Here is a 57,671-nt window from a genome sequence, read left to right on the forward strand (position 1 = left end):
AAAGCTTCTAATCAACACATTATACACTCTGTTTTTTTTAAAATTTTATTCTACTATTTGTCCTTATTATATATACACGATTTTTAATGGGAAAACCTCTTAATTTATTGTCTGGTTATAGTAGGTAAGAAATATACATATTATAACAAAAGTTTTTGCTAAGGTAGAACTAGCAGAAATAAAAAAAATATAGGACAAAACATCTTTATAAATAAGCTATTTTATTCTTGACACAATAGATTAAACTAATTATTAAAATACACCATTACTATTTGAGGATAATGATCACCAATAGTATATTAATTATAGGTGAGTATTTAAAGGATGAATATTAAATAAAAAAGAATTACACTAAACACCACAATATTGAGCACTATAAAAAGAAATTCCAAACGAGTCCAAAGCGCACTTTAAAATCGCGGAATGGAGTATTTGGTGCTGAAAAATAATCATGCCCAGTGAAAGCTGCATTAAAATGCTCTGCTTTTATATATATTCTTGTTTGGCGTATTTTTGCATTAACAAAAAAGTCTAAACGTGGAAACCCTCCATATTCTTGATCATTTTGCGTATAGAATTCTGCTAGAACAGGATCGTAAGCATTCATATTGTATTTTGTAAAATAATTTAAAGTAATACCTGTTTGAAGGTACATTGCTTTTTTAAATACATGGTTTGAATAATATAATGTGTTTCTTGTTATAATTTCTGGAACATTAAAAACTTGATTTTCGTCTTGTACATTTTGATACATCACGGTATTGTTAAGAGCGAAGTTTTTATATTTAATTTCCTTATTAAGTTTTAATCTTAAATACGTTATTGACTTATCGTTTTGAAATGGGTTTACCAACTTGGTTGTTTCATTTACACCAAAATACACATAATCATTAATTGTAGTTAGGTCTAAATTTATGTTTGCTATTTTTTTTGATTTTAAACCAAAAGACAATTGTTGTGTTTTTACAGTATTAAAATTATTTTCCCAATTATAGTTTACATAATCACTTTGATATAATAATGTATTATAGTTTGGCGCAGCGGTATTATGATTGATTTGAGCAGAAGCAATTAAATCTTCATTTAATTTATAAGAGGTTGATGCTTTAACAAAATTACCAGAGAGGTCTCCAGAAACGTTTACTCCTAATTCTCCCTGAATATTAAATCCTTTAATTTGTTTTTTATATTTACCTCCAACAGCAAAAATATCTCCTTTTAACCTATTAGTAATAGTATTATTAACTGAACTATTATTTAAAACAACTAATTTATCGTATCCATAATTATAATTTGTATGGCTTGCATTAAATTGTAAATTTCCAATTATATTATTTGAATAGTTTAATTGTAATTGATTACTAAGTTCTTCTAGTGTTACTTCGTCTTTAAGATTAGTACTATTAAATGCTGATCCAAAAATATCGTTTTGAGTAGTTTGCTCGAACATATAATTTTTATCTTTTAAAGACATTATATGTGTAACATTTAAATTATTACTTGAAAGAGAATCCTGTTTATTGATTATATTATATCTCTGATTAATATAAAATCTTTTTCCCTTTAAAATGTTTTCTGCATCCTGGAAATTAACTTCAAGTACAGCTCTATCATCAAAATCTTCATCATCTGAAAGAAAAAAAGCAACACTATCGTCTGTTAAACCTCCATTTTCTTGATTTAATAAATCTTGAGAAACGAAATGCAAATTTGCTATGTATTTCTCGTTTTTAGTTTTATAACTTGTTGTAAATCTAAAATTACCTGTACTTGTTAGTAGATTTTGATAATTACCTAAAGAGCGTAAACCTTTATAAGCTATAGAAAAATTGAATTGTTTTGAAGTATTCACTGTAAAAAAAGCGTCTAATAACTGACCTTGCTCAAATGCAGATTTATACATTAACTCTGTTAACGGAGTTGGAACATGATAATAATTAATATCCTCAATCTCCATATAATTAAAGTGTCTGGCTCTTGCTCCAAACTGCGGCATTAAAGAAATACTTTCAAAATCCTGACTTAAAGTATTATATGTTTGCCCAATGTTAGAGAAAGGCATTAAATTAAATTCATCTTTTCTAAGATAATTATACTTATACTCCTTTTGTATAGTAAGTGTTGTATCTACATATGTAGTATCGTTTTTATAAGATATAATTAAGTAGTCGGTAATTTTTGCATCTTTATTTTTTATTTTATCTATACTAGTACTTCTTGTGCTATTATTAGACAAACTATCGCTGCTACTACTTGAAATAGCATCTAGACTTTGACTATTATTTTGACTAAGTGTTCTTTTTGGTCGAGTTTGAGCAGTGCAAATGCTTACAAAACATATTAAAAAAAATGTAAAAATTATTTTATTCATTAAATGATATCTATTTTTAACCTTGCTAAGTAAACGCAGGTTAAAATTTAAAATTTTGTCAAAAATATGAAATATCTCTATTTGTTTGGCAAATAAAATTAGAAACGCAATCTATATTAAATAAAACTGTTTTTTGTTAAGAATACTATAAATGCTAAAATTAAAATTTTCAAAATTTAAACTAGAGTGTGGAACTGATGAAGCTGGAAGAGGCTGCCTTGCTGGACCTGTTACAGCAGCGGCTGTTATTTTACCTAATAGTTTTAAAAACAGTGTTTTAAATGACTCTAAAAAACTTTCTGAAATTAAACGTAATTTTTTAAAGCCTATTATAGAAGATAAAGCTATTTCTTTTGCTTTTACTCATGTTTTTGAAAATGAAATTGATGAAATTAATATTCTTAACGCTTCAATATTAGCCATGCAACGCTCTATTTTAAAATTAAACCCTACTCCTGAATTTATTATTGTAGATGGAAATAGATTTAAACCTTTAAATGATATTTCTTTCGAAACTATTATAAAGGGAGATAGTAAGTTTTTAAGTATTGCCGCTGCTTCGGTTCTAGCAAAAACCTACCGAGATGAATATATGAATAAAATTCATGAAGAATATCCAATGTATAATTGGAAAAAAAATAAAGGCTACCCTACTAAAGAACACCGAGAAGCCATAAAAAAATATGGTATTACAAAATATCACAGAAAAAGCTTTAGGCTTTTACCCGAACAATTAAAATTAGAATTGTAATTTTGAATGTGCAAAAATCCCTCTATTATATAATGAAGCGTACTTATATTGTTTTAATTTTTTTAATTACACTAGTTGGTTGCAATACTATTAGCAATAAAAAAGCATCTATTTACGATTTTATTCCTGATGAAGCTTCTATTATTGCGACTATAAATGATACTGAAAGCTTAGAAACTAACATTAATAATAACAATTTTATTAGTGGTATTTCTAAATCTTCTGTTTATAAAAATGTTTCAAAAAAATTAAATCATTTAAAATATATAAATACAGAAAATCCTATTATAATTTCTTTTCTAAAGGATGATAACGATAGTCTTCAATTTAGCATATCTACAAAGCAAATTAATAATTTATTTTTGCCAGATTCTTTTCCAAATCATAAAATTGAAACTTTAAAAATCGAAAAATATTCTGCAAAAAAAATCACCTTTAATAACGAAGAACTTTACACTACTTTTAAAGATAGTGTCGCTATTGCTGCATCAAGTAGCAAACTATTATTAAGCCTTTTAAACCAAAAAAAAGAGAATAAAAATTTAAAAAAAATTATTAATACTATAGATAAAAACAAACCAATTTCTATAGTTTTAAGCAATACAAATAATAACTTAATATCTTCTTTTTTTTACTCTGAAACTCTTTCTTATAAAAATTTTAGCAATTACACTTCTGTTGATGCCGTAATCTCTCAAGATGAAATACTTTTTAACGGCATCACTAAAGCATCTGACTCTTCTGGAAAATTTATAAACGCTTTTAAAAACACCATTCCTCAAGAAAATGAATTAGCTAAGATTGCTCCTAATAATTGTGACGGCTTTTTAAGCTTTACTTTTAATAGTTTTAGAACCTTTAAATCTAACTTAGATAGTTTAAATAAAAAAAATGATAGTACAATAAATACCTCCTTATTCGATAATATTGTTGAAATCGGCACTATATTCTCTGCAGAAAATCAAGCTATAGTATTAAACTCTATAGATGTAATTTCTACTAAAGATAATCTTATTAGCGAACAAAACGAAGTTGATACTTATAGACAAATTCCTATTTTTGAATTTAGTAAACCAGATTTATTTGAAACTACTTTCTATCCATTTATACATTATAATAATATAGATTATTACTGTGTTATAAACCACTTTTTTGTATTTGCTAAAGACAAAGAAATTCTTGAAAATATTATTGCGAATTATCAAAATAAAACCACTTTAAGCAGTCGTGATTACTATAAAAATATAACTAAAAATCTAAGTAATGCCTCTTCAATTTTACAGGTGTTAAATAATGATAAATTAAAGGATTTAATAGATTTAAATTTAAACGAGCATTTAGAAACTAATTTTAAAGATTACAAATTTTCCGCATTACAGTTTGTATACGATTCTCACTACGCCCATTTACACGGAGCGATCAAGAAAAACAAAATAAAAGCTGAAGCCAATGCTGTTACCGAACTTTTAAATATTAAACTGGATGCCGATTTATTAAACAATCCACAATTTGTAACCAACCATAGAACAAAACAAAAAGAAATTGTTGTACAAGACATCAACAATAAGCTATACTTAATTAGTAATGTTGGTAATATTCTTTGGAAAAAACAATTAAACGGTCCTGTTTTAGGTAATATAGAACAGATAGACATTTATAAAAATGGCAGACTACAATTAGCGTTTGCTACACCAAACAGAGTTTATTTATTAGATAGAACTGGTCGTGATGTAACTGGATATCCATTAAAATTTAATGATAAAATTACACAACCACTTTCGGTATTCGATTACGACAAAAGAAAGAACTACAGACTATTTGTTACACAAGGTAAAAATGTTCTATTATATGATGCTAAAGGCAAAACAGTTAAAGGTTTTAAATTCTCTTCGGCTAAAAACGAGATAAACCACCAACCTCAACATATAAGGATTGGAAATAAAGATTATATAATAATTAAAACAGATAAAAAACTTAACATATTAACAAGAAGAGGATTAACTAGAGTTAAAGTTAACTCAGATATAGAGTTTTCTAACGAAGCTGTTTTTAATTACAACAATACATTTACAACAACGACTAACGATGGAAAAATAGTGAGTATCGACCAAAAAGGAAATATAACAACTAAACCATTTAACTTATCTAAAAATCATCATTTAGCAACAACAACCAAAACTTTAGTATCGCAAAGCGAAAACATTTTAAATATAAAAAGTAAAACACTTGAGCTAGATTTAGGAAATTACACAAAGCCAAAAATATTTTATTTAAACGATAAAATTTATGTTTCGGTTACAGATTTGCAATCTCAAAAAGTATTACTGTTTGATAGTCAAGCAAAATCTATTGAAAATTTTCCTGTATATGGAAACTCTACAATAGAGCTTGACAACATAGATAAAGATGCCAACTTAGAATTTATTACTAAAGGCGATAGTAATAATATTTTACTGTATGAAATAAATTAAATCTATTACTCTTTACACTAAACAACTGTTTATTTTACAGTATTTCAATCTATTACAGCAAATTATAACATTTTTACAAAAAAAATGTTAACTTTAGACTGCTCCAAACATTAAGTTAATATAACACAAAACAAAAACTTATGAAAGCAGCTATTTTAGCTTTATTTTTCTTATTTACTTTAGCAAACTCTTGTAAAAATGATGATAAAGAAAGTATTAAATTATCCGAGCAAAATCACTTAACAGAAGCTCAATTATTTACCTTACACAAAAAAAACAGTGACGAAAGGTACGAGAACACAACCTCTTTAGATTCTATTCCTATTGGAGGTGGAGATCCTCTACCACCTTGCCCAGACAGTTCTTATACAGATTGTTGCCCTACATTAAGATATGTTACGTTTAAAAAAGGCACAAAAAATATTACAATTATATTACTAGATGAGAACAATAAAGAAGTGCAAAAGTTTACAGAATCTGATTTAGAAACCAACAAAGATGGAAGTTTAATATTTTCTTTAAAAAAATTAAAAGCATCTATATGTAATGGTGAAAATAAATTAAAAGTAAAATCTGGAAACAAAAGACCTTATGTTGTAAAGTTTAAATAAGATTATTCATAATAATGAAAAACATCTTATCCTCCATTTTCTTAATTATAACCTGCTTTAGTTTTTCGCAAGAAAAAAATAATGAGTTCGAGAAGTCTATTAAAACGCTATATAACAAAGCAATTTCTGTAGCCTTTAAAGATCAAGATTCCGGATATTTTTATTTACAAAAAAGCATTGCGCTTTCTAAGCAAAAAAAACATTGGCAATACGCAATGGATGCCTATTTTGAAAGTTATAACATAGCTTTTCATTATAATAACTTACACAAAAAAAAAATTATTTTAAAGAGCATAGATTCTTTATATAATAAACAAGAGCATTATTTTAACAAACTAGATAACACACTTAAATATAAAAACCATATAAACTATTATTATGGTTTTTATTTTTTTAGACTAAACAATTACGATACATCAAAAAAATATTTTCAAAATATAATTGATGACACAGAAAACCAGGATAGTGAAACATTAAAAAAAAATAAAACTTTTTTATCTGTTGCATATAGCTACATTGCAAAAATGAATGCAGATGAAGGAAAACTATCTGAATCCAGCTCGTTATACCAAAAAAATATTAGACTATTAAAAAAAATAGACAGTACGAATAAAAGTTCTATTTTTTATAACTACAACTTACTTGCCGAAGTTTTAAAAAAAGAAAAAAAGCACACTGCATCCAATGCTTATTTTTTAAAATCTCTTGCATACCATATATCTAAAAACAGTCCAAATTCTATAATGTCTTCTAGTTTTAATATTTCAAAAAATTATATTGAATTATCTAAAATTGATTCCGCTAAATACTATTTAAATATTGCTAAAAAACATTTAAATAAAAACCATTTATACAATACAACTTATCATGAGCTAAACGCCCAAATTTATAGCCAGGAAAGCAACTACAGCAAGGCTATTTTAGAACTAAATAAAGCTTTATATTTTTACAAAAACTACGCTACAACTGCAAAAAACAAAAATCAAAATTTAGGCTTAGCCTATACCAACATAGGCGAGTTGCAACAAAAATTTAACAAACCCAATCTAGCATTAAACAATTTTAATACTGCCATACAGTTTTTTAAAAATGATTCTATAAAATCGAGCATAAATAATATACACCTTTTAAAAACATTAAAATTAAAAGCAAACACATTAAATAATATTGGAGATTTTAAAAAAACTATAGCAACTGTAGATTACGCCTCTTCTATTTTAGATGAACTAAAACCAAGTTTTAAAAATAATAATGATAAGCTTTTTTTAATAGAAAATGCTTTTCCTTTATTTGAGTATGGAATAAACGCAGCTTACCAGCTAAACATAAAAAGTAAGAAAAACAATTATATTGAAAAAGCTTTTTTATATACCGAAAAAAGTAAAAGTGTTTTACTATTAGAAGCTTTATTAAACAGTAAAGCTACAGAGTATGCAAATATTCCTATAAAAATATTAGAAGAAGAAGAAATATTAAAAAACGAAATTACAAGTTTAGAAAAAAAAATTAACAGTAATAAAAACGAAACTCTAGAAGATGAGCTCTTTAATTTAAAAATTAAACATCGCAAATTTGTTGAAAAACTTGAAACAGATTATAAAAATTATTATAATTTAAAATACAACTTTCAAGCTATTACATTAAACGAAACAAAGAAAATGCTTAACAATAACGAGCAACTTATATCTTATTTCTTTGGAGAAAACGCTTTATACACTATTTCTGTTTCTAGAAATAATAATCAATTAATAAAAACATCTTTAAATTCTAATATTAAAAGCGATATAGAATTAACATACAGAATGCTTAGTAACCCAAAGTCTAATTTAAACCAGCTAAAAAATCGACTTAAAACATTACACAAAAACACTATTGCTCCTATTTCTTTAATGCATAAAAATTTAATTATTATTCCAGATGGATTATTAAATTATATTCCGTTTGCTACATTAATAGATAATAACTCTAAGTATTTAATAGAAAATCATACTGTTAGTTATATAAATTCCGCAACCTTATTAAAGCAATTGCAAAGCAAGCAAATAAATAACCATAATTTATTAGCTTTTGCTCCAAGCTTTAGCAACAACAACTCTTTATTACCTTTACCTAATAACAAAAAGGAAGCAGACAATTGTTTAAATTATTTTAAGGGAAGTGCTTTAAAAAACGAAAATGCTACCTTAACTAAATTCAATACAGAAAGTCCTAAATATAGTATTTTACATTTGGCAACTCATGCTGTTTTTAATGATTATAATCCCGAATATTCTTTTTTAGCCTTTTCGGAAAATCCAGGAAAAGAAAACTTACTTTATACTAAAGATCTTTATAATCTTAAATTAAATGCAGACTTAGTAACATTAAGTGCATGCGAAAGTGGTATTGGAGAATTAAAACGTGGAGAAGGTTTAATGAGTTTAGCTCGTGGCTTTTATTTTAGTGGCGCAAAAAGTATTGCTAGTACTTTATGGAAAATTAACGATGCTTCTGCTACAAATTTAATGGATAATTTTTATTTAAACCTATCTAAAGGAAGCACCAAAAACAGTGCTTTACAAAAAGCGCAAGTTAATTTTATAAATAATAATAGAGACAATGCACTTAACCATCCTTATTATTGGGCTGGCTTTATTATTTCTGGAAATATTGTTGCCTTAAATACTACAAATTACTGGCTCTGGTTTGGCATAGCTACTGCTTTAGCTTTATTACTTCTACTCTATCTAAAACGTAAAAATTAGTGTAATTCTTTTAAAAGTGCTTCAGCCTTAGATTTGTTGTAATTAAAATTCTCGGTTAACATTCTTAATTGTTTGGTAGCCTCTATTTTATTTTTTTCTTTAATTGCTATTAAAGCCAAATACCAGTGTGACTCTGCAACAAATGTGCTGTTTTTATTAATAATATTATTAAATATATTTTTTGCCTCCTTTAAATTGCCTATTTCTAAATACGCTTGAGCTTTATAAAAAGCTTGATAAGGTTTTTGTTCTTCTATAGGAATAATTTTAAAATTAGATATTGCATTATCAAAGTCTCCAGCCTCGTACGCCACAAAAGCTTTACGCTCGAAAGAATCAATTGTATCGCTTCGTGTTATTGGAAATTCGGTATTAGGATAGTTACTAAAATTAGCATCGTACAAACTGTTATAATTTACACCAAAAAAAGAATTGTATCCAAACCAACTTGCTCCAAGAAAAAATACTATTGATGCAGCAATACGCCAATTAAATTTTGATTTTTTCTTAAAAGTTTCAGTTGTAGAAATATCTGCTTCAAAAGCTTTTAGTTTTTCTTTTAGCTTATTTGAATTCTCTTTTTTAATTGCTTGTTTTAAATTGTTTTCAAATTCAAAATCAGCTTTAAATTTTGCATCACTTTCTAAACGCTTATTAAAGACTATTAATTCGTCTTCGTTTAAACTATTAGAAAAATATCGATATAGTAAATCTTCGTTAGTCATTATTAGTTGCTATTAATACGTTCTTTAAGAGTTTTCATGCAACGCGACTTTGCGCTCTTAATTACGTTTTCATTATTATAATTCCCTTGTTCTAAAATGTCTTTTATTGTAAAACCTCTATAATAAAACAGGTTTAATAACTCTTGACATTGTTTTCCTAAACTTGAAAAATGCTTTCGCAATAATTCTTGTTCGTGAGTTAAAGCTTGTTCTTCAATTTCAAACGTTTCTAGTAATTTATCATCATCTCTAACAATAGATAAGTCGAAATTTGAGCCTACCTTTTTGTTATTCTTTTTCATCTTATCAAAAATTAAATACTTACCTACACTAAATAAATATGTAGATATACTACTAGTTAACGTTTCTATTTTACCAGACATTATATTATTATAAAAAATAACATAGGCATCTTGATAAATATCTACCACATCGTCCTGTGGCAAATTGTATCGCCTTGCAAAATTTATAAACTTATCTCTATTCTCTTCATACACTTTTCTAAGTGCTTTATCCGAACCTTGTTTTAAATCTTCCAGGATAATATGCTCTTGTTGGTTTATCATTTAATGGTATTGCGCTTTAAAAGGTTAACAGATGCTTAGCTAAATTAACTTTTTTTAAATAAAAAAGACAATCTGTTAACCTTTTCTTTTTTAATGCATTAAGAAGTAAACAAATTAAAATTTTTAATATGAAAACTTTAAAAATAATTTTAGCAATACTTGCTTTTGCCTTTTCGGTATTTGCCATTGCACAAGAAAAAAAAGCAGATTCTACGCTTGTAAAAAAAGACAATTTATTAGACATGGGAGCCAATGTTATATCACAGGTTTTTGGTTCTAATTTAGATGGAAATACAGACGGAAAAACCATTGGCTATTTAGAACTTTTAGAAAAATCTGATTTATCTGAAGCCGAAAAAACAGAATACAAAAACCTATACCATATACAAGCAAAAGATCTTACTCAAAAACAAAAAGATTCTTTAGGTAAAGCTATTGAGAAAAGGATTCTTGAAGCAAAAGAAACAGACGATTAATTAAAATAAACACGTTTTAAAATGAAAACTTTACAAACATTATTAACCATTATTATAATTGCATTTAGCACAACTACTAATGCTCAAATTTGGAAAAAATTATCTAAAAAAGCCGAGAAAGCTGTAGAAAACACTTTAGAAAAAAAGGTTGAAGAAAAGGCAGAACGCGAAACAGACAAAGCTTTCGACTCTACATTTAATAATTCAAAAAAAAGTAAAACAAAAAATAATAAAACTAGTGGCAAGTTATTTGGCATGTCTAACGCTATTCCAGAAAACTCATATCAATTTAGCCATAAATATAATATGGAAATAAGCGATGGTAAAAAACCTCTAAATATGACCTATTATCTTAATAAATCTAACAACTACTTAGGCTTCGAAATTCCGGATTTAAAAAATAAAACAATTACAGTAATGGATTTAGAAAAAGAAGTCATGTTCATGTTTATGGATAATAAAGGAGACAAAACATTAATGTCCATGAATATGAATTTGGATAAAATAACAAATGATGCTATTGAAGACACAGAATATTCTGTAACAGCAACAGGTAATACAAAAACAATATTAGGTTACACCTGCAAAGAGTATAATGTAAAAGGTAAAGATTTACATGGCAATGTTTGGGTTACAGAAAATGCAGGAGTTTCATTTTCTAAAACTTTTTACAGAACAAAACAAAAAAAAGGAATGGACCAAACCTGGATGTCTTTAGTTAATGGCTTACCAATGGAAATGAAAATAACAGACACTTCTAGAAGAAAAGCAAAAACTACAACTATGAACTGTGTTTTATTAAAGGAAGAAAATTTCTCTATAGACACAACTAACTATAAAAAAATAATGTAATCACACATCAATTAAATAATAATAATTATGAATATACAAACCACATATAACAACAGAACTCTAAAATTAATAATCACTATAACCTTATTCTTTATTACATTAATAAGTACTGCACAAGAAAGTTTTACCGCTAAAACTCAAGGCAACTTTTATGCTAATGGAACAATTGGTGTAATTTCTACAAACGAAAAATCTAAAATTGGAGGCACTACAAACGATGTAGGCTCAACATTTCAAGTTACAGGAACACCAAGATTAGGTTATTTTATTACAGATAAAGTTACTGCTGGATTAGAACTTGAAGTAAGAACTACCACTAGTAAAATAGAAGGTTTTGACGGAGAAACCACTTCTAATGCTCTTTCTGCTGGACCATTTGCTCGATATTATTTTGACATAGGAGTTTTTGCAGAAGTTACAGCAGCTATTGGTACATCTAAAACCACATCTGCTTTTGGAGACATGCAATCTAGCATTTTTGCTTTACGTGGTACTGCAGGATATTCCTTTTTTATAGGCGATCATGTAGCAATAGAACCTGCAATAAATTATACAAGTCAAAGTCAAAAACCCAAAGGAAGCTCTGAAGACAATAAAATTATTTTAAACACCATTTATTTTAGTGTAGGTTTTACAGCTTATTTTTAAAAACATTATATCAATTTTTATTTTCCCTTTATAACTATTAAATAGATTTCATTTTTAGGTTAGTTTGTTAAAGAGTCGAAGTTAAAACTTCGGCTCTTTTTCTTTTTGTTTATAACCTTTAGCAAAGCTTAAATGCAATTATTTTTATTTTTTTTTAGTCTTTATGTTAACCTTTTTTTCTTGATAACATTAAATGGTAAATAAACTATTAATCACATTTTAAAATTAAAATCATGAAAACAATTTCAACAACAATTTCAACAACAAAATATTTTCTATTAGCTTTATTAGTAGCTTTTAGTTTCTCATGCTCTCCAGAAGATGGTGAAGATGGAGCCATTGGTCCTGCAGGACCTGCCGGAGCAAATGGTGTAGATGGTAATGCCAATGTGCAAACATTAACTTTTGATGCTACAACTTTTGCAGGTTCTTATGACTCTGTAGCAATAACAGAACTTACACAAGATGTAATAGATAACGATGTTGTATTAAGTTATTTAACAGAGGACAACTCTGTATGGGTTCCAATACCTTGCCCTTACGATACTATTGCCTTTAACTTTTCTGTACATGTCACACTTTATGATGGTGGAATGGACTTAGATTACCAAGATGCATCTGGTTCTGCCTATACCGTTACAGCTGGAAACTTACAAACTCTTAAAGTTGTTATTATAGAATCTACAAGTACAACAGCAGGAAAAACTAATAACGGTAAACAACAAATTTACAATGAGCTTGCTCAAGCTGGTATAGATATTAAAGATTATCAAGCTGTTTGCGACTATTATGGTATTGCATATTAATTACTAATTTTCTTTAAATTTAAAAACCGAAGGCAAAAGTCTTCGGTTTTTTTTATTCCTTTTTTCTACTTAAATGTTTACTATTGTACTTCATTTTCAATCTTATTTTTTACAATGATTAATCGTAACCAAGCAAGTATTTCAAAATTTATAATTCATAAAGTAGGTAATAAACATAACGACACAAAAAATGCATTTTCAGATAAAGAAGTACATTTTGATGAAGAAAGCTACGAACTTATGTTGCCTTTTTTATTAAGACCATTTGGTAGTGCTGTACAAAGCTACCGTTTTAACCATCATGCCAATGTAGAGTTAAACGAAATTAATGCTTACGCTAAAACTATTTTTAACGATGATGATGCTTTTGTAGAAACATCAAAAAACATAGTAAAACACTTATACGAGCAAAGCAACTCTGCACAAATAAAAACTGGAGATGTTTTAGTGGCTATTTTTGAGGGTATAGAATATAAAGAAATGGTTACTAACGCAATTGGTATTTTTAAAATTGAAAATAAAATAAATTTCTTTCAAACCTATTTAGAAGACAATAGTTATGATGTTTTGGTACAAAAAGGAATCTCGTCTAAAAAAGTAGACAAAGGTTGCTTAATATTAAACCAAACAGATATGGAAGGTAATATTGTTTTAAGTGTAGACAATAACAGCTACGATGCACAATATTGGCTAGAAAAGTTCCTAAATATTAAGTATGCCGATGATATGAATAATCACACACACAATTACTTGAACATGTGTAGTGAATTTTCTACCGAAATTTTAAAGCCTAGTTATGGCGAGCAAGAACGAAATATATTTCTTGCAAAAACAATAGACTATTTTAAAGAGAACGAAATAATTAACGTCGAAAATTTTAAAGAAGAAATTTTTACCGAGGAATCTCACATTCGTCTTTTTGAAGATTTTAAAAAAGAATACGAAGGTGAACAAAACATTTTACTACGTAACCAGTTTGATTTAGCCGAAGCTGTAGTAAAAAAGGACAAGAAGAAAATAAAAACTGATATTAAACTCGATACTAATATTCAAATAAAATTAGATATAGACGCACCAGACGCCGCTAGCGAATACTTAGAACGTGGTTATGACGAAGAAAAGAAAATGCATTATTATAAAGTATTTTTTAATGCAGAAGGATAAAATGTATTTTTATTAAAACAAACATTAATGTTTAAAATCGTACATTTAAAAAATGAACTCCTTTACATTTAACCACATAGCACTTTCTGTAAAAGATGTAGATCAATCTATAACGTTTTATCAAAAAGTATTTAATTTAAAAGAAATTAAAAATACAGCTTCTAGCTCTAAAACAAGATGGCTTTCTCTTGGAGAAGGCAAAGAGTTACATTTAATTCCACGTCCAAAAGACGAAATAAAAATTAGCAAAGCTGTACATTTTGCATTAAACACCACAAACATAGAACGCTTTGTTTTACATTTAGAGCAGTTAAATATTAAATATTTTAATTGGGTAGACGAGCCAAATAAAATTTACGTTAGAAACGATGGTGTTAAGCAAGTTTACTTTAAAGATCCAAACGGCTATTGGGTTGAAGTTAATGATGCCAAATAAATACCATATATTTACGTAATGACTACATTATAAACGCTAATAATTAGTCATTTTTTTTTTGCTATAAATCACTTAATTTTAAATTCCTAATCTAAAAACCAAAATGAAAAAACTACTTATTCTAAGCTTATTACTAATAGTACAATTAAGCTTTTCACAATCTACTACCAATTTAAAAGTTAGCGAAAGTGCAGAATATAAAGACAAAGTAAAATCTTTAGATGTCTTAACAATACATACTAATAATTCTGGCGAAACAGGAATTGTAAGAAACGCAAAAAGAGATTTCCTTTTCGATATTTTCGATAGTAATCTCAATAAAACATTTTCTAAAGTTGTAGAAAGCGATAAAAAAGAAACTTATGTTGGTGATCTATTTTATAACAATACCATAAAACTATTTACCGTATTTGCTCCCAAAAAAGACGAACGTATTGTTTACTGTCATACTTTAAATTTAAACACAAAATCTTATAATAAATCTACAATATTTAGCACTACTGTCGAGAAAAAACAAAGTTTATTTGGCTCCAGAAAAAACCACAATACCAGTTTTGCATTATCTAACAATGGTAAATATTTTGCCATAGCTACAGATAATATTAGAAAACATAAAAACTCATACACTATTCGTGTATTTGATGCAGAAACCGAAAAACTAATTTATACAAAAGCATACCAAGAAAGCGAAAAGAAAAACTTCGAACATAACGATTTACATATAGACAATAACGGCACAGTATATTCTTTAGGAAAACTATATTTAAAAGGACGCTCTAATAAAAAGTTTAATGGAGATGCTAATTACAAGTTTGTTTTAAACAAAATAACAAAAGACAGTAATACAGAGCTAGTATTAGAATTAAAAGACGAACATATACAATCCCTTAGTATTTCAGAAAACAATAATCAATTACATTTAATGGGATTCTATTCAGAATTAAATGTAGGACGAATAAAAGGTGGGTGCGATTTTGTTATAGACACTAATAATTTTAATGTAAAATCTAAAAAAGCACAAGCCTTACCTAAACAAGTTTACGAAGATTTATATGGCTACAGAACCGCTAAAAGAAAAAACAAGAAAAAGAAAGAACTAAGAAATTTTTACATAGATTATGTTTTAACAGACAGTAAAGGAGGCACTTTTTTAATTGCCGAAGAGTTTTATATTACTCAAGTTTATGTACAAACTGGAATGTCTGGTGGTTATTGGCAAACAACTTACCATTACGACGATATTTTAATATTAAAATTTAGCCCAAGTGGAGAGCTAGCTTGGGGAAGAAGCATTTTTAAAAGAGCAAATGTACCGTCTTATAACACTTTTTTAAAAAACGACAAGTTACATGTTGTATTAAACTCTGGTAAGAATCTTACAGAAAAAAACGATGGCAGAACAAAAGTATCTAAAGGATGGTTTGAATCTTCTGCACTATACGATTTTGAATACACTACAAACGGAGAAGTTTCATACAATAAAATACAAGACAATAGAGGTAACACCTATTATTTACCAAACTATGGTACTTTTGAGTTAGATAAATTTATTATGATGAGCGACGGTAGAAAGAAAAAAATTTTTATGACTTTAGAGTAATTAAATAGCTAAACAACTTAACATAAAAACTAATTTCGTTTACTACCTCTTATCAATTTTTAAGTAGCGTTTAATACAAAACAGACCTATTAATAATTGATAGAACGAAACTAACAAATAATAAATGAACTTAACCATACCCAAAATTTATATTAATATAAGTTTAATTATCGTATTCCTATTATTTACAAATACTTTATTATCTCAAATATCAAATCAAAAAAATTATGAAATTGAGAATTTATACTTTGATGCAATTCTCTTAAAAAACTGGATAAAAACAGATAGTTTAAGAAAAATTTTAAAAAAACATATTGTAACCGAAGAAGATAAAGCAAATTTTAACTACTATAAAGGATACGAGTTTTTTCATAAAGAAGAATATAAAAAAGCTTTAGAACACTACCTAAAAGCTAGAAAACAGTTTATCGAATTAAGGGATATAGAAAATCAAGCAGAATTAGAAGGTGCTATAGTAGAAATCATAGCATATATGGACCCAAAATTAATCGATTATGAAATATATCTTAACTCCCTTTGCGAAATAGCAAGTAAAACAAAAAGTAAAACTTCTGTATCCGACTGTGAATATTTTAGAGGTTATTTTAAAGAAATAGAAGGCAAATATAATGACGCTTTAAAACACTATATAAACACTGGTCTTCTAGCCTTAAAATACAAAGACACTTTAGCTTATTACACTAATGAAATTAACGTTGGTTCAATGCAATTAAAATTAAAAAAATACAAAAAAGCATTAAACACCTTCAATAAATCTAAAAGCTACTATAACAAAATAGGCAATTTGGATAAGAATTTTTTAATAAACCTATACATCTCTAAAATTTTATTGGCGCAAAAAAAACACTCTCTTTCTTTAGACGCCTTAAATAAAAGTAAAAACATAAACGCAGTTAGTCCTAGTTATGAAAACAGTTTCGACTTATATACTCAATTTTCAGAATTTTACTTCCAAACAAAAAACTATAAAAAAGCATACACAAATAGTATAATAGCACAACTATATAAAGATACTATTGTATCTAAAAAAACCGAAAAAGAAATTTACCAATTTAAATTAAAATACGAAGTTTCTGAAAAAGAAAATAAGCTAATTAAAATTGAAAATGAAAATCTAAATTTAAAAAATAAGCGAACGCAAAACTTAACAGCCTTACTAATTAGTATCCTAACAATAATTGTTTTATCATTTGTTATTTTATTTTTCAAAAAAAAGTATAATGTATCAAAAAATGAATTTCAAACAATACAACAAGAACTAAACACTTTAAAAGAACAAAGATTAAATAGTAATAAAATAAAGGAAGGCGAATTAATAAATCTAAAAAGTAAAGCTATATTAAACAGCAGTGAAATTCTATATATAAAATCTGATGGACATTATGTAGAATACCATTTAGACAATAAAAATAAACCAGAAATAGATAGAAACTCATTAAATGAAGTTTTAAAAATATTACCAAATAGTTCTTTCGTTAGAATTCATAGATCTTTTGTTGTAAATATTTATCGAATTAAAATAATAAACTCTTCAAAAGTAATGCTTGACAATGGAGTTTGGATAAATTTATCAAGGACCTACAAACAACAACTTAAAGACATTCTACACAAAGAAGATTAAACATTCAATAATTCTAATTTTTACCATGTCACTTGCGTACAATTTTATGTCATCCACGACATAAAGTTGCAGGAAGCCTAATGTTTTTATTGGTTTGCTAACTATTGCATTAACCTTAAAAACCAGCTCAAAAATGAAAACCAAAACCTTATTATTATTAGTGTTTCTTATTGGAACAGCTACAAAATCTTTATCTCAAAATTTAGATGGTTACACACTTCATGGAAGTAGTGATGGCGTATCGCTTTATTATAAACAGCAAGAATACGGAGTAACCTTTAGAGCTGTAAATAAAAGAAATAAATATGTATATGTAAAAGTATTTAATGTTGTAAGTACTTGGACAGATGGAAAAACCAGACAAAAAGACGTAAACATTGGTTTTGTTGGAAAAGGAAAAGCCTCTAATGGAGGCAACCTAAATGTTGATAATTATAGTAAAATAAAAACTTGGTCTTTTAACAAATGGCAATGGTCAGAAAAATCTTTTAGCTACTAATCTAACACCTATAAAAATCAAAAAAAATGAAATTTAAAATTACAACAACAATTTTATGCCTATTTCTCTGCTCATTTTTAAGTTTTGCTCAAAAATCTGCTACAATAAAAGTAACACACTTCCCAGGCAACACAACAGTTAAAGGAGAATCTAAATTTATTGCTCCAGATTACATTAAACTTTCAACTACTAATCTTAACTGCTTTAAATTTTTGGAAGTAAATGTATATGTTAAAGCATCAGAATATGAACCTGCTCCATACAAATTTAAACTTGAAGTTAAAAACAACTCTAGTCTTCCTGTTAGTGTAAGCACCTCTTTATGGGGATTGGGCACTGGTGGCAGAAACACATTAGATCCAGGAGAATCATACAGTTCAACAAAGAATTATTCAGAAGAATATAAAACTTTTAAAATATATGATGTAAGATTTATGTTTGATGAAGCTGCCAAACAAAGATATGGTGTTTCATATGAATCCGAACATTTAGATTGTTCAGAATCCTTAAATTCTTATTTACAAAAAGTGAAAGCCAAAAAAGAGAAAGAAGAGAAAATAAAAAATCTCAAAAAACAAATAAATAACTTAGGAAGTGATGAAAGTGATTTAACTCAAAAATTAACTCTTTACAAACAATTAAAAGAAATAGATAAAACCGGTAGTTATAATAACCAAATAAATAGTATTGAAGAAAAATTACAAAAAATTTCCGACGAAAGAAACAAAAAAACAAAGGATATAAATGATTTAAAAAGTCAGATAAATAATCTTGGAAACTCAAAAAAAGACCTACAAGAAAAAAAGAACTTATATAAAAAATTAAATAATATTGATGAGGAAAACAATTATACCAATGAAATTCAAGAAATAGAAAAAAACATTGATACAATTGAAGAAAAGGAAGAAGAAGAAGAGCAAACTTCAAAAGAAGAAAATGAAGATGACGAGGCTTTAACAGAAAAAGAAAAAGCTGAGGAAGAAGCCAAACAAAAAAAACTTGAAGAGGAGCAAAAATTAAAAGAAAAAAAAGAAGCCGAAGAAAGAGAAAGAAAGCGTAAAGAAGAAGAAAGAAAAAAAATACAAGCAAAGAAAAAAGCGTATAATGATAGAATTGAAAACCAACGCAGAGAGAATAATGCCATTGCCTCTTCTGCCGCCGCTTCATCTGCCGGAATATTATATATGCTAGGAGGTATTATTTACGATAGAATGGGACTACCTGCAAAAGACTTATATACAGGTAGTAATTTTCACGTTAATTTTGATTTGGGATATGGCATTTCTCTTTTTCCAATAGCCCATAACAGTCTTAAAACAACGACTGATTCTAACGGAGACATTGTTACTAGAGCTCCTAACAATGACCCAACTACAGCCCTTACGATAGATTTAAGGCTAGCTCTTAAAATTGGTTATGAAATGGAATATGCTGGTGGTAATATATTTGGAAGATTTGAACCAGGTTTTTCACCTATTTTTACAGATTTCAACACCAGTTATGGTTATGGAGCAGAAATTTTTGGAGGTCATAAAAACATAAAACTTTATGGAAGATACGAGTCTGGGAGTCGTAATTTTTCATCTAACAACTGGATAGATCCAGAAGAAATTGGAGAAGGAGCAAAATCTAACACAACATATCAACAAATTAGAGCAGGTTTAAAATTTAGTTATTATAGAAATACAAGAACAGCTAAAAGAGACCATTTAATTTTTGGAGTAATGGAAGATTATTTTGATGAAAATTCTGCTTCTGTTTTTAGTTTTAGAGAAGCTCCAAGCAAACCTCTATTAAATTTATTAAGTACACCATCTGAAAGAGAGTTGAACCCATACATTGCAACAGGATATTTTTTTGAATGGAAACGTGATCATACACATAGACTATATGTAGAAATACATCCTAATTATCCTATAACTGGAGAAGTTGGAGGTCGTTCAAATGAAGGAAAACTTTTTTTACAAATAGGATTTTCAAGGTCAATAGAAGGCTTTTTTGGAAAGAAATAAATTAAACAACTACAGGCCAAACATATTACTTACCAAACTATGGCACGCATGAGTTAAATAAATTTATTATGATGAGCGACCATAGAAAGAAAAAACAATTTATACTTTTAGAGTAATAACTAATTTCAATAAAGTCTTAAACTAATGCTATGTTTTTACCAGCAAACAATTCTATTGATATGAGTTAAATAAAAAAGTGACCGCTAGTAGCTGGTCACTTTTTTTATTTGTATTTACTCGTATTTACTTAATAACAGTGTACAATGATGCTATATAAACAGAGTTTCCAGATCCAGAGTTTCTTTCTGTCCACAACTCTATAAAATCTCCTGGAGACAACTGTACTGTGCCAACAACAGCTACCGCACCAATATCAAAATTACCACCAATTTCTCTCGCTGTAGCGGTATTATATATAGGCGTTGCAGTAGTATCTCCACTATTACCTTTTGCTATATAAAATAATAAAACATCATTATTAGCAACACCTCTAAACGAAATACTTGTTGTTACTGTAAAATACCGTGTTCTTTTTCCTTCATAAACTAACCTATTGTTACCAACTGCTCGAAATCTAAATAAGTTATTTGAAGAAGTTAATCCTACTATTTTTTTTGATTGCCCATTTGATGTAAAAGTTGTGGTATTTGCTGTTCCTGTTGTAAAACTCAAATTATAATCTCCAATAGCATTATTATCTGTTTCTTGCGGAATACCTTGGCAATCTACATCCCAAAAATTAGTAAAATTATATCCAATATATGTTCCCGAAGTATAAGGCACTACTCTATCTCCGTTACCTGTAAAATTAATTCCTGTTAGTGAAGCAGATGTTCCAATTGTTGGGTTTAAACTTACATTAATTCCATATTCGCCAGAGTCTATAGCTGCTCGTCCATTTGCGATTTGTAAATCGTGAAATGTGCCACTAAGATTTAAAAAAGTACCAGTATTACTTTCTGTCCAAAATACCTTATTAATAAATAAGGAATATATATTTGATAAATTAAAACCATTATTAGTATTAACAACTTGAAAAACTTCAAAAAACACAACTGCAAAATTACTTAATGTACCTAAACTAGAGGCATTAGTTACAATAACGCTATAACCAACTATAGATTGAGAAGCATCACTAGTTATATTAAAAATGTCATTTCCACCACCGTCAATTAAGAGGTCTTTTAATCTTCCGCCATTCATACCAGAAAACAATGGACCACCAGAATTATTAACTAAAATATCTTCTCCAGTATCTCTACCTACTAAATTAGCTCCATTTAAATCTATAGTATAATCAAAGGTAACAGTTCCATTAATTTCATATAAATAATCAGTATTTAATAAGTATGTAGAGCCACCACCAGCAGTTAACTCATCTGCTAAATCGGTTATATTTTTTATTATTTTATAACTATCTCTAACCGGTTGTGATGTTGCAGTATCACCCAACAAACGAACCCATGTTGTGTTATCCCAATAGTAAAAAGAGGTTTCTGTGATATCATAAACTAATAGTCCTTCTGCTGGTGTTGCAATATTTAGTCTTTCGGTAGATGTCATTCTAGGTGTCAATAAACCTTGCGTTGTAGATGTAATATCTAAAATTGAAGATGTGTCTGGAGTTACTGTGCCAATGCCTACTTGAGATATTGATTTTATTGTATAAAAAGAGAATACAATAAAAGTTAAGAAGGTTACTTTTTTGTTCATTTTTGTTAATTTAGGGGATACAAAAATACAAATCAAAAACTAAACTACTACAAAAAAAACCGATTAAAAGATAGATTTTTATGCCAAAACACAATGCATTTCTCTTTTTAGACTAAACCTTGACTTAAAAGAGCACATTATTCATTATTAGAATAAATAATTAATAAAGATTACACATTTACAATACTAGTAAACTCTGCTTCAAAAAGAGTTTTAAAATGCTTTAATAATTTAGTTTTAACCTCAGCTTCATCGACTTCTTTTTTACCTAATTCCACATTAAGCGAAGTCACTGCTTTACCACGAATACCACAAGGAATAATATTATCAAAATACCCAAGATTTGCATTTACATTTAATGCAAAACCATGCATAGTTACCCAACGGCTTGCACGAACGCCCATAGCACATATTTTTCTAGCAAATGGTGTACCGACATCTAACCAAACTCCTGTTTCACCAGGAGAACGCACGGCTTTTAGCCCATATTCTGCCAATGTAAGTATTATCATTTCTTCTAAAAAACGAAGATATTTATGTATGTCTGTAAAAAAGTTATCTAAATCCAGAATAGGATAACCCACTATTTGTCCTGGACCGTGATAGGTAATATCTCCTCCTCTGTTAATTTTGTAAAACGTAGCTCCTTTTTCGGTTAGTTGTTTTTCATCTAACAATAAATTAGATATATCTCCACTTTTACCTAAAGTATAAACATGTGGATGCTCTACAAACAAAAAGTAATTGTTGGTTTCTAAACCAGCATCCTCTCTCCTATTCTTAATTTTAGTATCTAAAATACCTTTAAAAAGTTCCTCTTGGTAATCCCAAGTATCTTTAAAATCTTTAGAGCCTAAATCTTGAAGTGCAATTGTTTTATTCATAGACTACAAAATTACGATAAATTAAGAATAAAATCATGCTTTTGCATAAGAGTAAGTAGCTACCTATTAAAAACCAAACACTACCTATTTAATTCTTAGGATTATTTAAAATTACCAAAGCTGCAATTACTCCAGGAACCCAACCACAAAGCCATAACAAAAATGTGATTACTATAGAGCCACAACCTTTATCTAATACCGCTAAAGGTGGGCAAATAATTGAAAGTATAACTCTCCAAATACTCATAATTTATTTTTTAATTGATTGATGATGTATAAATAGGACGCAATCTATTGCGATTTGTTACAAAGCATTATCTTTGTGGCTTCAAATTTTTATATTAAAAAAGTATTATGTCACAATTATCTGAGCAAGAGCTCGTACGAAGAGAAAAGCTAGCAAAGCTTCGCGATTTGGGAATAAACCCATATCCAGCCGATTTATTTCCTGTTTCCGAAACATCAAAACAAATAAAACAGGACTTTAAAGAAGGTAAACAGGTAATTATTGCTGGACGTTTAATGTCGCGTCGTATTCAAGGTAATGCAAGTTTTGCAGAGCTTCAAGATAGCGATGGTAGAATACAAGTGTATTTTAATAGAGATGAAATTTGTACTGGTGATGACAAGAGCAAATATAACGATGTCTATAAAAAACTATTAGATATTGGAGATTTTATAGGTATTGAAGGCGAATTATTTACAACTAAAGTTGGAGAAAAAACTGTTTTAGTAAAAAGTTTTACCTTATTAAGTAAAGCACTAAAACCTTTACCATTACCAAAAACTGATGCAGAAGGAAAAGAACACGATGCATTTGTAGACCCAGAAATGCGTTACAGACAACGCTATGCCGATTTAGCTGTAAATCCACATGTAAAAGAAGTGTTTGTAAAACGTACTAAACTTTTTAATGCCATGCGTAATTTCTTTAACGATGCTGGTTATTTTGAAGTAGAGACGCCAATATTACAACCAATCCCTGGTGGAGCAGCTGCACGTCCTTTTATTACACATCATAATTCTTTAGACATTCCTTTATACATGCGTATTGCTAACGAGTTATACTTAAAACGTTTAATAGTTGGTGGTTTTGATGGTGTTTATGAGTTTTCTAAAAACTTTAGAAACGAAGGAATGGATAGAACGCACAATCCAGAATTTACCGCTATGGAAATATATGTAGCATATAAAGACTACAACTGGATGATGGATTTCTGTGAGAAACTTTTAGAACATTGTGCAATTGCCGTAAATGGAACAAGCGAAGCTACTTTTGGAGAACATAAAGTAAACTTTAAAGCGCCATACAAACGTATTACAATGGCAGATTCTATTAAAGAGTTTACAGGATTTGATATTACAGGAAAAACAGAAGCCGAAATTTTTGATGCTGCAAAAGGCATGGGAATTGAAGTGGATGCGACTATGGGTAAAGGAAAATTAATTGACGAAATTTTTGGTGAAAAATGCGAAGGAAATTACATACAACCAACCTTTATTACAGATTATCCAAAGGAAATGAGTCCACTATGTAAAGAGCATAGAGATAATCCAGAATTAACAGAACGTTTTGAGCTTATGGTTTGTGGTAAAGAAATAGCAAATGCTTATTCTGAGCTTAACGACCCAATAGACCAACGTGAGCGTTTTGAACACCAATTAAAACTGGCTCAAAAAGGAGATGATGAGGCTACAGAGTTTATAGATCATGATTTTTTACGTGCTCTAGAATATGGTATGCCACCTACATCTGGAATGGGAATTGGTATGGACAGGTTAATTATGTTTTTAACTAACAACCAATCTATACAAGAAGTATTATTCTTCCCGCAAATGAGACCAGAGAAAAAAGCAGTACCAATGAGTGAAGAGGAAAAAGCTGTTTTTGAAATCTTAAAAAAGAGTTCTTCAATAGATTTAAATGAATTAAAAGGACAATCTGGTTTAAGTAATAAAAAATGGGATAAAACCATAAAAGGCTTAACCAAACTTGGTGTAGCAAAAGTTAGCAAAACCGATGATGGTTTATTTGTGGAAATGGTTTAAAAAGTAAAACACTAAATAAAATTTTATATCAAAAAGGAGCTATTAAAATGTAGCTCCTTTTTTTATACTCTAATTTTACTAAACTACTTCTAACTTATACCCTACTCCATGAATATTAGTAAGCTTAATAGACTCATCTTCTTTAAGCTTTTTTCTAAGTTTGGATATGTAAGTATCTAAACTTCTTCCAACTACAACTCCATTATCTTCCCAAACTTTTTTTATAAGCTCTTCTCTTTTTATAATTTGATTTGGCTTTGCTACAAACAGAGCTAATATTTCACACTCTTTTTTAGATAAGTTAATTTCTGTTGCTTCCTTTATTAATTTATTTTGCTCTGGATAAAATTTAAACAACCCTAAAGTACTGTAATTAAGTTCTTGCGTTTCTATAACATCTTTTGGTTTTTGCTTATATAAAAAAATTGCAAACATGGTTAAAACCACAAAAACTAGTACACATATGTACATTATCTTGTTGCTATTTGATTTTGCAATATTTGTAAAATGAACAGTTACCAGATAACATTCATTTTTTAATTCTCTTCCTATGCAAGGTATAATACCTTGCTCCACTTCTTCTTTCATTGCATAACTATACGCAACTTCATTATCATAACATCGGTTTACCTCGGTTATGTACTGCTGCGGTAAATTTGTTTTTTCAAAACTGCTTTTAATAATGGTAACCAAACTATCTGGCTGGATAGATATTGTGTTTTCAAAACTTACTTGAAATTTATTATCGCTTATATTAATAACTGGTTTTACTAAAGTTGTAGAATCTTGATTAGCTAGCAATAGTTGATGCCCAACTTCGCGTAAAGATATTTTTACTGTTTCGGTAAAGTTATTATCTGTAGTAGTATTACAAGATATAATGCAAAATAGAAGCACACATAAAATGAGGCTTTTATATTTAAGTGGAGTTTTAATATTCATAATTAGCCATAAATAACATACAATTTCGTGACTTTTTACAATAGTTGACACTTCTTTTACATTCTTTTTACATATTTAACTATCAAGCCATCATAGATTTGTAACAGCAAAACAAGTATATAATCCATTTATCAATCTTTAAAACGTAACAGATATGAAAAAGAAAATATTAATTTTTATAGCAATAATTATAGCATTAAGCTTAAGTGCTTTTGTAGTAACCAATAAAGAGTTTAAAAATAAAAAACAGAATGTAAAAGCTATTGCCATAAAATCAAACAATAAATTAGACTCCAATTTTACATATAAAGAACCAATAGGTCCAGTTTTAAAAAATGATACTATTGATACCATTAAAACAAAACCTGAAGTTTTTGAAGATTTTATTTATGATGTAGGCTCTAGGTTTAAACCAATGAAAAAAAGTGCTATAAAAAAAGCAACTTCGCTTAACCATTTTTTTACAGAAGAAGAACTAAGCTCTATTTCTAGTATTAAATTTGTTGAAATTATTGTTATTGAAAATGAAAGACAAACGCAAAAAAGAGAAATTGGTTACACAAAATCATTTACAGATGCACAATTAAAGCTAATTAAATCTTTCGATTACTCTTCTCACTTTAATATTCGTATAGAATATTTACAAAAAAATTACATTGGCCAATTAGAACATAAATTTAACTCACCTCACATAACAATTGTTCCAGAAAAACAAGCAGAATATATTAAAGGAAAAGAGGCCCTTAAAACTTATTTAAGAGAAAACAGTAAAGCCGTTAGAGAAGAAGCTAATGTTGACCCAATGAAATTACAACCTGCTAAACTATACTTTACAGTAAGTAAAGACGGTAAAATTTCAGATGTTAAATTAGACAGAAGCTCAAATTATCCTTTAGTAGATAAAACCATGATAGCATTAATTAAAAATTTACCTGGAAAATGGAATCCTGCAGAAAACGAAAAAGGAGAAAAAATAAGCCAAGAACAAGTAGTATCTTTTGGTTTAATAGGCTGCTAAAAAAACTAAATAAAATAGTAAAGGAATTACATTTCTGTAATTCCTTTACTTATTCTAACTTTTCTACCAATTTTAACTATTCCAAACCTAAAGTTTCTACTCCTTGCTCGAATACAACATCTACTGGAATATTAGCATCGCTTAAACGGTTTAAATCGCTTTGAAGCTCTTTAGCAATACTACCATAATTTTTAACAAACTTGGCAACGCCTTTATAATCACCATCTCCTTGGTAAGTTAAAATAACTTGAGATAGCATTTCCATAGCTGTTTTTAGTTTTTCAAAATTTACAGTATATGTACCATTACTGTTTCTTGTAAAAGCTCCCATTTGGTTAAAGAAATTAAATCTTATCATGTTTGCTTTACCGTGAGCACTTGATGCTCCAAAACGCACCGATCTAAAGATACCTGCCATAAAAGTTACCATGTTATCTTTTAAATCGTTTGTTAACTCACCTTTTTTATGTAATTGCTCTACCATGTATAAGCCTAAAATATCTGCTTTACCTTCTTCTAAAGCGCTAGCGTGTTCTTTAAGCGAAGTTCTTACTGTTCCATTTCCGTTAATTGTATTTTTTATTCCTAATCCGTGAGCAACTTCATGAAACATTGTGTTTTCAAAAAAGGCATCAAAAGTAACGTGTTTACGCTGGCTTTCGTCTATTAACACATTCGAAATTGGTATTAATATTTTATCGAATTTAGCACGCATAGCATTTTTAAGCTGTAAACGTCTTGTTCCTTTTTTAAGTTGTACTTCTTCATCGTTAGGTAAGTTAATAGCTATAGTTTTACTACCTGAGTTACAATCTCCTGCATAAAACACAACATCATAAGCATTTAAATCGCTATCTGTACCTGGTTTTTCTTTTTTGTATTTTTCTTCTACAGGTAATCCTTTTTGAAGCTCTGGTAAAAAACTACTAAACTTAGCTAATTTTGCGCTCCACTCTTGATCTTTAATTAATACATAGCCTTCGTGCGCTGCTTTATTTCCAAATAATTGGTCTTCGTAAGTTTCTATAGGACCAATTACAATATCAAGTGTATTTGTTTTCATATCCATCCAAGCAAAATCACTTTCTTGGTATTCGTCGTTTAATACTGCTTGTGCCCTTAATTCTAAATACTTTTTTAAACCAGCATCTTCTGCTAATTTTGAAGCTTCTATTAATAAATTTGACACTTCTTTTACTTCTGCCTCAAACTTTTTATGATAAGGTATTGTATATAACTTACCGTCGTTATCACGTCTCACAAAATTATAAAGACTTGATTTATTTTCCATTTCGGCAGTCTCAAACTCTTCTTTAGTTATATCTGCTGGATAAAAATTAGCTCCTTTTGGTTTTTCGCCAATTCCTTCTACAAACGGTTTGTTATTTGCCAACCTATCCCAAGGCCCATAATTTATTTTTACATACTTCTTGGTATCTTCGTCTTTAATATCTGCTAATAAAGCATCACAATCTCCATAAGCTTCGTACCAAAATAAATCGTTCATTTTATTAGCTGCACTAATTAATATAGGTAGCATTTGTCTTTCTTTATCGGATAAAACACTTAAATCTGTAGTTAATTTAACATTAACGTATTTATCAAGATTAGTTTGCATTTCGGTTGTTGTGTTTTCTGTCTCTATAGTTTCTACTTGTTTAACTTCTTCTTTACAAGAAAAAGCAGTAGCAAATACTAAAATATATATTATTTTTTTCATTGGTTTATTGGAATTAATTATCGCTTTGTAAAGTTAGTTAATTTAATAAGTATTAAATTAGACATGAGGTAAAATTCTGTTATTTAAATTTAAAATATTGCCATTATAATGAATGCAAACCAACATCTTGAGCACATAAAGCTTATTTTAAAAAAAGAAAACAATATTTTACTAGCTAGAGCCTATTTAAATGAGCAAGACATTGATGAAAGTACAAAAAACCTTTTATTTAGTCATGCTAAAGTTATTGTAAAAAATAATAAAGAAAACAGAATGGCTTGGACTCTAGTTATTTGTTTGGCGCTAAGTGGTGTTTTTATTGTTGCTACCTATTTTGCAATTACGCAGCAGAGCACCAACGAATACGATTTACTAAAATTATTAGACAATTTAGATATTATTCTATTTAGAGTAATACCTGTAGGCTCTATACTTTTATCCTTAATTATTGCGGCCACCTTGTCTGAAGAAGACTCTTATGGCATGCGTTTTATTAAAGCAAATGTAGTTACAGGCCTAGTGTGCTATATTTTAACCTTTTTTGTGGTTTTATCTGGAGCTTTAGGATAAATTTTTATCTATACTCAATAGTTCTAAAAAACAGTTTAATTGTTTTTTTAGTTTCGTTTTTTACTTCTCTATAAACCCAATTGTTATATTCATCGTATTTGTATTTTATGGTTTGCTTTTTTGTATGAATAGGCTTCTCTACATATTCTCCTTTAACTCGATACAAATCTTCAGAAACACTTATAATATTATTATTATCATCAAACTTATATATAGTTACAAAATTTATCTTTTTTGAGGATTCTTGATTAGAAAAACGCACTTCATTTTTGTTTTTATTATAAGTCATTATTACATTATTTGTAGAGAAATAACCTTCATCTTTTATTTCGTAACCATTGTTGTTGTATGTTATATAAGAATTAGAGTTGGAAAGTCCTGAAAAGCTTTCATTTTTTACTAACTTATTATCTTTAAAGTATAGTTTCTGAAATTTTTCAAACTCACCTTTGGAATCATCATTAAAATCTGGATCGTCAACTACATTTTTGTAAAAGTCTTCTTTTTGACTTATAACTATAGAGTCTTTATAGTGCTCAAAATTATAATAAACACTTTCTAATTCTTGAATATTTTTAGAATCGTATTTAAGTACTAATTTTAAATCTTTTAATTTATTTGCTTCATTATATGTATAAAAATACTCTTTAACAGAGTTTTCTCTATCATCTGGTTTATCTAAATCTTTGGCATATTTTTTCTGGTTTTGATTGTTGAATATTTCAAATCGAGAACCTAGAAAATTTTCATCTGCTTCATTTTCTTTATAAACCTTGGTTATTATTTGTTTTATATCTCCAGAATACTTTTCGTCAAAAACATAAAATTCATCTTGATTATTTTCTAAATAATCGATAAAAAAGTAATAAGAATATAAATCTATTTCATCTGTAAATTCGTTAAGTTTAAAATTGGTTATTGAGTTATCTATAAATCCGTTATTAATTTGCCCAAAGGACATAACGCTATAGAAACTTAAAAATAGTAGTACAAGGTTTTTCATTTATTTTAAAATTTAAAAAAAACAATATACTATATATTATCTATTATAATAAAACATATTTTATGCATTTTAGATTTATACATTACAAAATACTAAGAGCTTATTTATAACGCATAAAATGTTAATTAAAAGCTAAATATTTAATAACATTTAAACTATTCTCGTTTTTATTTGTCTTAAGAGTGTAGAACAATTTAAAACAATAAAAACATGAAAAAATTATTAATAGTAGCAGTAGCATTATTTGCATTACAAATAAATGCTCAAGACAAAAAAGAAAACAAAAAAGAGCTGAGAAAAGAAAAAATGGAACAGTATAGAAATATGGATTCCAAAGAAATTGCAGCTTTACAAACTAAAAAAATGACGCTTGCGCTAGATCTTACTCCAGAACAACAAAGTAAAGTTGAGAAAATAAATATTAAAAATGCAGATTTACGCAAAGCTGCAATGGAAAAACGAATGGCAGCAAAAGACACTGACAAAAAACTTTCTCCTGAAGATAAATTAAAAAGAGAAAACGAAAGGTTAGACCAAGAAATTGCTACAAAAAGAGAAATGAAAGCTATTTTAACACCAGAGCAATATGAAAAGTATTCAAAAATGTCTAAAAGACGTGGAAATAAAGGAATGCGTGGTAAAATGAAGAGCAAAAAAGGTGAAAAGAAAGAGCATAAAATGGAGAAAGAATAACTCCTAAATCATTTAATAGTAAAAAAGTGCCGATTATCTATTCGGCACTTTTTTATTTGCAATAGTTAAGTAAATAGCTTTACTTTGGTATATTAACGAATAACTACTAAGACAATGAAAAAAATATTTACTTTTTGCTTTTTTGCTTTTGCTTTATTAATTGGAACTCAATCTGCATTAGCTCAAGACAATGCTAAAGTTAATGAAAAGGCTTACCTTAAAGCTAAAGAATTACGTTCTACATTAAAATTTGACGATAATACTTTAGAAAAGGTATATAAAGCTTACCAAGCATACGAATACAAATTTTTATCTATTTCTGAGCACCAAGAATCTGGATCTTCAGATTATAACAATTCTATGGCAACCTTAAATAATACTTTACAAGAAGGTATAAAAAACGCTTTAGGAAATGACTTATATAAAAGATATTTAATTATAAATGAATTAGAACACACTGTGGACTAATGTTTATTTGAAACATAAAAAAAGGCGATAACTATTTTAGTTATCGCCTTTTTTTATTGAACTTATTTTAATATTATTTAAATACAGCATCACAAGCTGCTATTGTTTTGTCTAAATCTTCGTAAGTTAAAGCATCTGTTATAAACCAAGTTTCAAATGCACTTGGAGCTATATAAATACCGTTATTAAGCATACCATGAAAAAAGGTTTTAAACCTTTCATTATTTCCTTTAGCTGCTGTTTTAAAATCTATTACTTTTTCTTCATCAAAATGAACAGAAATCATAGAACCCATTCTATTAATTGTATGTGTAATATTATTTTTTTCTAAAACTTTAGCTAAGCCTTTATGCAAATATTCGGTTTTTTCTGCCAATCTATTAAATATTTCAGAATCTTCGTTTAATGCTTTTAACATTGCTAATCCTGCAGCCATAGCTAATGGATTTCCACTTAATGTGCCTGCTTGATAAACAGGTCCTAAAGGTGCTAAATAATTCATTATTTCATTTCTAGCAGCAAAAGCTCCAACAGGTAATCCACCACCAATTACTTTTCCAAAACAAACAATATCTGCATTAACGTTTAATAATTGTTGAGCTCCACCTTTTGCAAGACGGAAACCAGTCATTACCTCATCAAATATTAATAAAATATTATTAGCGTCGCAAAGCGACCTTAAGCCTTCTAAAAAACCTGAAACTGGAGGTATACAACCCATATTTCCTGCAACTGGCTCTAAAATAATACAAGCTATTTCATTTTTATTAGCTTGTATTAATGCTTCTACATTCTCTAAATCGTTATAATTGGCAAGTAATGTATCTTTTGCTGTACCTTCTGTTACTCCAGGACTATTAGGACTTCCAAAAGTTACTGCTCCACTTCCTGCTTGTATTAAAAATGAATCGCTATGACCATGGTAACAGCCTGCAAATTTTATAATTTTGTCTTTTCCTGTATAACCTCTTGCTAACCTTACAGCACTCATACAAGCTTCGGTTCCAGAGTTTACAAATCTAATTTTATCTATATTTGGTACCATTGATACTGCTAATTCTGCAATTTCAGTTTCAATTTCGGTAGGCATCCCAAAGGACGTTCCTTTTTTTGCCTTTTCTACAACGGCGTTAACTACAGGAGCGTATGCGTGACCAAGAATCATTGGTCCCCAAGAATTTATATAATCTATTAGAACATTTCCATCTTCATCATATAAATATGCACCTTTAGCTTCTTTAACAAAAATTGGTGTTCCACCTACGGCTTTAAAGGCTCGAACTGGAGAATTTACACCTCCAGGAATTACTTTTTCTGCATTTGCAAAAAGAGTACTACTACGTTTATAAATCATTATAATTAATCTTTTGGTAAGGGCTTGATAAATAATACTTGTCCAACAAATAAATCGCTAGACTCTAAACTATTTAAAACTTTAAGTTCTGATACTGAAATATTATATTTTCTAGATAATGAATATAAAGTATCACCAGATACAACTGTATGCTTATCGTTTAATTCTGTTTCAACTCCTAAAACTTCGTTATCGAAACGATATAGTTGATAACGTTCTATTAAACTTATTAGTTTTTCTGGATATTTTCTATCTGTTGCATATCCTGCTTTTCTTAAACCTTTTGCCCAAGCTTCGTAGTCTCCTTTTCCAAGTTGAAACAATCCTGCATATCGAGAACGTTCTTTTAAAAATAGAGAGTGATCTCTAAAAGAATATTTAGAATTTTTATATTTTCTGAAACATTCTTGGCTAGCATCATCATCATGATAAATTTTACCACCGGTCCAACCTGTATGACACTTTATACCAAAATGATTATTAGCCTCAACAGATAACCTTCCTTTTCCAGATCCAGACTCTAAAATACCTTGAGCTAAAGTAATACTAGCAGGAACACCATAGTTACGCATTTCGTCTTGAGCAATATCGCTGTAAATAGCTATATACTCATCTGTTGGTGTTGCATATTGTTCTGGAGTTTCTTTTATAACAACAGTAACCTCCTTGTTTTCTGGAGCATTTACAACAACTCTAGGTTTCTTTTTAGTTTTAACTACACGCTCTGTTTTGGTTTTAGATTTTTTAGTGGTTACTTTTTTGCTTGAGCCACAACTTGCAACTAAAGCCATTAAGCATAATATTGTAAATAATCTTTTCATCAACTATTGTATTAATGGTAAATTTTTCTGTTTTAATCTATTATTCATTCCTGCAATACCTTGTAATCCTCCTGTATGTATTGCTAAAATTTTTGAGCCTTCTGGAAAATAATTATTTTTAATCATATCTACAATTCCATACATCATTTTTCCTGTATAAATTGGATCTAACTGAATTTTATTTTCTGTCTTAAATCTGTTTATAAACGTAATTAAATCTGTATTTATTTTCGCGTACCCACCAAAATGGTAATTACTAACTAACTCCCAATTATTTTGTTTAGCAAATTTACTAATATCTTCTTGTAAAAAGTCTCCTTTTAAGGCTGAAAAACCTAAAATTTGCTGATTAGATTTTGAACCATTAATTAAACCCGCTAAAGTTCCTCCTGTTCCAACTGGAGCACAGACATAATCGAAATTATAATCTTCTTCTAGCAATATTTCCTCACATCCTTTTACAGCTAAACTATTTGTACCGCCTTCAGGAATTACATAAAAGTTTCCAAACTCCATTTTTAAGGCTTCAATAAAATTAGAATCATTTTTTTTTCTAAAATCACTACGGCTAACAAACTTAAATACCATACCACAATTTCTAGCATAGTTTAAAGTTGTATTTTCATCAATTTTAGATGCTAACTCTTCACCTCTTATAACTCCTATTGTTTTAAAACCATATACGTTTCCTGCTGCTGCAACTGCAGCTATATGATTTGAAAAAGCACCTCCAAATGTTAATAAAACAGTCTTTTTTTTTGATTTTGCTACTTCGATATTGTATTTTAATTTCCTGTATTTATTTCCGGAAATAATATTATGTATAGCGTCTTCTCGTTTAATACATAACGAGACATTTGAGCTGTTTTTTAATTTAACAGCCTCATTTATGCTTTGCTCTACTTTAAAAATCATGGGTTGCGAAGATACTTTAAAAAACTCCAAAAATTGCGCTCATTTAAATACTTTAAATTAGATTCATTAGTGTAAGACTCTCTTTCAAAAGAGATATTTCTATATGCTTTATACCAATTTTTATACTGAATCAATCTTATTAAAAATTCTAGCGTATAAAAAAAATAAAAAGGAATTATTAATAACTCTAGCTGCTGTTTTAAATGAATTTTTTCATGATTAATCAATACCTTATCTTTCTTTAAAGCTTTACTCTTTAAAAAAACAAATGGAAATATTGTTATACCAGTATAACCTTTAGGCACTAAATATTTAGAAATTAATATCACAAATTGATGTTTTCAAAAATCACTCCAATTTAAGTTATATTTGTAATATAATGAAGAAATATATTCCAATAGAAGAAGGCGATTACTATTTAACACCCGAAGGTTATAAATGCTTTACAGAACAATACCATTTAAAAAGAGGCTATTGTTGCGAAAGCGGTTGTAGGCATTGCCCATACGGATTTGATAAAAAAACAAACTCAGTAAAAAAAAGTAAAGGCACAAAATAATATGACATTTAAAGAGCAAATATTAGAAGGTATACCAGAACAATTACCAAGTGTAAAACCTTTTGAAAAAGAAATAAATCACGCACCTAAAAGAAAAGCTATTTTAACTAAAGAAGAAGAAAAGCTTGCACTACGCAATGCTCTTAGGTACTTTGATAAAAAACACCATAAAATATTAATAAAAGAATTTAAAAACGAATTAGATACTTACGGAAGAATATACATGTACCGTTTGCGTCCAGATTACAAAATGTACGCTAGACCAATAGAAGAATATCCTGCAAAATCTAAACAAGCAGCAGCAATCATGTTAATGATTCAAAACAACTTAGATTATGCTGTTGCACAACATCCACACGAACTTATTACATATGGTGGTAACGGTGGTGTATTTTCTAATTGGGTACAATATAGGTTAACCATGAAGTATTTAGCCGAAATGAATGATGAGCAAACCTTAGTTATGTACTCTGGTCATCCAATGGGCTTATTTCCATCTCATAAAAATGCTCCAAGAGTAGTCGTTACAAATGGAATGATGATACCTAATTACTCGCAACCAGACGATTGGGAAAAATTTAATGCATTGGGTGTTACACAATATGGACAAATGACTGCTGGAAGCTACATGTATATAGGTCCACAAGGTATTGTTCATGGTACAACTATTACCGTTTTAAATGGTTTTAGAAAAATTAAAAAAGAGCCAAAAGGTAATTTATTTGTTACTTCTGGATTAGGTGGTATGTCTGGCGCACAACCAAAAGCCGGAAATATTGCTGGTTGCATTACGGTTTGTGCAGAAGTAAACCCGAAAATAACTCAAGTTCGTTTAGATCAAGGTTGGATAAACGAAAAAATCACCAATTTAGATGAATTGGTAACGCGCGTAAATAAAGCGAAAGCCAACAAAGAAACTATTTCAATAGCTTATCTAGGCAACATTGTAGATGTTTGGGAAAAATTTGACCAAGAAAACATACATATAGATTTAGGAAGCGACCAAACATCACTTCATAATCCTTGGGCTGGTGGTTATTATCCTGTAGGTTTATCTTTTGAAGAAGCAAATGATATGATGGCAAATAATCCTGAAGCCTTTAAAGCCGAAGTTCAAAAAACATTACGTCGTCATGCTAATGCCATAAATAAACACACAGCAAAAGGAACCTATTTTTTCGATTATGGTAATGCTTTTTTATTAGAAGCTTCTCGTGCTGGTGCAGATGTTATGGCTAAAAACGGAGTAGATTTTAAATACCCAAGCTATGTTCAAGACATTATGGGACCAATGTGTTTCGATTATGGTTTTGGACCATTTAGGTGGGTTTGTGCTTCTGGGAAACCAGAAGACTTAGCAAAAACCGATGCTATTGCTTGTGCTGTTTTAGAAGAAATAAAACAAAATTCTCCTGTAGAAATACAACAGCAAATGGCAGATAACATTCAATGGATAAAAGGTGCCCAAGAAAATAAACTAGTCGTTGGCTCGCAAGCAAGAATACTTTATGCAGATGCTGAAGGTAGAGCAAAAATAGCCGAAGCTTTTAACCGAGCTATTGTAAGAGAAGAAATAGGAACTGTAATTTTAGGTCGCGACCATCATGATGTTTCTGGTACAGATTCTCCATACCGTGAAACTAGTAATATTTACGATGGTTCACGCTTTACAGCAGATATGGCAATACACAACGTTATTGGCGATAGTTTTCGTGGCGCAACCTGGGTAAGTATTCACAACGGTGGTGGCGTTGGTTGGGGAGAAGTTATTAACGGAGGTTTTGGTATGGTTCTTGATGGTAGTAAAGAAGCTTCAAAACGTTTAAAATCAATGTTATTCTGGGATGTTAATAATGGCATTTCAAGAAGAAGTTGGGCTAGAAACGAAGGCGCGATTTTTGCTATAAAGCGAGCCATGGAAATAGAGCCTAATTTAAAAGTAACATTACCTAACACTGTAGATGATGCTATAATTGATTCGTTATAACTATTTAAATCTTTTTATTATGAAAAAATTAATACAAAAAACATTACCATTTTTAGCATTATTAATTATTGTTAGCTCTTGCTCGTCTGTTCAGGTAGCTTCAGATTACGATAAAAATGCAGATTTCAACAATTATAAAACTTTTGCGTTTTTTAAAACAGGAATTGATAAAGCTGAAATTAGCGATTTAGACAAACGTAGAATTTTAAGAGCTATAGAAGCTGAACTTATTGCAAAAGGATTTACAAAATCTGAAAAACCAGATTTACTTGTTAGTATTTTTACAAAAGAAAGGCAAGAAGTAAATGTTTGGAATAATGGATATGGTGGTTTTGGTTATGGTTGGGGATGGAGCCCATTTTACGGTAATTTAAACCACAATGTTACTTCTTCAACACAAGGTTCATTATACATAGATCTTATTGATGCTAAAAAGAAAGAGCTAGTTTGGCAAGGTAAAGGTTCTGGTTATTTAAGCAGAACTTCTAATGTAGATAAAAAAGAAGCAAGAATAAAAGAATTTGTTTCAGAAATCATGATGGAATATCCACCAGAAATGAAAAAATAAAAAACACTTTAAAAAGCGGTTCAAAATAAAAATGAATCGCTTTTTTTATGGCAAATAAACCTTTGCATGACCATTTGCAACTAACCATTGGTTAACATCGATGCCATCTATAATAATAGTCGCTAAATAACGTCCGTATTTTCCTTGTTTATCTTTATATGTTATAAGCTCGACTTCTTTATCAAGAATCATTTCTCTTAAAATATCTCTAACTTTTTTTCCCTCTTCTTTTTCTTCTCCACGTAATTCTGGAGTATCAATACCATAAAGACGAAGTTTCATTTCTTGAGAATGTAAAAACCCTAAATCTACAACTGCGGTTACAGTGTCACCATCGTAAACACCTATTATTTTAGCGTAATAATTATACATAAAATTTAATTTTAATTTACTGAAAATCAATTTACAATATAATTTTTAAAAAATAATAATCATCAAAAACAAAAAAACCTCACAAGGTAATTGTGAGGTTTTTTTATAGTTTTTAAATCTGAAAATTAAAAAACTTATAAGCTGTGTTATTTTATTATAACTCTAATAAGCCGTTTGTTTTTTTAACTCCTTCTGCAGATTCTGATAATTTTGATTTTTCAGCATCTGTTAAACTAATTTCTACAATTTTTTCAATTCCGTTAGCTCCTAATACACAAGGTACACCAATTGATAAATCGCTTAATCCAAATTCACCATTTAATAAAGCTGAACATGGGAATATTTTTTTAGTATCGCAAGCAATTGCCTGAACCATTGCAGATACTGCTGCTCCAGGTGCGTACCAAGCAGAAGTACCTAATAATCCTGTAAGTGTTGCTCCACCAACTTTAGTATCCTGTACTACTTGCTCCATTCTTTCTTCTGATAAGAACTCTGAAACTTTTACACTGTTTCTTGCTGCTTTACCAATTAATGGCACCATACCTTTATCGCTATGTCCACCAATTACCATTCCATCTACATCGCTAATAGGTGCTCCTAAAGCTTCTGCTAAACGGTACTTGAAACGTGCAGAATCTAATGCTCCACCCATACCAATAATTCTATTTTTAGGTAAATCTGTTGTTTTATGAACTAAATAAGTCATTGTATCCATTGGGTTAGATACTACAATAATAATTGTATTTGGAGAATGCTCGATTAAACTAGCAGATACACTTTTTACTATTCCTGCATTAATACCAATTAACTCTTCACGAGTCATACCAGGCTTTCTAGGAATACCTGAAGTAATTACACAAACGTCTGATCCTGCTGTTTTAGAGTAATCGTTTGTACTTCCTGTAATTTTTGTATCGAAACCATTTAAAGAAGCAGTTTGCATTAAATCCATTGCTTTACCTTCGGCAAAACCTTCTTTAATGTCTAATATTACAACTTCACTTGCGAAATCTTTAATAGCAATATATTCAGCACAACTTGCACCTACTGCTCCTGCTCCAACTACTGTTACCTTCATTTTAATTATGTTTTTTGTTTATTTTAATTTTAAGTATCAAATTTACAAATTTTGCTTCAGAAAATAGTGATTAATAAAACTTTTAAAAGGTGAAATTCATTCCTAAAGAAGCGCTATTAAATTCTGCAAAAGAATACGAAGCATTTAATCCAAAGATTCCTAATTTTAAATTTGCTCCTAAAGTTGAAATTAAACCGTCTGTATCCTCATTTATGTTAACTGGATCTGTAACTCCTTCTGAAAAAACAGCAAGATTAGATACACGATATTCTCCGGCTAGTTTTGTTTCGCTTTGGCCATCTACATAACCAATTGAGCCATAGAAATTAATTTTATTTAGTTTTGTAGCAACAATAGCTTGATATAACATTGTACTAGTTTCTGTTTCTATTCTTTGATTGCTTCCCGCTACACGAATGTTTCCTTGTAAATCGTACTCACCGTTTAATTGAGTATAAGCAATTAGTCCGGTAACCGTAAGTGGGAACAAACTATCTTCTTTTAAAAATGCTGTAAAGTCTTGCTGTAAGCCAATACCATAAAAGCCTGTTTCGACATCGTTTTGGTCTATTTTAGGAAAGTATCTCACCTTAACTTGTGTACCATAAAATGGAGCAAAACTAGCTTGCAAGAAAGCTGTTGGCAAGGTGTTTATATTCATTTCGGCTAGGCCTGTTGGCAAATCTATTGTTATTTCTTGACCTCCAAATATTGGCGCATCGTAGGTAAGAATTACTTGTTGTTTTGGGTCTCTATGCCCTAAAGCGGTAACTACTGTTTTTGAAGCACTATTATCTGGAAAACGTAAGTTATTATACTCATTTGCTCTTAAAACAAATTCTCGATCTTCACCTTTAATAAATACTCCATTTCCAATAATTGAAATTTCAAATCCAAAACGTTTAAGTGTTTTTGTATTGTTGTACCAACTATTATTAATACCATAAACCAACGCGCTATTGGCTGGTCTAAGATAATCTGCTGCAAAACGTTGTGCATCTTCTGCTCCAGCAATTAAAAAATCGTCTAGATTTTGTGATGATATTGATACCGAAAAAAGTAACGTTACTATTAATGTTATTTTAATTTTCATGTTCTATATTTTTTTGTTAGTTATTATATTAACGTAAATAGAGGGTTTTTAGTTTTAAAATTTTTATAAACCAAACCAATGTTTTTGTACTTGATACGGATAGCGCTCATAAATTGAATTATCTTCACGCATAGTATTATTATTTAAAAAATCTTCTTTAGCTTCTATAAGCACAACTTGGCCTTCATCTATTTTTTTTAAATTAAACAAACTTAAGGCTTTATAATATTTTACATCGCTAAATTTTGGCTGTTGCAATAAGGCTTTATCGAAAATTCTTATAGCATTTTCGTAATCTTTTAATTCATATTTTGCAATTCCTAAATACATTAAATCTGTATAATGCACCCAATCTTCGCTTTCTTCTCTTATAGATTGATCTATACTTTTTTGAAAATAATCTTCTGCTTTTTTAAATTCATTTAATTGCAAATTACATAAACCTAAATAAAAATAGTAAGAATGATCCATAACATAAGATGCTCCATTTAGCTTTAATGCCTTATTAAAATCTAATATTGCATCTTTATAGTTTTTAGAGAAAATACATTTTATAAAAGCCATATATTCTACATATGTTTTTGGATCTAAAGCTGCTGCTTTCTCTAAATACGGTAATCCTAACTCATCTTTATCTTGTTTATACAAAGGCATAGCTCTTTGTTGGTAGAAGTAAGCAATATTAGGATATTTTTTTATAGCAGAATCTAAAGCTAGTCTTCTTTCTTGAGAGTTTAAATAATACTTATTAACCTTTTCCATAACATTATTTACAATAGAATCTCTCTTTTCTACAGAAAAATTAACATTATCGCCTTGTGCCTTATTTGTTTTAGAGCTTGTATTACATGAGAGCACAAAAAGACTAATTATTATAAAAAGACAACTTCTAACACCTAACATAAAAATAGAATTAAAAAAAGCCTGTATGAATAAAACATTACAGGCTTTTGATTTAAGTTTTTAAAACTTGTAAAAGTATTTATGCATCAATATTTGCATAGACAGCATTCTTTTCTATAAAATCACGTCTTGGTGGCACTTCGTCTCCCATTAACATTGAGAATACTCTATCTGCCTCTACTCCATTGTCTATATGAATTTGACGTAATGTTCTAAATTCCGGGTTCATAGTTGTATCCCAAAGTTGTTCTGCATTCATCTCTCCAAGACCTTTATAACGCTGTATTTTTGCTCCATCTCCATATTCTGCCATTAGTGCTGCACGTTCTTCATCGTTCCATGCATACTGCTTTTTAGCTCCTTTTTTAATTAAATATAAAGGTGGCGTTGCAATATAAATGTGTCCGTTTTCGATTAATTCTTTCATATAACGGAAGAAGAATGTTAAGATAAGTGTTTCAATGTGAGAACCATCAATATCGGCATCACACATGATTACTATTTTATGGTATCTTAATTTTGAAAGGTTTAGTGCTTTACTATCTTCTTCTGTACCAATAGTTACACCTAAAGCTGTAAAAATGTTTTTTATTTCTTCATTTTCAAAAACCTTATGTGTCATAGCTTTTTCGACATTAAGAATTTTACCTCGTAATGGTAAAATAGCTTGAAATGCTCTATCACGACCTTGTTTTGCAGTTCCACCTGCCGAATCTCCCTCTACAAGGTATACTTCACATTTTTCTGGATCTTGCTCTGAACAGTCTGATAATTTTCCTGGTAAACCACCAATACTCATTACTGTTTTTCGCTGTACCATTTCACGCGCTTTTTGTGCTGCGTGACGCGCTTGTGCTGCAAGTATTACCTTTTGTACAATGGTTTTAGCATCTTCTGGATGTTCTTCTAAATAATCGGATAACATTTCAGACACTGCTTGACTTACAGATGCAGATACTTCTCTGTTTCCTAATTTAGTTTTTGTTTGTCCTTCAAATTGTGGCTCTTGAACTTTTACAGATACAATTGCTGTTAAACCTTCTCGAAAATCGTCTCCTGCAATATCAAACTTAAGTTTGTCTAACATTCCAGATTCATCTGCATATTTTTTAAGCGTGTGTGTTAAACCACGTCTAAAACCAGAAAGGTGTGTACCACCTTCGTGTGTATTAATGTTGTTTACATACGAGTGTAAATTTTCGGCATAACTTGTATTATATATCATGGCTACCTCAACTGGCACGCCATTTTTTTCGCCTTCAAAAGAAATTACATCTTTCATTAAAGGTTCTCTAGTAGCATCTAAAAAAGTGATAAATTCTTTTAATCCTTCTTCAGAATGAAATGTTTCACCTTCGTAAGAACCATCTTCTTTTTTACTTCTTTTATCTATTAAGTGTAATGTAATACCTTTATTTAAATACGCTAATTCACGCATTCTACTTGCTAAAGTATCGTAGTTATACTCTAAAGTTTGAGTAAATATTGTTGGATCTGGTTTAAAGGTTACTGTTGTTCCTCTTTTATCTGTATCGCCAATGGCTTTTACTGGATATAAAGATTTACCACGTTCGTATTCTTGCTCCCAAATTTTACCGTTTCTGTAAACTGTTGCTGTTAAATGTTCAGACAATGCATTTACACAACTTACACCAACACCGTGAAGTCCACCAGATACTTTATAAGAATCTTTATCGAATTTTCCACCTGCTCCAATTTTAGTCATTACAACTTCTAGTGCAGAGATACCTTCTTTTTTATGTATGTCTACAGGAATACCACGACCATCATCTTCTGTTGTAATCGAGTTATCCTCGTTAATTGTTACTGTAATATTATCACAATGTCCAGCTAAAGCTTCATCAATTGAGTTATCTACTACTTCGTAAACTAAATGGTGTAAACCACGTACTCCTACATCTCCAATATACATTGAAGGACGCATACGTACGTGCTCCATTCCTTCTAATGCTTGAATACTATCGGCCGAATAATTGTGCTTATTAAACTCTTCTTTTTTATCGCTCATATAGATATTATATTTCTTAAATTAATTTGTACTGTCACAAAATTTGAATTTTTGACGACAAACAAATATACGAAAACATTAAGCTTATTTAACACCGTTTAACGGATTTACGCGTTTTTTATTAACAATTGTTGATTTTTAAAAAGTTGCTTAAATCGCTTAAAAACCACCTTAAAATAGATTTTAGCTTATTTTTAATTCTTGTAAAAAGCTAAAAAAGCAAAAATCTCGCAAATGCGAGATTTTAATGCTAATAATCTAATCTATTTTTAATAAAAAACGCGTTTTTAAGACGTTGCATAAGATTTATCATGAACGTTTGCAATTGCACGACCAGAAGGTTCGTTCATGTTTTTAAAAGCCTCATCCCATTCTAAAGCTGTTGCTGTACTACATGCTACACTTGCTTCTTGTGGTACACTTTTAGCTGCCGCATCGCTTGGAAAATGACTTTCGAAAATAGAACGGTAATAAAACTCTTCTTTGTTTTGTGGTGTTTGGATTGGGAAACGGAATTTTGCATTTTCCATTTGCTCATCGCTTACTTCTTTTTCTACAATTTCTTTTAAAGTATCAATCCAGCTATAACCAACTCCATCACTAAATTGCTCTTTTTGTCTCCATGCTACACTTTCTGGCAACATGTCTTCAAATGCCTTACGGATTACCCATTTTTCCATGCGTTCTCCATTAATCATTTTATCTTGTGGATTAATACGCATTGCAACATCCATAAATTCTTTATCTAAAAATGGTACACGACCTTCAATTCCCCAAGCAGCTAAACTTTTGTTAGCTCTTAAACAATCGTACATATGTAACTTATCTAATTTACGCACTGTTTCTTCATGAAACTCTTTTGCGTTTGGCGCTTTATGAAAGTATAGGTAACCTCCAAAAATCTCATCGGCTCCTTCACCAGATAATACCATTTTAATTCCCATAGATTTAATAACTCTTGCCATTAAATACATTGGTGTGCTTGAACGTATTGTTGTTATATCGTAAGTTTCAATGTTATAAATTACATCTTTAATAGCATCTAATCCTTCTTGAATTGTAAATTTAATTTCATGATGCACTGTACCAATATGATCTGCTACTTTTTGTGCAGCTGCTAAATCTGGAGAACCTTCTAAGCCAACCGAAAAACTATGTAATTGTGGATACCAAGCGTCTGACTGGTCGTCTGACTCCACACGCTTTTGCGCATATTTTTTTGCAATTGCAGAAGTTACTGAAGAATCTAATCCGCCAGAAAGTAAAACACCATAAGGTACATCACTCATTAATTGTCTACGTACTGCAGCTTCTAAAGCCTCTTTTACCTCAGCAATGCTAGTTTCGTTTTCTTTTACAGCTTCATACTCGCTCCAATCTCTATTATACCATTTTACAAACTTACCATCTGTACTAGACATATAATGTCCTGGAGGAAACAATTCTATTTTTGTACAAATACCTTCTAAAGCTTTAAGCTCTGAAGCTACATAAAAAGTTCCGTTTTGATCCCAACCTATATATAAAGGAATAATTCCCATATGGTCACGAGCAATAAAGTATTCGTCTTTTTCTGTATCATAGATTGCAAATCCAAAAATTCCATTTAAATCGTCTACAAAATCAACACCTTTTTCTTGGTATAAAGCTAAAATAACTTCGCAATCACTTTGTGTTTGAAAATCGTATTTTCCTTGAAATTGCTTACGAATTTCTCTATGGTTGTAAATTTCGCCATTTGCAGCTAACACTAACTTGCTGTCTGGGCTAAATAACGGTTGTTTTCCTGATGCTGGATCTACAATTGCCAAACGCTCATGTGCCAAAATAGCTTTGTCGTCACTATAAATACCTGACCAATCTGGACCACGATGACGAATGGTTTTAGACATTTCTAAAACCTGAGGTCTTAAATCTTCACTTTTCTGTTTTAAATCGAAAGCACATACAATTCCACACATAACTTATATATTTTAAATTCTTTTATTCTAATTGATATAGCAAATATTGGTTTTATGTTTCAATATTGAAACATTAAACACTATAACACTTACACTTTAAAACTTAAATTAAAAAAATGTATTAAAAACGAAACAATAAAACATAAAAAAGGAAGTCCAAACTTTAAATTGTTAAGTTTAGTGCTTTAAAATAAAAAAGCCTTCAAATTTGAAGGCTTTTATTTAAGGTATATTTAAATATTTATGAGTTTGTAGTGACACTTTCCATTTAGGGTTTGCCATAACGTAATCTACAATCATTGGGACTACTTTATCTCTTTTACTCCATTCTGGCTGTAAATATAAAATACAATCGCCATTTACTTTTTCTGCTTGTTCTTCGGCAAAACGAAAATCGTCTTTATTGTATATAATACATTTAAGTTCGTTTGCTTTATCGTACACACCTTGAGTAGGTAGTTTCATTTTTTTTGGTGATAAACATATCCAATCCCACTCACCTGTTAACTCATAAGCTCCAGATGTTTCTATATGAATACTCATACCTTCAGCTTTTAACTGTTTTGTTAGCTCGGTCATATCCCATGTTAGTGGTTCGCCACCAGTAACAACAATAGTTTTACTGTATTGCTTTGCATTAGCAACAATTTTTTCTGTTTCTGTTGGCGGATGCAATTGCGCTATCCAACTTTCTTTAACATCACACCAATGGCAACCAACATCGCAACCACCAATTCTTACAAAATAAGCAGCTGTACCTTTATGGAAGCCTTCACCTTGTATGGTATAAAACTCTTCCATTAACGGTAACATTTTACCTTGGTTTACTAAATTTTGAACTTCTTGCGTCATAGCTTGCAAAGATACATTACGTTAAACTTTTTATAGTTCAATTTTTCTATTTATTTTTTTTTAGTTTTGTAACGATAGCAAAATAAAACCCTCAAACATATCCCTTAATGTTTAAAAAAATAAGTATTACCCTAATTGTTGTTCTTTTTAATTTCTTAAACACCTATTCTCAAGTAGGTATTGGCACTACAAATCCAGACGATGGATCTTCATTACAAATTGATAGTACTACTGGTGCTTTTGTACCACCAAGAATGACTACAGAACAGATGAATTCGATTTCCACTCCTTTAGATGGAGCATTAGTTTTTAATACCACCTTAAATTCCTATTGTGTTTTTAAAAATAATAATTGGTCTAGCTTGAATAATAGTTCCATTATACTAAACAAAAGTTATTCTAACGGAAATAATGCCTTACAAACACCCGATAACACCTATGTAGATTTCCCTATTGGTAGTGATGATGTTATCGCTACAAATCCAAATGCATATGAAGTTATTGGTGATGGAAGAGTAAAAATAAAAGAAGAAGGAAATTATTTATTTAGTGCATCTCTCTCTACCTCAAATATGCCTAGCGGTAATAAAAAATACATTTTAGCAATTGAAATTAATGGCAACTTAGTTGGGTATTTATCGAGAGGCTACTCCTCTTTACCAAGTACTAATTATTGGGGAACCAGTGGAAATATTATGTATCCTATTTCTGAGAATGACATTGTTACATTCCGTTACGTCTTAAATAATGGCGACAGTCCATTACATGCTAGATTTATTAATCTTGGTATTAGCAAACTAAATTAAGACATAGCTACTAATACTGTAAAAAACGCCGATAATTTAGTCGAAAACCTCATTTTTTTCTTCTTATTTTTTCATGTATTTTTATCCAAAATTATATAAGCATGGGTAGACAAGACGAATTCTTTAAACACATAACGAACGGTAATATTACTAAAGGAGAATCTATTACTTTAGGCTCTGCCATGTTAGATGGCAAAACTATTAAGGATGCCTTTGTAAAAGTGCCTTTAAAAACTATGAATCGTCATGGTTTAATTGCAGGTGCAACTGGAACAGGAAAAACAAAAACCTTACAGGTATTAGCCGAAAACCTAAGCGATCAAGGTGTTCCCGTTTTATTAATGGATATTAAAGGAGACTTAAGTGGTTTAGCCCAACCAAGTCCAGGCCACGCCAAAATAGATGAACGTCACGCGGCTATAGGTTTAGATTTTGAAGCTAAAGGTTTTCCTGTAGAAATCATGTCGCTTTCTGAGCAAGATGGCGTACGCTTACGTGCTACAATTATAGAATTTGGTCCAGTACTATTATCTAGAATATTAGACCTTACAGATACACAAGCAGGTATTGTTGCTGTAATTTTTAAATATTGTGATGATAACAAATTACCTTTATTAGATTTAAAAGATTTTAAAAAAATATTACAATACTGTACTAACGAAGGAAAAGAAGAATTTAAAGAAGAATATGGAAGAATTTCTTCTGCTTCCACCGGCGCTATTTTAAGAAAGGTAATTGAAATTGAACAGCAAGGTGGCGACTTGTTTTTTGGAGAAAAAAGCTTTGAAGTTGAAGATTTAATGAGAACCACAAGAGATTCTCGTGGTTATATAAATATTATTCGTTTAACAGATATACAAGATAAACCAAAATTATTCTCAACTTTTATGTTGAGTTTATTAGCCGAAATCTATGAAACTTTACCAGAACAAGGCGATTCTGGCAAACCAGAATTGGTAATGTTTATTGATGAAGCTCACTTGATTTTTAACCAAGCCTCTAAAGCATTATTAAACCAAATAGAAAGTATTGTAAAACTAATACGTAGTAAAGGCGTTGGTTTATATTTTGTAACCCAAAACCCAACAGATATTCCTGAAGGCGTATTAAGTCAATTAGGTTTAAAAATACAGCATGCTTTACGTGCCTTTACTGCAAAAGATAGAAAAGCAATTAAATTAGCTGCACAAAATTATCCTGATACAGAATACTATGACACTGCCGAAATTTTAACCGCTTTAGGAACCGGTGAAGCTTTAGTTTCTGCTTTAGATGAAAAAGGACGTCCAACACCATTAGCAGCAACAATGATGCGTGCTCCAATGAGTCGTATGGATATTTTAACTCCTAACGAACTTCAAAATTTACTTGACGACTCTAAGCTTGTATTAAAATACAACGAAGAGATTGATAGAGAAAGTGCTTACGAAATGCTTAATAAAAAAATAGACAAAGCCGAAGAAGCTAAAGCCAAATTAGAAGCACAAGAAGAAAAGGAAAAAGCCGAAGCTAAAGCTAGAAAGGCAGCAAGTAGAACTACAACCAGAAGACGAAGCACTGCACAAAACCCAATAGTAAAAGTACTAACAAGCGCAACCTTTATTCGTAGCGTATTTGGCATACTAAAAAAAGTAATGTAATTAAGTTAGCACTTAAAATTATTATACCTAAAAAACCTTTCTAAAATTAAAAGAAAGGTTAAATAAATTATTACAAAATAAACTAAATGAAAAAAACAATTTTTGCCCTACTTACAATTTTAATAGTAATGACTTCTTGCAGCAAAGAGGTAGATTTATTTTTAATATCAAAAAACAACATTGGCCTATTAACAGACTCTACGCAAGTTAAAGACCTAAAAACAGTTTTTGTAAACGATTCTATAGTAAGAAAAATTGCCGGAGATGAGTTTTTGGGCAATGTAAATGAAATTAAGATTTTTGAAAAAGGAGGAAAACCATTATTAGAATTATTACCTAAAGAAGCTCTTGACTCTACAACAACTATTGGCACAGTTAAAATTATAGACCCACGTTTTAAAACTAAAACTGGTATTTCTACACTAAGTACGTTTAGTGATATTAAACAAAATCATAAAATATCTAGCATAGAAAATACAATGCGAAACGTTATTATTTTTGTAGATGAAAACAATACCTTTTTTACAATAAGTAAAGAAGAATTACCTGAAGAATTACGTTATGACGAAGCTAAAAAAATTGACGAAATTAACATTCCAGACAATGCTAAAATAAAATACTTTATGGTACGATGGTAGTTTAAATTTCACTTAATTAATAGTTATAAAAACTATACATTTAAATTTAAAAAAATTGAACAAAGTAGAAATTCATAAAAAAACATTTCCAAAACTAAATTTAGCTATAGGTATTATATGGTTTTTATCGGGTTTCAGTTCTTTATTAGACGAAGACAAGAGCATGTCATTTTTTAATGGCTTAAGCCTTGTTTTAGGTATTCTTTATATTTTTCTTTCTTTTTACGAAAGAAAACCTTTTTACATTATTGAAAATAAAAAAATAAAAAAAAATCACTTTCCATTAAAAGAATTTGACCTATCTTCTTTAAGTAAAATAATCAGATTTGCTTCGAGCTATGAATTGGTTTCAGAACATCAAAAATCATTTAAAATAAACACCGAAATTTTTGACAAAGCATCTTTACAAAAGTTAACTAGTATTCTTGAAGAATATGAAAGTAAAATAAACAAACAATGAATCCACTTTTTGGTAAATTTTTAGTAGATATTGCTCGTAAAAGAATAGAAGGAAAACAACTAAAAAAACAACCTATAACAGACACACAAATTGCGCCAGTTGTAAACAATATAAAAGTTGAAATTAGCCATGCAATTAAAGAATATATTTTTATAATTTTTGGTGTCTTCTCAGCAGGATTTGGTTTAAACGGTTTTTTACTTCCAAATCAATTTATAGATGGTGGCGCAACTGGTATTTCATTATTACTTCAAAATATAACATCCTTACCTCTTGGTGTTTTATTACTATTTGTTAACCTTCCTTTTTTGTTATTAGCAACACGAACCATTGGTGTTAAATTTGCAATAAAAAGTTTTATAGCCATTACATTTTTAGCAATTGTAGTACATTTTGTTAATTATCCAACTATAACAGAAGACAAATTATTAATTGCCGTATTTGGAGGCTTTTTTTTAGGATTAGGAATAGGAATGGCAATGCGTGGCGGAAGCGTTATTGATGGTACAGAAGTTTTAGCTATTTATTTAAGCAGAAAATTATCTCTAACCATTGGTGATGTTTTACTGCTAATTAATATCCTTATTTTCTCAGTAGGTGCATACACGCTTTCTATAGAAACTGCACTTTACGCAATACTTACCTATTTGGCTGCTGCAAAAACAGTAGATTTTGTTGTTGATGGCGTAGAGGAATATGTTGGCGTAACTATTATCTCTAAACACCATGAAGCTATGAGGTTAATGATAACCAACAAATTAGAGCGTGCCTGTACTATTTATGCAGGAAAAGGAGGCTACGAAAGCAACGCAAGCGGAACAGATAAAGATATTATTTACACCATCGTAACTAGGTTAGAATTAGCTAAACTTAATACAGAAATAGATAAAATAGATAAAAATGCTTTTATTATAATGGGTATAGTAAAAGATTTAAGAGGCGGAATGATTAAAAAAAAGCCTTTAAAATAAAAAGAGAATAAGATTATGAAAAAGAAATTTACAATACAAAACAGCCCATTTGTTGTACCAACAACTGATGGTAAATTAATAGAAGAACACTTTGGGCAAGCTACAGATGGCAATAAAGACATTAGTATTGCACATATGGTTGCTCCTGCTGGCTGGAGCGAACCGTTTCAAACACCAGAGTTTGACGAGTACACTTATATTATTAAAGGCAAAAAGCAGTTTATTATTGATGGTGAAGAAATAATTTTAGAAGCTGGACAGTCTATTAAAATTGAAAAAAATACTAGAGTACAATATTCAAATCCGTTTACAATAGCTTGCGAATATATTGCAATTTGTACACCTGCATTTTCTATGGATTTAGTAAATAGAGAAGAATAAATGGCAAATACAATAGTAAAAATAATTGGTGGATCTTTAAACGCACTTAGTTTGTTTGCTCCAGAATATGCTTCAGAAAAAGCATTAGATTTATTTGCAACACCAAGACAAGGACGCATTTCAGAAAAACAAAAGGCTTTTTTAAATACAGCTAAAACATTTCAGCTTAAACATGATGGTTTAAGCATTACTACTTACCAATGGAAAGGTGATGGTAAAACCATTTTACTTGCTCATGGATGGGAAAGTAATTCTCACCGCTGGCAAGTTTTAATTGAAGAACTTCAACAATTAAATTACAATATAATTTCTATAGATGCTCCTGCACATGGTGCTTCTACTGGAAAAAAATTTAATGCCATTTTATATTCGGAGTGTATACATGTAGCAGCGCAACATTACAAACCTCAAATTATTGTTGGACACTCGGTCGGTGGCATGTCTACAGGCTTTTACCAGCATACTTACCAAAATAAAGATTTAGAAAAATTAGTTTTACTAGGTGCGCCATCAGAATTTACAGGTGTTTTTAAACGTTATGTAGATATGATGGGATATAACAAGAAAATTGAAAATGGCTTAAATAACCTTGTTATAAAGCGCTATAACAAGCAACCTTCTCATTTTTCTTTAGCTAATTTTGCTAAAAAAATTGACACTAAAACCCTTTTAATACATGATGTTGAAGATAAAATTATACCGCATAGTGATGCAGAGTTAATTGCAAAACATCATAAAAACGTAGAATTCATCTCTACAAAAGGTTATGGCCATGGTTTACGAAATGAAGTTGTTAATAAGCATGTTATCGATTTCATCCAATCTTAAATTGTATTTTTGCTTTCTATGGAAGAAAAACAAACAAGACTAAACAAATATCTTAGCGAAGCTGGTTATTGTTCACGACGTGAAGCCGATAGGTTAATTGATGCTGGACGTGTAACTATAAATGGCACTGTACCAGAATTAGGTACTAAAGTTGGAGACAATGATGTTGTTGAAGTTGACGGAAAATCTATTACAGAACGAAAAGCAGACTTTGTTTACCTTGCTTTTAACAAGCCTGTAGGTATTGTATGCACGACAGATACACGTGTTGAAAAAGACAATATTATAGATTTTATAAAATACCCAAAACGTATTTTCCCAATTGGTAGGTTAGATAAACCTAGTGAAGGTTTAATTTTTTTAACAGACGATGGTGATATTGTAAACAAAATACTTAGAGCGAGCAATAATCATGAAAAAGAATACATTGTTACTGTAGATAAACCAATTTCGCAAACTTTTATAAAGCGAATGGCTGGTGGTATTTATCTTGAAAATTTAGATAAAACAACGAAAAAATGTACCGTAAGGAAAATAGATTCTCAAACCTTTAGTATTATACTAACTCAAGGTTTAAATAGGCAAATTAGACGTATGTGTGAGTATTTAACTTACGAAGTTACATCACTTAAACGTGTTCGTATTATGAATATTAAACTTGATGTGCCTATTGGTGAATATCGAGAATTTACTGCTGAAGAATTAAAAACTTTAAACATGCTTTTAGAAGATTCTGATAAAGATTATTCTGAAACTACACCTGCTAAAAAGGTTCATAAAATAAACAGAAGAAAACCTAATTAAACCGAAAATTTATGTCTAAAATATCTCCTTTTCATATTGCCATTCCTGTACATAATTTAGAGGCTTGCCGTGATTTTTATAAAAACGTGCTTAATTGTGAAGAAGGTAGAAGTAGTGACCATTGGGTAGATTTTAATTTTTTTGGGCATCAATTAGTTATACATTACAAAGCAAAATCAACAATAGAAAATAAAGAAGATGCTTCTAATCCTGTAGATGGTAAACAGGTACCAATACCGCATTACGGTGTTGTTTTACCTTGGGAAACTTTTCAAGAATTAGCTAAAGATTTAAAACAGAAAAATGTTGTATTTGTTATAGAACCATACATAAGGTTTGAAGGCTTAGTTGGAGAACAAGCTACAATGTTTTTTAAAGATCCTTCTGGTAATGCCTTAGAGTTTAAAGCCTTTAGAGACATGAATCAATTATTTGCAAAATAATTATTTTTTAAACCTTTTTACCAAGTAAAATGGTAAATATATTATTAAAAAATAAGGCAAAATTATTAATTCTACTACCAACAAATACATTGGCCAATCACCTAAATAATCTAACAAAGACGCCGATTTTGGCTTTTCATTTAAATAAGAATAATTTCCGCCTAAAACGTAATTAATTCCAAAAATGATAAGCATATATAGTTGTAATGCGATAAATGATTTAAATACACTTTTAAATTTAGGTCGCATATTTAAAACAAAAGTTGCATAAAATATAATAACTAGTAAACCTAGATGTGCAATCCAGTACCTTAAGTATTCAAAACTTGGAAAGCCTTTAGAAATATCTGGTGTTATAACTGCTTGGCTTGTTCCTGCAATAATCCAAAATAATAAAATTTCGTAAAGCCAATATTTTCTTGAGTGTGTAAAAGTAAATACAAACAGTGCCATAAAACTGCACAAGTACAATGGCAAATCTGTTACAATACTATAACCACCTTTAAAATAGGCGTACAAATGATATATTAATACAGTAAGCGATACAAAAACACCTAAGCTTTTAAATACGGTAATTTGTTGTTGCTTGTTTAGTTTTTTATTAGCAAAAATAATTAAGCATATTGTAAATATAGCTGCAAATAATACAGGTACAATATGCTCTATACTACCAATAACAACCTGCAAAGTTGTAAGTGCGTTAGCAAAAACCACTATTAAAAACTTATTTTAACCTATGTTGCTCTCTTGCTAATAATGTATTTTTAAGTAGCATAGCAATTGTCATTGGTCCTACTCCACCAGGAACGGGTGTAATAAAACTTGCTTTTTTACTTACATTCTCAAAATCTACATCTCCTGTAATTACATAGCCTTTTGGGTGAGACTCATCTGTAACTCTTGTAATTCCTACATCTATTATTACAGCATCATCTTTTACCATTTCTGCCTTTAAAAAGTTTGGCACACCTAATGCCGAAATAATAATATCTGCTTGAGATGTTATTTGTGTAATATTTTTTGTGTGACTGTGAGTAAGTGTTACTGTAGAGTTTCCTGGAAATCCTTTACGACCCATTAAAATACTCATTGGACGACCAACAATGTGCGAACGCCCAATTACTACAGTGTGTTTTCCTTTTGTATCTACTTGGTATCTATCAAGTAATTCTAAAATACCAAATGGTGTTGCTGGAATAAAGGTTGACATATCTAGTGCCATTTTTCCAAAATTCATTGGGTGGAAACCATCAACATCTTTTTCTGGATTTACCGCCATTAATACTTTTTGAGTATCTATTTGTGGTGGTAATGGTAATTGTATTATAAAACCATCGATATCATCATCATTATTTAAGTCTTCAATTTTATCTAATAATTCTATTTCGCTTGTGGTGTTAGATAAACGTACCATTGTAGACTCGAAACCTACACGCTCGCAAGCACGTACTTTACTTCCAACGTATGTTAAACTGGCGCCATCATTACCAACGATTACAGCTGCTAAATGCGGCACTTTTTCGTTGTTAGCTTTCATTTTATCAACTTCAGCTTTGATTTCTTCTTTTATATCGTTGCTAATTTTTTTACCGTCTAAAATTGTCATAGTATCGTAATGGTTTCTATACTAGGTTTTAAATTTAAAACCGTTTCTAATTTGTTTATTTATAATTTGAACTCTAATTATTCGAGTTCTGGTTTGGTTTTAGTGTAAACAAAAAAACATGAGTTACCTCATGTTTTTCATTGCATTCATCATTGCTTTTCCTTTTCCGCCTTGCATCATTTTCATCATTTTGCTCATTTGGTCAAACTGCTTTAGTAATTGGTTTACTTGTTGCACAGATGTTCCTGAACCTTTTCCTATTCGTTTTTTTCTGCTGGCGTTTATAATTGCTGGATTGGTTCTTTCTTTTACAGTCATAGAATGTATTATTGCTTCTATGTGTTTAAAGGCGTCATCGTCTATGTCTACATCTTTCATCATTTTTCCTGCTCCAGGAATCATGCCTACAAGATCTTTCATATTACCCATTTTCTTAATTTGCTGAATTTGCTTTAAGAAATCGTCAAATCCAAATTGGTTTTTGGCAATTTTCTTTTGAAGTTTTCTTGCTTCTTGCTCGTCAAATTGCTCTTGAGCTCTTTCTACTAAAGATACAACATCTCCCATTCCAAGAATACGATCTGCCATACGTGAAGGATAAAATATATCTATCGCTTCCATTTTCTCACCTGTACCAATAAACTTAATTGGTTTATTTACTACAGATTTAATAGAAATTGCTGCTCCACCACGCGTATCACCATCAAGTTTTGTAAGTATTACACCGTCAAAATTTAAAACATCGTTAAATGCTTTTGCTGTATTTACAGCATCTTGACCTGTCATAGAATCTACTACAAACAGTGTTTCTTGTGGTTGAATTGCTGTGTGAATGTTAGATATCTCGGTCATCATGGCTTCGTCTACAGCAAGACGACCAGCGGTATCAATAATTACAACATTATGTCCATTTTCCTTTGCATGTGCAATACCTGCTTGTGCAATGGCAACAGGATCTGTATTACCTTTATCGCTATAAACATCTACCTTAATTTGGTCTCCAACTACATGTAATTGGTCTACGGCTGCTGGTCTATAAACATCACAGGCTACTAATAAAGGTTTTTTAGTTTTTTTGCTTTTTAAGAAGTTTGCTAGTTTACCAGAAAATGTTGTTTTACCAGAACCTTGTAATCCAGACATTAATATTACGGTTGGTGCTCCAGATAGGTTTATACCTGTAGCATCGCCACCCATAAGCTCGGTTAATTCGTCTTTAACGATTTTAACCATTAATTGTCCTGGCTGTAATGTTGTTAATACGTTAGCTCCTAAAGCTTTTTCCTTTACACGGTTTGTAAATTCTTTTGCTATTTTAAAGTTAACATCGGCATCTAAAAGTGCACGACGTACTTCTTTTAAAGTTTCGGCAACATTTACTTCTGTAATGCTTCCGTGACCTTTTAGTACGTGTAGCGCTTTATCTAACTTTTCACTTAAATTATTAAACATAGTCTTTTAGTATTCTATAATCAGGTTACAATAGGCAGCCTGACGCGTTCTTAAGATTCGCAAATTTAATAATTTGAAGTGTATAAATGAAGTTTCAACTCAATAAATTAAATCAAAAAAAAGAGCTGCCAAAAAAAACGACAGCGCTTTCAAATTAACTCTCTTAAAAAGCAATATGGCATTACTTAAAAAGATAAATTAACTACAATATTTATCTAATATCAGTTCTCTTCTAGCATTACTAACAACTAATATTTTTTTTTATAAATGAATTTTAATGATTTAAAAAACATAACCCAAAAAGTATATTTAGTTTTTTTTAACTGGTTTAATTAATATTAAAACAATTTACTTTTAAAAATCCCTAGCTCTGTATTTGTTTTTTTTTACTTTTAGAAAGTTATAAAAATGTTTATGCCTAAAAATTTACATGATAATATTTGCGATGAAATTCGTTTTAATGCATTGTTTAAAAAACATGCAAAAGACTTAAGTAACTTCCTATATTATAAATTTGGAGACCACTTAAATCCAAAAGACAAAACTCAAGATGCTTTTATTAAATTATGGCAAAATTGCAAAAAGGTAACTCCCGATAAAGCGAAAAGCTATTTATTTACTATTGCTAATAACTTAATGCTGAATGAAGTAAAACATCATAAAGTTGTATTAAAACACCATCAAACTAAACCAAAACATTATACAAACGAATCTCCAGAATTTATTTTAGAAGAACAGGAATATAATTTAAAACTACAAACTGCTCTCTCAAACTTAACCGATGCGCAACGTGTAGCTTTTATGATGAATCGTGTAGAAGGTAAAAGACATAAAGAAATTGCTGAACTTTTAGGAATTAGTACTAAAGCTGTTGAAAAACGAATTTATGGTGCTTTAAAAAAATTAAGAGAAGACATTAAAGAACTCTAACTAGTATAAAAAAATTATTATGGTAGGAGATTTTATTATTTAGTTGTTATATAGTTGGATAAGTAATATGAAACGAGAAGATTTAATATTAAAATGGTTAGATAACAGCCTTAACTCGCAGGAACTTGAAGCCTTTAAAGCGCTTGAAGATTATGACGAATTAATAAGGTTGAACAAATCTTTACAGCAATTTAAACCTGAAAATTTTGATTCGGACTACGAATTAGAAAGGTTAAATGCTACCTTAAAAAATAAAATCAAAAAGAAAAATAATTGGTTGAAACCTTTTTTACGTGTCGCCGCAATTTTAGCTATTTGTTTAACTGGCTATTACTACTATACAACAACCTTAGACACGAATTTTAATACACAATTAGCCGAAAAAGAAAGTATTTTACTTCCAGATAATTCTCAAGTTCAACTAAATGCTAAATCTACTCTAGCTTTTAATAAAAGTAGCTGGAAAGACAGTAGAGATTTAGACCTAAATGGTGAAGCTTATTTTAAAGTAGCTAAAGGCTCTAAATTTACAGTACACACCAATGCTGGAAATATTTCTGTATTAGGTACAGAGTTTAATGTAAAAAACAGAACAAATCTTTTTGAAGTTACTTGTTATGAAGGTTCTGTAAAAGTAGAACATAATACTACTACACGAATTTTAAAACCTGGAGAAAGTTTTTTAATTTTAAACGGTAATATAGTTGAAAAACCAATTGTAAATAACACGAGTCCATTTTGGATTAATAATGAATCTGCTTTTAAAAGCATGCCTTACTCACA

General features: G+C 29.7%; 55 protein-coding genes (1 of these 55 running past the window's edge). 33 read left to right on the forward strand and 22 right to left on the reverse strand.

What is annotated here, in order from left to right:
* Positions 1-373: 373 nt before the first annotated feature.
* Complete coding sequence (locus CLV86_RS11040; RefSeq protein WP_121052400.1) at positions 374-2,371, reverse strand: putative porin; 1,998 nt, start codon at positions 2,369-2,371, stop codon at positions 374-376.
* 151 nt (positions 2,372-2,522) lie between these two features.
* On the opposite strand from CLV86_RS11040, the gene CLV86_RS11045 reads away from it, so the two are divergent.
* The 4 genes from CLV86_RS11045 (at position 2,523) to CLV86_RS11060 (ending at position 8,948) form a co-directional block, all read left to right on the forward strand.
* Positions 2,523-3,122, forward strand: coding sequence for a ribonuclease HII (locus tag CLV86_RS11045; protein ID WP_121052402.1), 600 nt, complete (start codon positions 2,523-2,525; stop codon positions 3,120-3,122).
* Positions 3,123-3,154: 32 nt separating this feature from the next.
* Positions 3,155-5,593, forward strand: a complete 2,439-nt coding sequence (locus CLV86_RS11050) for a DUF3352 domain-containing protein (protein ID WP_121052404.1) — start codon at positions 3,155-3,157, stop codon at positions 5,591-5,593.
* Between the two features lie 140 nt (positions 5,594-5,733).
* Positions 5,734-6,204 (forward strand): hypothetical protein, encoded by a 471-nt coding sequence (locus CLV86_RS11055; RefSeq protein ID WP_121052406.1) that lies wholly within the window; start codon positions 5,734-5,736, stop codon positions 6,202-6,204.
* Positions 6,205-6,218: 14 nt separating this feature from the next.
* Positions 6,219-8,948, forward strand: coding sequence for a CHAT domain-containing protein (locus tag CLV86_RS11060; protein WP_121052408.1), 2,730 nt, complete (start codon positions 6,219-6,221; stop codon positions 8,946-8,948).
* Here CLV86_RS11060 and CLV86_RS11065 read toward each other — a convergent pair.
* Together CLV86_RS11065 and CLV86_RS11070 are read right to left on the reverse strand one after the other, a co-directional pair.
* The gene (locus CLV86_RS11065; protein WP_121052410.1) at positions 8,945-9,673 is read right to left on the reverse strand and encodes a tetratricopeptide repeat protein; all 729 of its coding nucleotides are present in this window, start codon (positions 9,671-9,673) and stop codon (positions 8,945-8,947) included. The genes CLV86_RS11060 and CLV86_RS11065 overlap by 4 nt on opposite strands.
* Positions 9,674-9,675: 2 nt before the next feature.
* A complete protein-coding gene (locus CLV86_RS11070; protein ID WP_076732193.1) occupies positions 9,676-10,239 on the reverse strand; it encodes an RNA polymerase sigma factor in 564 nt (187 codons plus the stop codon).
* Between the two features lie 128 nt (positions 10,240-10,367).
* On the opposite strand from CLV86_RS11070, the gene CLV86_RS11075 reads away from it, so the two are divergent.
* The 10 genes from CLV86_RS11075 (at position 10,368) to CLV86_RS11120 (ending at position 20,374) form a co-directional block, all read left to right on the forward strand.
* A complete protein-coding gene (locus CLV86_RS11075) occupies positions 10,368-10,715 on the forward strand; it encodes a hypothetical protein (protein ID WP_076732192.1) in 348 nt (115 codons plus the stop codon).
* 21 nt (positions 10,716-10,736) lie between these two features.
* A complete protein-coding gene (locus CLV86_RS11080; RefSeq protein WP_121052412.1) occupies positions 10,737-11,567 on the forward strand; it encodes a DUF4412 domain-containing protein in 831 nt (276 codons plus the stop codon).
* A 27-nt stretch (positions 11,568-11,594) separates the two neighbouring features.
* Entirely contained in the window at positions 11,595-12,215 is a 621-nt protein-coding gene (locus tag CLV86_RS11085; protein ID WP_121052414.1) for an autotransporter domain-containing protein, read from the forward strand.
* Positions 12,216-12,448: 233 nt separating this feature from the next.
* Positions 12,449-13,021 carry a hypothetical protein gene (locus CLV86_RS11090; RefSeq protein ID WP_076732189.1) on the forward strand — a complete coding sequence of 191 codons (573 nt, stop codon included), beginning with the start codon at positions 12,449-12,451 and terminating at the stop codon, positions 13,019-13,021.
* A gap of 114 nt (positions 13,022-13,135) precedes the next feature.
* A complete protein-coding gene (locus CLV86_RS11095) occupies positions 13,136-14,185 on the forward strand; it encodes a nucleoid-associated protein (RefSeq protein WP_121052416.1) in 1,050 nt (349 codons plus the stop codon).
* A 52-nt stretch (positions 14,186-14,237) separates the two neighbouring features.
* Positions 14,238-14,621, forward strand: coding sequence for a VOC family protein (locus tag CLV86_RS11100; protein WP_121052418.1), 384 nt, complete (start codon positions 14,238-14,240; stop codon positions 14,619-14,621).
* Positions 14,622-14,724: 103 nt separating this feature from the next.
* Positions 14,725-16,221, forward strand: a complete 1,497-nt coding sequence (locus tag CLV86_RS11105) for a hypothetical protein (protein WP_121052420.1) — start codon at positions 14,725-14,727, stop codon at positions 16,219-16,221.
* A 124-nt stretch (positions 16,222-16,345) separates the two neighbouring features.
* A complete protein-coding gene (locus tag CLV86_RS11110; RefSeq protein WP_121052423.1) occupies positions 16,346-17,863 on the forward strand; it encodes a LytR/AlgR family response regulator transcription factor in 1,518 nt (505 codons plus the stop codon).
* Between the two features lie 133 nt (positions 17,864-17,996).
* Positions 17,997-18,362: a hypothetical protein gene (locus CLV86_RS11115; RefSeq protein ID WP_121052425.1), complete on the forward strand. Its 366-nt coding sequence runs from the start codon at positions 17,997-17,999 to the stop codon at positions 18,360-18,362.
* A 26-nt stretch (positions 18,363-18,388) separates the two neighbouring features.
* Positions 18,389-20,374 (forward strand): hypothetical protein, encoded by a 1,986-nt coding sequence (locus CLV86_RS11120; RefSeq protein ID WP_121052427.1) that lies wholly within the window; start codon positions 18,389-18,391, stop codon positions 20,372-20,374.
* 243 nt (positions 20,375-20,617) lie between these two features.
* On the opposite strand, the gene CLV86_RS11125 is transcribed toward CLV86_RS11120, so the two are convergent.
* The 3 genes from CLV86_RS11125 to CLV86_RS11135 all read right to left on the reverse strand — a co-directional run bounded on the left by CLV86_RS11125 (position 20,618) and on the right by CLV86_RS11135 (position 23,218).
* On the reverse strand, positions 20,618-22,087 hold the full coding sequence (locus tag CLV86_RS11125; RefSeq protein ID WP_121052429.1) for a cell wall anchor protein: 1,470 nt from the start codon (positions 22,085-22,087) through the stop codon (positions 20,618-20,620).
* A gap of 170 nt (positions 22,088-22,257) precedes the next feature.
* Positions 22,258-22,971 carry a lipoyl(octanoyl) transferase LipB gene (gene lipB, locus CLV86_RS11130; protein ID WP_121052431.1) on the reverse strand — a complete coding sequence of 238 codons (714 nt, stop codon included), beginning with the start codon at positions 22,969-22,971 and terminating at the stop codon, positions 22,258-22,260.
* 88 nt (positions 22,972-23,059) lie between these two features.
* On the reverse strand, positions 23,060-23,218 hold the full coding sequence (locus CLV86_RS11135) for a YqaE/Pmp3 family membrane protein (RefSeq protein ID WP_076732182.1): 159 nt from the start codon (positions 23,216-23,218) through the stop codon (positions 23,060-23,062).
* Between the two features lie 107 nt (positions 23,219-23,325).
* On the opposite strand from CLV86_RS11135, the gene lysS reads away from it, so the two are divergent.
* Positions 23,326-25,020 carry a lysine--tRNA ligase gene (lysS, locus tag CLV86_RS11140; protein WP_121052433.1) on the forward strand — a complete coding sequence of 565 codons (1,695 nt, stop codon included), beginning with the start codon at positions 23,326-23,328 and terminating at the stop codon, positions 25,018-25,020.
* A gap of 78 nt (positions 25,021-25,098) precedes the next feature.
* Here lysS and CLV86_RS11145 read toward each other — a convergent pair whose 3' ends face one another.
* Positions 25,099-25,917, reverse strand: a complete 819-nt coding sequence (locus CLV86_RS11145) for a winged helix-turn-helix domain-containing protein (RefSeq protein WP_170148542.1) — start codon at positions 25,915-25,917, stop codon at positions 25,099-25,101.
* 199 nt (positions 25,918-26,116) lie between these two features.
* Here CLV86_RS11145 and CLV86_RS11150 point away from each other — a divergent pair, with 199 nt between their 5' ends.
* Positions 26,117-26,980, forward strand: a complete 864-nt coding sequence (locus CLV86_RS11150) for an energy transducer TonB (RefSeq protein ID WP_121052437.1) — start codon at positions 26,117-26,119, stop codon at positions 26,978-26,980.
* A 76-nt stretch (positions 26,981-27,056) separates the two neighbouring features.
* On the opposite strand, the gene CLV86_RS11155 is transcribed toward CLV86_RS11150, so the two are convergent.
* Positions 27,057-28,700 (reverse strand): dipeptidyl-peptidase 3 family protein, encoded by a 1,644-nt coding sequence (locus CLV86_RS11155; RefSeq protein ID WP_121052439.1) that lies wholly within the window; start codon positions 28,698-28,700, stop codon positions 27,057-27,059.
* A 108-nt stretch (positions 28,701-28,808) separates the two neighbouring features.
* On the opposite strand from CLV86_RS11155, the gene CLV86_RS11160 reads away from it, so the two are divergent.
* On the forward strand, positions 28,809-29,270 hold the full coding sequence (locus CLV86_RS11160; RefSeq protein WP_121052441.1) for a hypothetical protein: 462 nt from the start codon (positions 28,809-28,811) through the stop codon (positions 29,268-29,270).
* A 4-nt stretch (positions 29,271-29,274) separates the two neighbouring features.
* On the opposite strand, the gene CLV86_RS11165 is transcribed toward CLV86_RS11160, so the two are convergent.
* Positions 29,275-30,273 (reverse strand): hypothetical protein, encoded by a 999-nt coding sequence (locus CLV86_RS11165; protein WP_147427036.1) that lies wholly within the window; start codon positions 30,271-30,273, stop codon positions 29,275-29,277.
* A gap of 210 nt (positions 30,274-30,483) precedes the next feature.
* On the opposite strand from CLV86_RS11165, the gene CLV86_RS11170 reads away from it, so the two are divergent.
* Both CLV86_RS11170 and CLV86_RS11175 read left to right on the forward strand, forming a co-directional pair.
* Complete coding sequence (locus tag CLV86_RS11170) at positions 30,484-30,966, forward strand: DUF4890 domain-containing protein (protein ID WP_121052445.1); 483 nt, start codon at positions 30,484-30,486, stop codon at positions 30,964-30,966.
* A gap of 114 nt (positions 30,967-31,080) precedes the next feature.
* Complete coding sequence (locus CLV86_RS11175; protein ID WP_076732174.1) at positions 31,081-31,434, forward strand: hypothetical protein; 354 nt, start codon at positions 31,081-31,083, stop codon at positions 31,432-31,434.
* A gap of 73 nt (positions 31,435-31,507) precedes the next feature.
* On the opposite strand, the gene hemL is transcribed toward CLV86_RS11175, so the two are convergent.
* The 3 genes from hemL to CLV86_RS11190 are packed head-to-tail and all read right to left on the reverse strand — an operon-like array spanning position 31,508 to position 34,524.
* Entirely contained in the window at positions 31,508-32,788 is a 1,281-nt protein-coding gene (gene hemL, locus CLV86_RS11180; RefSeq protein ID WP_121052447.1) for a glutamate-1-semialdehyde 2,1-aminomutase, read from the reverse strand.
* Between the two features lie 5 nt (positions 32,789-32,793).
* Positions 32,794-33,609, reverse strand: coding sequence for a glucosaminidase domain-containing protein (locus tag CLV86_RS11185; protein ID WP_076732172.1), 816 nt, complete (start codon positions 33,607-33,609; stop codon positions 32,794-32,796).
* Between the two features lie 3 nt (positions 33,610-33,612).
* Positions 33,613-34,524, reverse strand: coding sequence for a 1-aminocyclopropane-1-carboxylate deaminase/D-cysteine desulfhydrase (locus tag CLV86_RS11190; protein ID WP_121052449.1), 912 nt, complete (start codon positions 34,522-34,524; stop codon positions 33,613-33,615).
* 379 nt (positions 34,525-34,903) lie between these two features.
* Between CLV86_RS11190 and CLV86_RS11200 the strand changes: the two genes are divergently transcribed.
* Genes CLV86_RS11200 through CLV86_RS11210 form a run of 3 tightly spaced genes read left to right on the forward strand, consistent with a single transcriptional unit; the run spans position 34,904 to position 37,638 of the window.
* On the forward strand, positions 34,904-35,083 hold the full coding sequence (locus tag CLV86_RS11200) for a C1orf53 family protein (RefSeq protein ID WP_121052453.1): 180 nt from the start codon (positions 34,904-34,906) through the stop codon (positions 35,081-35,083).
* Between the two features lies 1 nt (position 35,084).
* Complete coding sequence (hutU, locus tag CLV86_RS11205; RefSeq protein ID WP_121052455.1) at positions 35,085-37,070, forward strand: urocanate hydratase; 1,986 nt, start codon at positions 35,085-35,087, stop codon at positions 37,068-37,070.
* A 19-nt stretch (positions 37,071-37,089) separates the two neighbouring features.
* The gene (locus CLV86_RS11210; protein ID WP_121052457.1) at positions 37,090-37,638 is read left to right on the forward strand and encodes a DUF4136 domain-containing protein; all 549 of its coding nucleotides are present in this window, start codon (positions 37,090-37,092) and stop codon (positions 37,636-37,638) included.
* A gap of 45 nt (positions 37,639-37,683) precedes the next feature.
* Here CLV86_RS11210 and CLV86_RS11215 read toward each other — a convergent pair whose 3' ends face one another.
* The 7 genes from CLV86_RS11215 to CLV86_RS11245 all read right to left on the reverse strand — a co-directional run bounded on the left by CLV86_RS11215 (position 37,684) and on the right by CLV86_RS11245 (position 45,929).
* Entirely contained in the window at positions 37,684-38,010 is a 327-nt protein-coding gene (locus CLV86_RS11215) for a thermonuclease family protein (RefSeq protein WP_076732166.1), read from the reverse strand.
* A gap of 154 nt (positions 38,011-38,164) precedes the next feature.
* On the reverse strand, positions 38,165-39,091 hold the full coding sequence (locus CLV86_RS11220; protein WP_076732165.1) for a malate dehydrogenase: 927 nt from the start codon (positions 39,089-39,091) through the stop codon (positions 38,165-38,167).
* Positions 39,092-39,173: 82 nt separating this feature from the next.
* Complete coding sequence (locus tag CLV86_RS11225; RefSeq protein ID WP_121052459.1) at positions 39,174-40,184, reverse strand: DUF6588 family protein; 1,011 nt, start codon at positions 40,182-40,184, stop codon at positions 39,174-39,176.
* 63 nt (positions 40,185-40,247) lie between these two features.
* Positions 40,248-41,042, reverse strand: a complete 795-nt coding sequence (locus CLV86_RS11230) for a tetratricopeptide repeat protein (RefSeq protein WP_249037474.1) — start codon at positions 41,040-41,042, stop codon at positions 40,248-40,250.
* A 124-nt stretch (positions 41,043-41,166) separates the two neighbouring features.
* Positions 41,167-43,116, reverse strand: coding sequence for a DNA topoisomerase (ATP-hydrolyzing) subunit B (gyrB, locus tag CLV86_RS11235; protein WP_121052461.1), 1,950 nt, complete (start codon positions 43,114-43,116; stop codon positions 41,167-41,169).
* Positions 43,117-43,403: 287 nt separating this feature from the next.
* Positions 43,404-45,077, reverse strand: coding sequence for an asparagine synthase B (asnB, locus tag CLV86_RS11240; RefSeq protein WP_121052463.1), 1,674 nt, complete (start codon positions 45,075-45,077; stop codon positions 43,404-43,406).
* Between the two features lie 222 nt (positions 45,078-45,299).
* Positions 45,300-45,929 carry a 7-carboxy-7-deazaguanine synthase QueE gene (locus tag CLV86_RS11245; protein ID WP_076732160.1) on the reverse strand — a complete coding sequence of 210 codons (630 nt, stop codon included), beginning with the start codon at positions 45,927-45,929 and terminating at the stop codon, positions 45,300-45,302.
* Positions 45,930-46,036: 107 nt separating this feature from the next.
* Between CLV86_RS11245 and CLV86_RS11250 the strand changes: the two genes are divergently transcribed.
* From CLV86_RS11250 to CLV86_RS11290, 9 genes are all read left to right on the forward strand, one after another.
* Positions 46,037-46,735, forward strand: a complete 699-nt coding sequence (locus tag CLV86_RS11250; protein ID WP_121052465.1) for a hypothetical protein — start codon at positions 46,037-46,039, stop codon at positions 46,733-46,735.
* Positions 46,736-46,836: 101 nt separating this feature from the next.
* Complete coding sequence (locus CLV86_RS11255; RefSeq protein ID WP_076732158.1) at positions 46,837-48,375, forward strand: helicase HerA-like domain-containing protein; 1,539 nt, start codon at positions 46,837-46,839, stop codon at positions 48,373-48,375.
* Between the two features lie 86 nt (positions 48,376-48,461).
* A complete protein-coding gene (locus tag CLV86_RS11260) occupies positions 48,462-49,013 on the forward strand; it encodes a hypothetical protein (protein ID WP_121052467.1) in 552 nt (183 codons plus the stop codon).
* Between the two features lie 55 nt (positions 49,014-49,068).
* A complete protein-coding gene (locus tag CLV86_RS11265; protein ID WP_076732156.1) occupies positions 49,069-49,473 on the forward strand; it encodes a hypothetical protein in 405 nt (134 codons plus the stop codon).
* On the forward strand, positions 49,470-50,444 hold the full coding sequence (locus tag CLV86_RS11270) for a YitT family protein (RefSeq protein WP_076732155.1): 975 nt from the start codon (positions 49,470-49,472) through the stop codon (positions 50,442-50,444). Before CLV86_RS11265 ends, CLV86_RS11270 begins: the two co-directional genes overlap by 4 nt.
* A 15-nt stretch (positions 50,445-50,459) precedes the next feature.
* Positions 50,460-50,825: a cupin domain-containing protein gene (locus CLV86_RS11275; protein ID WP_076732154.1), complete on the forward strand. Its 366-nt coding sequence runs from the start codon at positions 50,460-50,462 to the stop codon at positions 50,823-50,825.
* Positions 50,826-51,653, forward strand: coding sequence for an alpha/beta hydrolase (locus CLV86_RS11280; RefSeq protein WP_121052469.1), 828 nt, complete (start codon positions 50,826-50,828; stop codon positions 51,651-51,653).
* 18 nt (positions 51,654-51,671) lie between these two features.
* Positions 51,672-52,457, forward strand: coding sequence for a 23S rRNA pseudouridine(2604) synthase RluF (gene rluF, locus CLV86_RS11285; RefSeq protein WP_121052471.1), 786 nt, complete (start codon positions 51,672-51,674; stop codon positions 52,455-52,457).
* An 11-nt stretch (positions 52,458-52,468) separates the two neighbouring features.
* On the forward strand, positions 52,469-52,900 hold the full coding sequence (locus tag CLV86_RS11290) for a VOC family protein (RefSeq protein ID WP_121052473.1): 432 nt from the start codon (positions 52,469-52,471) through the stop codon (positions 52,898-52,900).
* Here the strand turns inward: CLV86_RS11290 and CLV86_RS11295 are convergent, their stop codons facing one another.
* From CLV86_RS11295 to ffh, 3 genes are all read right to left on the reverse strand, one after another.
* Positions 52,901-53,614 (reverse strand): YwaF family protein, encoded by a 714-nt coding sequence (locus CLV86_RS11295; protein WP_121052475.1) that lies wholly within the window; start codon positions 53,612-53,614, stop codon positions 52,901-52,903.
* Between the two features lie 10 nt (positions 53,615-53,624).
* Positions 53,625-54,506 (reverse strand): bifunctional 5,10-methylenetetrahydrofolate dehydrogenase/5,10-methenyltetrahydrofolate cyclohydrolase, encoded by an 882-nt coding sequence (locus tag CLV86_RS11300; protein WP_121052477.1) that lies wholly within the window; start codon positions 54,504-54,506, stop codon positions 53,625-53,627.
* 123 nt (positions 54,507-54,629) lie between these two features.
* Positions 54,630-55,958 carry a signal recognition particle protein gene (ffh, locus tag CLV86_RS11305; protein ID WP_076732149.1) on the reverse strand — a complete coding sequence of 443 codons (1,329 nt, stop codon included), beginning with the start codon at positions 55,956-55,958 and terminating at the stop codon, positions 54,630-54,632.
* 414 nt (positions 55,959-56,372) lie between these two features.
* Here ffh and CLV86_RS11310 point away from each other — a divergent pair, with 414 nt between their 5' ends.
* Together CLV86_RS11310 and CLV86_RS11315 are read left to right on the forward strand one after the other, a co-directional pair.
* A complete protein-coding gene (locus tag CLV86_RS11310) occupies positions 56,373-56,888 on the forward strand; it encodes an RNA polymerase sigma factor (protein WP_121052665.1) in 516 nt (171 codons plus the stop codon).
* A gap of 67 nt (positions 56,889-56,955) precedes the next feature.
* Positions 56,956-57,671, forward strand: the 5' portion of a protein-coding gene (locus CLV86_RS11315; protein ID WP_121052479.1) for a FecR family protein. Its footprint extends 184 nt past the window's final position; only the first 716 of its 900 coding nucleotides appear in the window; it begins with the start codon at positions 56,956-56,958; its stop codon lies beyond the right edge, outside the window.

It is taken from the genome of Lacinutrix venerupis (assembly GCF_003663945.1).
Taxonomy (GTDB): Bacteria; Bacteroidota; Bacteroidia; order Flavobacteriales; family Flavobacteriaceae; genus Lacinutrix; species Lacinutrix venerupis.

Bases quoted from the DNA above. Each gene is read 5' to 3' on its own strand.
- CLV86_RS11040 (WP_121052400.1), bottom strand. From the start codon at position 2,371: ATGAATAAAATAATTTTTACATTTTTTTTAATATGTTTTGTAAGCATT.
- CLV86_RS11045 (WP_121052402.1), top strand. From the start codon at position 2,523: ATGCTAAAATTAAAATTTTCAAAATTTAAACTAGAGTGTGGAACTGAT.
- CLV86_RS11050 (WP_121052404.1), top strand. From the start codon at position 3,155: ATGAAGCGTACTTATATTGTTTTAATTTTTTTAATTACACTAGTTGGT.
- CLV86_RS11055 (WP_121052406.1), top strand. From the start codon at position 5,734: ATGAAAGCAGCTATTTTAGCTTTATTTTTCTTATTTACTTTAGCAAAC.
- CLV86_RS11060 (WP_121052408.1), top strand. From the start codon at position 6,219: ATGAAAAACATCTTATCCTCCATTTTCTTAATTATAACCTGCTTTAGT.
- CLV86_RS11065 (WP_121052410.1), bottom strand. From the start codon at position 9,673: ATGACTAACGAAGATTTACTATATCGATATTTTTCTAATAGTTTAAAC.
- CLV86_RS11070 (WP_076732193.1), bottom strand. From the start codon at position 10,239: ATGATAAACCAACAAGAGCATATTATCCTGGAAGATTTAAAACAAGGT.
- CLV86_RS11075 (WP_076732192.1), top strand. From the start codon at position 10,368: ATGAAAACTTTAAAAATAATTTTAGCAATACTTGCTTTTGCCTTTTCG.
- CLV86_RS11080 (WP_121052412.1), top strand. From the start codon at position 10,737: ATGAAAACTTTACAAACATTATTAACCATTATTATAATTGCATTTAGC.
- CLV86_RS11085 (WP_121052414.1), top strand. From the start codon at position 11,595: ATGAATATACAAACCACATATAACAACAGAACTCTAAAATTAATAATC.
- CLV86_RS11090 (WP_076732189.1), top strand. From the start codon at position 12,449: ATGAAAACAATTTCAACAACAATTTCAACAACAAAATATTTTCTATTA.
- CLV86_RS11095 (WP_121052416.1), top strand. From the start codon at position 13,136: ATGATTAATCGTAACCAAGCAAGTATTTCAAAATTTATAATTCATAAA.
- CLV86_RS11100 (WP_121052418.1), top strand. From the start codon at position 14,238: ATGAACTCCTTTACATTTAACCACATAGCACTTTCTGTAAAAGATGTA.
- CLV86_RS11105 (WP_121052420.1), top strand. From the start codon at position 14,725: ATGAAAAAACTACTTATTCTAAGCTTATTACTAATAGTACAATTAAGC.
- CLV86_RS11110 (WP_121052423.1), top strand. From the start codon at position 16,346: ATGAACTTAACCATACCCAAAATTTATATTAATATAAGTTTAATTATC.
- CLV86_RS11115 (WP_121052425.1), top strand. From the start codon at position 17,997: ATGAAAACCAAAACCTTATTATTATTAGTGTTTCTTATTGGAACAGCT.
- CLV86_RS11120 (WP_121052427.1), top strand. From the start codon at position 18,389: ATGAAATTTAAAATTACAACAACAATTTTATGCCTATTTCTCTGCTCA.
- CLV86_RS11125 (WP_121052429.1), bottom strand. From the start codon at position 22,087: ATGAACAAAAAAGTAACCTTCTTAACTTTTATTGTATTCTCTTTTTAT.
- lipB (WP_121052431.1), bottom strand. From the start codon at position 22,971: ATGAATAAAACAATTGCACTTCAAGATTTAGGCTCTAAAGATTTTAAA.
- CLV86_RS11135 (WP_076732182.1), bottom strand. From the start codon at position 23,218: ATGAGTATTTGGAGAGTTATACTTTCAATTATTTGCCCACCTTTAGCG.
- lysS (WP_121052433.1), top strand. From the start codon at position 23,326: ATGTCACAATTATCTGAGCAAGAGCTCGTACGAAGAGAAAAGCTAGCA.
- CLV86_RS11150 (WP_121052437.1), top strand. From the start codon at position 26,117: ATGAAAAAGAAAATATTAATTTTTATAGCAATAATTATAGCATTAAGC.
- CLV86_RS11155 (WP_121052439.1), bottom strand. From the start codon at position 28,700: ATGAAAAAAATAATATATATTTTAGTATTTGCTACTGCTTTTTCTTGT.
- CLV86_RS11160 (WP_121052441.1), top strand. From the start codon at position 28,809: ATGAATGCAAACCAACATCTTGAGCACATAAAGCTTATTTTAAAAAAA.
- CLV86_RS11165 (WP_147427036.1), bottom strand. From the start codon at position 30,273: ATGAAAAACCTTGTACTACTATTTTTAAGTTTCTATAGCGTTATGTCC.
- CLV86_RS11170 (WP_121052445.1), top strand. From the start codon at position 30,484: ATGAAAAAATTATTAATAGTAGCAGTAGCATTATTTGCATTACAAATA.
- CLV86_RS11175 (WP_076732174.1), top strand. From the start codon at position 31,081: ATGAAAAAAATATTTACTTTTTGCTTTTTTGCTTTTGCTTTATTAATT.
- hemL (WP_121052447.1), bottom strand. From the start codon at position 32,788: ATGATTTATAAACGTAGTAGTACTCTTTTTGCAAATGCAGAAAAAGTA.
- CLV86_RS11185 (WP_076732172.1), bottom strand. From the start codon at position 33,609: ATGAAAAGATTATTTACAATATTATGCTTAATGGCTTTAGTTGCAAGT.
- CLV86_RS11190 (WP_121052449.1), bottom strand. From the start codon at position 34,524: ATGATTTTTAAAGTAGAGCAAAGCATAAATGAGGCTGTTAAATTAAAA.
- CLV86_RS11200 (WP_121052453.1), top strand. From the start codon at position 34,904: ATGAAGAAATATATTCCAATAGAAGAAGGCGATTACTATTTAACACCC.
- hutU (WP_121052455.1), top strand. From the start codon at position 35,085: ATGACATTTAAAGAGCAAATATTAGAAGGTATACCAGAACAATTACCA.
- CLV86_RS11210 (WP_121052457.1), top strand. From the start codon at position 37,090: ATGAAAAAATTAATACAAAAAACATTACCATTTTTAGCATTATTAATT.
- CLV86_RS11215 (WP_076732166.1), bottom strand. From the start codon at position 38,010: ATGTATAATTATTACGCTAAAATAATAGGTGTTTACGATGGTGACACT.
- CLV86_RS11220 (WP_076732165.1), bottom strand. From the start codon at position 39,091: ATGAAGGTAACAGTAGTTGGAGCAGGAGCAGTAGGTGCAAGTTGTGCT.
- CLV86_RS11225 (WP_121052459.1), bottom strand. From the start codon at position 40,184: ATGAAAATTAAAATAACATTAATAGTAACGTTACTTTTTTCGGTATCA.
- gyrB (WP_121052461.1), bottom strand. From the start codon at position 43,116: ATGAGCGATAAAAAAGAAGAGTTTAATAAGCACAATTATTCGGCCGAT.
- asnB (WP_121052463.1), bottom strand. From the start codon at position 45,077: ATGTGTGGAATTGTATGTGCTTTCGATTTAAAACAGAAAAGTGAAGAT.
- CLV86_RS11245 (WP_076732160.1), bottom strand. From the start codon at position 45,929: ATGACGCAAGAAGTTCAAAATTTAGTAAACCAAGGTAAAATGTTACCG.
- CLV86_RS11250 (WP_121052465.1), top strand. From the start codon at position 46,037: ATGTTTAAAAAAATAAGTATTACCCTAATTGTTGTTCTTTTTAATTTC.
- CLV86_RS11255 (WP_076732158.1), top strand. From the start codon at position 46,837: ATGGGTAGACAAGACGAATTCTTTAAACACATAACGAACGGTAATATT.
- CLV86_RS11260 (WP_121052467.1), top strand. From the start codon at position 48,462: ATGAAAAAAACAATTTTTGCCCTACTTACAATTTTAATAGTAATGACT.
- CLV86_RS11270 (WP_076732155.1), top strand. From the start codon at position 49,470: ATGAATCCACTTTTTGGTAAATTTTTAGTAGATATTGCTCGTAAAAGA.
- CLV86_RS11275 (WP_076732154.1), top strand. From the start codon at position 50,460: ATGAAAAAGAAATTTACAATACAAAACAGCCCATTTGTTGTACCAACA.
- CLV86_RS11280 (WP_121052469.1), top strand. From the start codon at position 50,826: ATGGCAAATACAATAGTAAAAATAATTGGTGGATCTTTAAACGCACTT.
- rluF (WP_121052471.1), top strand. From the start codon at position 51,672: ATGGAAGAAAAACAAACAAGACTAAACAAATATCTTAGCGAAGCTGGT.
- CLV86_RS11290 (WP_121052473.1), top strand. From the start codon at position 52,469: ATGTCTAAAATATCTCCTTTTCATATTGCCATTCCTGTACATAATTTA.
- CLV86_RS11300 (WP_121052477.1), bottom strand. From the start codon at position 54,506: ATGACAATTTTAGACGGTAAAAAAATTAGCAACGATATAAAAGAAGAA.
- ffh (WP_076732149.1), bottom strand. From the start codon at position 55,958: ATGTTTAATAATTTAAGTGAAAAGTTAGATAAAGCGCTACACGTACTA.
- CLV86_RS11310 (WP_121052665.1), top strand. From the start codon at position 56,373: ATGCCTAAAAATTTACATGATAATATTTGCGATGAAATTCGTTTTAAT.